The sequence below is a fragment of the Paenibacillus stellifer genome (assembly GCF_000758685.1).
GTDB classification, from domain to species: Bacteria; Bacillota; Bacilli; order Paenibacillales; family Paenibacillaceae; genus Paenibacillus_AQ; species Paenibacillus_AQ stellifer.
Genome location: NZ_CP009286.1, coordinates 2,733,545 through 2,788,251, shown reverse-complemented (window position 1 = coordinate 2,788,251; position 54,707 = coordinate 2,733,545). Strand labels below are relative to the sequence as shown.

Sequence of the window (54,707 nt, the reverse complement as noted above, 5' to 3'; positions counted from 1 at the left end):
GAGTCAATGGATAATCCCGGTCAGGCTGCTCCAGCGGCGCTCTCCATTCGCAAGCGAACAGCCGGCCCTTGCCGTTCGGCGTCGAGAACCGATTGCCCTCATACAAGTAGGGCGTTCCCGGATGATCCTCTGTCAGGCAGGGCCATTGAACGCTTCCCTGCTCCTCCATCTTTTTATAGCTGGCCCCGGCGAATTTCGGACATAGTCCTCTCATCTCATCCCAGATTTCCTCCGTCGACTTGTAGCTCATCGGATAGCCCATCGCGGTAGCAACCTCGCATATAATCTGCCAATCGGGTTTCGTTCCCTTCGGCGGCTCCACAGCTTTTCGGATACGTTGAAACCCGCGGTCTGCAGAGGAGTACACGCCGTCATGTTCGCCCCAGGAGGTGGCCGGCAGAATGACATCCGCATGCAGCGCTGTTTTGTTCATGAAAATATCCTGCACGACGACGAACTCCATTTTATCCAGCGTCTCTCTCACTTCGGCCGCATTGGGATCGCTCTGCACCGGATCCTCGCCAAAAATGTAATAAGCTTTAACCTTATCTTCCTTAAGCACCAGATGCGGGATTTCCGTCAAATGATACCCCGTCTTGTCGGGCAGCTTGACTCCCCAAGCTTTCTCGAACTTGGCGCGGGCTTTGGCATCCGTGACCGGCTGGTAACCCGGATACACATTGGGCAGCGCCCCCATGTCGCAGGAGCCCTGCACGTTGTTCTGACCACGGACCGGCCCGATGCCGACCGAGGGTCTTCCGAAGTTGCCTGTCAGGAGAGCTATCGAGGCCAGGCCCTTCACGACATCAACTGCCTGCGAGAACTGGCATACTCCCATGCCGTACAGAATCATCGCCTTCTTCGATCCGGCGTACTGCCGCATCGCCTTTCGGATATCGGCGGCTTTGACCCCGGTGATGCCCTCCGCATTTTCAGGCGTGTACGATCGCACATTTTCAATATATTCGGACAGACCTTCCACATGCTTGGCAACAAAATCCTTATCGTATAACTGCTCCTCGATCAGCACATGCCCAAAAGCATTGACAAGCGCCATATTCGTTCCGCCTTTAAGAGGAAGCCAGGTATCCGCAAGCCGCGCCGACTCCGTCTTCCGGGGATCGCATACGATAATTGTGGCGCCTTTCTGCTTCGCTTTTACGATTCTTCCGGCCACAATCGGATGGGTCACAGGAGCGTTGTATCCGAAAATAAGGAGCAGATCGGCATCCTCAATCTCCGGAATCGAATTGGACATGGCACCGTCGCCAAGCGAATAGCTTAGCCCCGCCACAGAGGGGCCATGGCAGACTCTGGCACAGTGATCGATGTTGTTGGTGCCGACGGCGGCGCGCATGAACTTCTGCATCACATAGTTGGCCTCATTCCCCGGTCCTCTCGCCGAACCCGTTCCCATGATGGCATCCGGGCCGTATTTCTCCTTGATCGCCAGCAGTCTATCGGCTGTATAGCGAATGGCTTCTTCCCAGGAGGCTTCCCGAAGCTCACCTTCTTTGCGGATCATGGGCTGTCTGAGTCGGGCCGTCAAAATCTTAGGATCATTCAAGAAGTCCCAGCCATAATGGCCTTTCAGGCATAAAGTACCTTCATTCGTCCTGCCGTTCGCCGGCTCAGCGCCTACGACCTTTCCTTCCTCGACGATCAGGTTCAGATTGCAGCCGCTTCCGCAGTATGGACAGACGGTTAAGATTTTGTCTACCATTGATGGAATCATCCTTTCATCCCTTTGATCATTTACCAACACAATAAAAAAAGCCAATACACAGCTGAGCTCAGACCCAGTCCGTGTAATGGCTTATTAAAAAGCGAAGAAGCATATGATCTGCTCTTTCTCTTCAATCAAACCGATGTATTCAGCTGCACCACAATTCGCCTGTCTGCCGGAGATAGATTCAAGATCCTCCATGTGTAGGTAAAAGCGCCGCCGAGCGCTTCCTTCAATTCGCTCATATACTCTTTCTCCAAGTGGGATTTCAGTATTTTCCAGTATTCAGCAACCAGCTTCTCCGCGCCTTCTTCCATTAAAATTTCGGATAAGTTCGAGAGAATCCCCTTAATTTCAACTGTTATAACCGGAGAATTCTCCAACCTCACCTTCACGTTGTCGGGCCCTCTGCCTCTGTAATGCTTCACAATCTTCACAGCTAATCTTCTAATCTTCTCCTGGCATTCGAATTCCGACTCAGTCATTCAAACACCTCTGTTCATCCTATATTTTTTGGTATAAATAAGAATTAATTACATGTTAAACCCTTCCACTTTCCCTTGTCAAACGATAAAAATCCAGATTTCCGCCGAACGAGCGGTCTTGCTTCAAATATGGTAATTCCAAATTCAAGGATATTATTTTGTTTTATTGTATTTTCTATAGAATCAGGATTAGAAGTCTAATTTTTTCTTCGAATTGAACCGATAAAAATAAAGTGGCTCTACAATTGCCACTTTATTTCTCTGTCTTTTTTACAGAAGTTACAAATTGGATTTGGAGAGGAGAAATTAGTTAATGGGTACTTTCAATCTCAGGACAGACAAAGCTGCACAATCCCTGCAAGTCAGTGTCGGAGGAACGTTCTCCAATGACGATGCCGGTCGCTTCATCAACGAATATAACAGTACGGTAGCCACATTCGATCCGAAACAGTATGAGATCGTGCTCGATTGCACGGGGCTGAATGTGTCTTCTCCCGATGTGCTGCCTATGCTAGAGCAATGCTTCATCCTGTACAAAGACTCAGGCTTCAAAAAAGTCATCTTCACGATCAAGTCCAATCCGATTCTCAAGATGCAGCTCGCCCGGGTCGCACGCTCAACGAAACTTGAGAACTACGAAATCCGGGAAGTTTAAGGAGGCGGGTCATGGATACGCCTATTTCCATTCTTCAAGCCGCATATTATCATCCCGATCAGGTTGTCCATAACGATTTCTATTTCGAGCATTTTGATCGCCAGGGTAAGGATATTCGCAACTTTCTGGCTGCAATGGGACGTAAAAATCGCTACGTAGCCGATCGCGCCGAGGAGAATGCTTTGACGATGGGCGTAAAGGCCGCAGAAAAAGCGCTGAAGGATGCCGGTCTATCCGGAGAGGATATCGACATGTTCGTGTTCGCTACCCAGACACCGGAATACACCTACCCCACCAACGCGCTTTTGCTTCATAATCGGCTTAAAGGCAAACATCGGGCCGTTACGATGGACTCGAACGCTAACTGCGCCGGTATGGTCACCGCTGTGGAGCAGAGCAGCCGCTATATGCGCAGCAATCCGCAAGTCCGTTACGCCTTGATCGTTGGCTGCGATTTCAGCACGGTCAATTGCAACCCCGAAGATGAGATAACCTACGCCAACTTCGGTGATGCTGCTGCCGCTGTTATTCTGGAGCGGGGCGGCCAGGGACAAGGCTTGATCGACTCCCTGTACTACACCGATTCGGACATCCACGAGAGCATCACTTTCCCGGCCTGCGGATTGTCGAATGTATACCGAGCAGACGTTCGGCCGGAAGACATTTATATCCGCTGGCTTCCTTTCGACGGAACCGTCTGTGTGGACGCGGCGATAGAGGATATCAAGGAACTTGTAAGCCGGAACGGCCTGGAGCTTGACGACATCTGTGCGTTCTGCCTGTCCCAGTTCTCGCTGAAGAATATCGAACTGATCCGGAATGGACTCGGGCAGCCCGAGGAGAAATTCATCTATGTCGGTGACGAGTTCGGCTATACCGCAACCAGCAGCCCGTTCATCGCCTTCCAGCGCGGTGTAGAGCAGGGAAACATCAAGCGCGGCGACCATCTCATTTTTTGGTCGGTAGGCGCAGGCTGGCAAATTCCGACAATGCTGCTGCGCTATTAGACCTGATCCGTCAAAAACATTTCATTTCTCAGCTATGCCGATCACGGCATAACGTCACAACGGGCTGACTCCCAAGTAGTGGAACATACTACTTGGGAGTCAGCCCGTTTTAAGTTCTCTATTCCCCTGTCCTCACAACCCTTACAGCGTATGAAAAAGAGCGGCAAAGACTGATCTCTCTCCTGAAAGATCAATCCTTGCCGCCCACGATCATGTCAATCACTCTATCTCAGACGCTGTCTTCGTTCAGGCGCTTAAGTGCGGCCGCAGCGGCCTGCTGCTCCGCTTCCTTCTTGGAACGGCCGCTTCCACGGCCGAGAAGGCGGCTGCTCATGCTGACCTCGGATACAAACTCACGCTCATGCGCCGGGCCCCGCTCCTCAACAATCCGGTATTCCAGAACTCCCATCCCGTGATGCTGGATCAGCTCCTGCAGCTCGGTCTTGAAATCACTTACGCCAAGCTGCAGCTTACCGTCGTTCTCCACAAGCGGCAGCACATACTCATCCAGAAACCGCCGGACAGCGTCCAGGCCCTGATCCAAGTAAAGCGCTCCCACGAAGGATTCGAACACATCGGCCAGCAATGCCGGCCGGGTGCGTCCTCCTGTCAATTCCTCTCCTTTACCGAGCAGGACATAACGTCCGAAGTCCAGTTTCTCGGCGAACTTGACCAGCGATGGCTCGCAGACAATCGCCGCGCGCAGCTTGGTCAATTCGCCTTCCGGACGGTCCGGAAGGAGGTGGTACAAATATTCGGACACCGTTAGCTCCAGAACCGCGTCGCCCAGAAATTCAAGGCGCTCGTTGTCCTGGTGCTGATTGAAACGGTGTTCATTGACATAAGAGGCATGGGTAAACGCCTGCTTCAGCAGTTGAGAATCGTGGAATTGAATATGAAGTTGACTTTGTAATTGCTTCAGGTCCCCATTCACCGCACGCTCTCCTTACTGGTTGTATTTTTTCAAGATAACGGTCGCGTTATGGCCTCCAAATCCGAAAGAGTTGGACATGACAATATTCAAATCCGCTTCACGCGGCGTATTCGGCACATAATCCAGATCGCATTCCGGGTCCTGGTTGTCCAGGTTAATGGTAGGCGCAATCTTGCCCTTGTTCAGGGAAAGCCCGCATATGATCGCTTCAACGCCGCCAGCAGCTCCAAGGAGATGCCCCGTCATCGACTTGGTGGAGCTTACCGCCACCTTGTACGCATGATCGCCCAGCGCCATCTTGATCGCGGTCGTCTCCGATTTGTCGCCTACCGGCGTCGATGTACCGTGCGCATTGATATAATCGATATCCTCAGGCGCAATGCCGGCATCGCGGATCGCCATCTTCATGCAGCGTGCCGCACCATCCGGATCAGGCTCGGTCATATGATGCGCGTCGCCGCTCAGGCCGTAGCCGATGACTTCGGCATAGATCTTCGCTCCGCGCGCCTGGGCATGTTCCAGGGATTCCAGCACCAGAATGCCTGCCCCTTCGCCCATGACAAATCCGTCGCGGTCCGTGTCGAACGGCCGGCTCGCCTTCTCAGGCTCGTCGTTTCTTGTCGACATGGCTCTCATCGCACAGAAGCCCGCCATTCCCGTCGGACGGATGGTCGCTTCCGCACCGCCGCAGATCATCGCATCGGCATCGCCGCGCTGGATCATGCGCATCGAATCGCCGATGGCATGGCTGCCTGTAGCGCAGGCCGTAACCTGAGTCGTGTTAGGACCCTTGGCTCCCAAGCTGATCGACAGCTGGCCCGAGCCCATATTGGCGATCATCATCGGGATGAAGAAAGGGCTGACGCGTTTGGGTCCTTTCTCGAGCAGCAGATTATGCTGGTCTTCCCAAGTACCGAGACCGCCGATACCGGAGCCAACGGATACCCCGATCCGTTCCGCCTCGATATTCTCGCCGATCTTCAGGCCGCTGTCATCCAGCGCCTTCTGTCCCGCCGCCAGAGCGAATTGGACGAAACGGTCCATCTTGCGGGATTCCTTGCGCCCGAACAGCTCTTCGGGGTCAAAATCCTTGACCGACGCCGCGATCTGTGTCGGATATTCGCTTACATCGAAAGCTTCGACTTTGGAAACGCCGGATTTACCGCTCATCAGACTGTCCCAGAACGTCTCCAGATCTTTTCCAAGCGCAGTAATCACGCCCATACCGGTAACAACTACTCTATGACTCAAACGCACTCACCTCATCAGTTTGCTGTATAGCTGCAACTAAGTCAGCATTCAGGTTAATCACTCTATAAATCGCAAACGCCGCGAATATCGGCGGCGGTTGGTATATGCTCAGGAAATGCTCCCCGGAAGAGCTGAGGCTCAAGGATGCAATCGCCATAAAAATGAGGAGAAGTCCCGCCTTAAGCAGGTACGGGACTTTCAAGCAATGACTCTAGGTATGAGATTGTATGTAGTTTACAACTTCACCCACGGTCGTAATTTTCTCTGCGTCTTCATCAGAGATTTCCATATCGAATTCATCTTCCAATTCCATAACCAATTCTACAACGTCGAGAGAATCTGCTCCCAAATCGTCTTTGAAAGATGCTTCAAGTGTGACCTCGGCTTCGTCAGCGCCTAAGCGGTCGACGACAATGCGCTTTACACGCTCCAGTACATCGGACATCCGGTTCACCTCCTCTTAGGGTATTATACGAGAAATGACTACAAAATACCATAGAGCGAAAAAAACGCTTTACGGCGCGCTTTTGGCGCTCATTTCACCGTTTTCGGCCCCTATTCGCGGGGCCGGTTAATTGCTTACATGTACATGCCGCCATCCACATGCAGCGTCTGGCCCGTCATGTAAGCAGCTCCTTCGGACGCCAGGAACAGGACCGCGGACGCGATCTCCTCCGGCAGTCCCAGGCGCGCCAGCGGAATGCCCTTCGCCAGGTCGGCGCGGACTTCCTCGGACAGGGCACGGGTCATATCGGTGTCGATGAAGCCCGGGGCGATGCAGTTCACCGTAATGCCGCGCGAAGCAAGCTCACGGGCCGCAGATTTGGTCAGGCCGATAATTCCGGCCTTGGCGGCGGAATAATTAGCCTGACCGGGATTACCGGTCACGCCAACTACGGAAGAAATATTGATGATCCGGCCATAGCGCTGCTTCATCATCGGACGGGTGACCGCCTTCAGGCAGTTGAACACGCCCTTCAGATTCGTCTCGATGACCTGATCGAACTCTTCTTCTTTCATCCGCATAATGAGATTGTCGCGGGTAATGCCTGCATTGTTGACCAGAATATCAACCTTGCCCCAGGCGCCGAGCACTTCCTTGACAAGGCCTTCGGCCTCTTCGGTGCTGCCGACATTGCCGCGCAGCGCGATGCCCTCCGAGCCAAGCTCTGCAATGCGGGCGACGGTGTCCCGCGCCGCTTCCTCACTGCCGGAATAGTTCACGGCGACCTTGACGCCGTGCTCCGCCAGCGCGAGCGCAATGCTGCGTCCAATGCCGCGCGATGCGCCGGTAACAAGGGCTGTCTGGCCACGTAGTGCTGAGAACATGGATGAGTCCCCTTTCCTATTGGATCACATGTTGAACAACGTTACTTCGGGTGCTGAATCCCCGAGTAGTTAACCCAGCGCTTCGATGCTGGCTAGACTATTGATGCTCACTACCTTGACGTTCTTGTCGATCTTACGGATCAGACCGGCCAGCACGCTGCCGGAACCGATCTCCACGAAAGTATCTACGCCTTCGGCGATCAGACGCTCAACGGAGTCCTGCCACAGCACCGGCGAGTATACCTGGCGCACCAGAAGCTGCCGGAGTTCCTCCGGGTCGGTAACCGGAAGCGCTGTGACGTTCACAACGACCGGAACAGCCGGTGCCTTGAATTCGGTCTTCAGCAGTTCGGCCTCCAGCCGCTCCGCCGCTTCCTTCATCATCGATGAATGGAAAGGCCCGCTTACTTCAAGCGGAATCGCCCGTTTCGCGCCGGCTTCTTTCGCGCGCTGGACAACTGCGTTGACGCCTGCCTGCGAACCCGAGACGACAATTTGTCCGGGGCAATTGACATTGGCCAGCTCTACCGGACCGTCCGTCTCGGAGATGCTGGCGCACAGCGCGGCCAGATTGTCTCGCTCCGCACCAAGAACGGCTGCCATAGCACCTTGACCGTTCGGTACGGCCTCTTCCATGAAACGCCCGCGAAGGCGAACCAGCTTGACGGCATCGGTATAGGACAGCACACCGGCAGCAACAAGTGCGCTGTACTCGCCCAGGCTGTGGCCTGCGACATAGTCGGCTTCAAGCCCTTTTCCTTTCAGCGCTTCAAGCAGCGCCGTGCTGGCTGTAAGAAGCGCCGGCTGGGTGTTGACCGTCATCTTGAGCTCGCTGTCCGGACCTTCAAACACAAGGCTGCTCAGCGCAAAGCCCAGCGCCTCGTCGCCTTGTTCAAATATCGCGCGGGAAGCGGGGATAGCGTCATACACATCCTTGGCCATGCCGACCGCCTGCGCTCCCTGACCGGGAAATACAAAAGCTGTTTTGCCCATTACTGAAATTCTCCCTTCAGCCTACCAGATCAATACGGAAGCGCCCCATGTCAGGCCGCCGCCGAAGCCGACCATCAGAACCGCGTCGCCTTGCTTCATCCGGCCTTCCTCAGCGGCTTCGACAAGCGCAAGCGGAATCGACGCTGCGGAGGTATTCGCGTATTTATCTACATTAATAACAACCTTCTCAGGCGGAAGCTCCAGCCGCTGCATGGCGGACTGGATGATGCGGATATTGGCCTGATGCGGTACAAAGAGATCGATACTCTCTTTGGTCAGACCCGCTTTCTCCAGCACCTTCTCGGTCGCCGTACCCATAACCCGGACCGCGAATTTGAATACCTCGCGTCCGTTCATGTAGATATAATGCTTCTTGCCTTCCACCGTCTCGGCCGAGGCCGGAAGACGAGAGCCGCCGCCTTCAAGCTTGAGAAGCGATCCGCCCGCACCCTCCGCTCCGAGGTCAAACGACTTGAAGCCTCTTCCCTCCGGCACTTCGCCGAGGATGACGGCTCCGGCGCCGTCGCCGAAGAGCACGCAGGTGTTGCGATCGGTGTAGTCGGTGATCCGCGACAGCGTATCCGCGCCGATAATCAGGGCGTTGTTATACATGCCGTTCTGGATGAATCCGACCGCAGTCGCCAGGCTGTATACAAAGCCCGAGCAGGCCGCCGACAGATCGAACGCCGCAGCGCCTTTAGCGCCAAGCTTGTCCTGAAGAATGCAGGCGGTTGAAGGAAAGGTCGTATCCGGCGTAATCGTGGCCACGATAATCAGGTCCAAGTCCTCCGCCTTCATGCCCGCCGAGTCGAGGGCCCGGATCGCAGCCTGGTACGCAAGATCGGAGGTCGCTTCCTCCGGTGCAGCAATATGCCGTTCCCGGATGCCTGTGCGGCTTACAATCCACTCATCGTTCGTTTCTACTATTTTCTCAAGATCGCTGTTGGTCAAAATACGCTCCGGAACATATTTACCCGTTCCGATAATGCCGACCGGCCGTAAGCTGTTCATATTGGTCACTCACTTCCCGCTAATTTCCTTGGATATGCCGGGCACTAGACCCGAAGACAATGCAAGCCGCGCCTGACGGACCGCGTTCTTGATCGCATTGCCGTCCGACGAGCCGTGTCCTTTGACGACTAGGCCGCTTAATCCCAGCAGCGGAGCGCCGCCATGCTCCTTGTAATCCAGCTTGCCTTTGAGGCTGCGCAGCTCGGACATCAGCATCGCAGCTGCCAGCTTCGTCTTAAGTGACTTGGAGAACTGCTCTTTCAGCAGCGAGAACATCGCCCCCGCCGTGCCCTCAAGCGTCTTCAGCAGAATATTGCCGGCAAAACCGTCGCACACCAGAACGTCGCAGTTTCCGGTCAGAACATCCCGGGCTTCCACATTCCCGACAAAGTTGATTCCGGGAAGCTGCTCCAGCAGAGGGAAAGCTTCCTTCGTCAGCTTGCTGCCTTTTCCGGCTTCCGTCCCGACGTTCAGCAGACCTACACGGGGGTTCGCCAAACCGTGCACCTTATTGCGGTAAATACTGCCCATCATGGCATACTGTACAAGATGCTGCGGTTCGGCGTCCATATTCGCGCCCAGGTCCAGCGCAAGCACACCGACGTCATCCAGTGTGGGGATCATGGGCGCCAGAGCCGGGCGTTCAATCCCCTGCATTCTACCTACGACCAGCAGACCGGTCGTCATCAGCGCGCCTGTGTTGCCCGCCGAGATCATCGCCTCGGCTTCGCCTTCCTTCACCATGCGGCCGGCGACGACCATTGACGAATCCTTCTTCCTTCTGACGGCCTTGACTGGCTCATCGTCAGGACCGATCACTTCACTGGCATGCCGGACCGTCACATTGGACGGCTTGTCCTTGAGAAGCGGCGCCAGCTTTGCTTCATCGCCTACAAGCACGATCTGCGTATCCTTCCATTCCGCGGCGGCGGATAAAGCGCCCTCTACATTGCTCTCCGGCGCATGATCCCCGCCCATGGCGTCAATGGCGATCTGCATGTCGGCTTCCCCCTTCGCTGTATTCTTCCCCAGCCGACCGATACACGACAAAATGGCCTTGAAAAACCATTTCCTCGCCTACATACGTATACACTTCGACCTCGGCTTTTCCCTTGCGCCCTGCCAATGAGCGGACATAAGCTTTGGAAATGCATTTCTCTCCAAGACGGACCATACGGACGAAGCGTATATCCGCCGACGCTGTAAGTGCAATTTCATCATTGATAACAGCGACCGCCAGGGAATTGGCCTGAGCGAACACGTAGTGGCCGCGGGCGATTCCGTTACGGGAGAAGACATGCTCCTCACGGATCTCGAATATGGAAATCCCGCTCTTGTCCAGCTGAAGATCGACAATATCGCCTACCACCTCGTCGGCCGGCAGGGATCTTACTTGATCGTAGCTGTGCTCCGCCATCTGCTTCATGCGCTCTCTCAGCTCGGGAATGCCCAGCTCCATCCGGTCCAGCCGAATCGTCTGAATACTGACCTTCAGCTGCCGGGTTAATTCCCGGTCGGTCACAAAAGGATTATCGTCTATAATTAGCAGCAGCTGCCGCTGGCGTTCTTTCTTCGATATGCGTTCGATGGCGGCCACCTCCCGTCTTGTCCCGCGTTCGCCACGATCGGCTTAAAATTCGCGCCGGAAAACAGCCCGGCCGTATAATTTAGAACCTGGTACTAATATGTAGTATAAAGCATAGTCCCGTAAAAAGAAAGAGCGACGTTCACAGCGCTCAACATCGCAGTAATGCTGCAGGCTTCCAGCCTAGTCTCCTTTATCCTCACCGCGCCATTCCCTATTCATACTTCCTCTTCTCAAAATGCTCATGACTGCCGGGGCCTCATACCTCTTCTCCCGTCATTACTTCCCGGTTATCGGCACAAAAAAATAGCACCTCACCATTAGATGAAGTACTACTTTGTTTGGCAGATCGATTATTGCTTGATGATCTCTCTTGCCTTGTACGTTCCGCATACTTTGCAAACGTGGTGAGCAAGCTTCAGTTCACCGCATTGTTCACATTTCACCATGCCCGGGACAACCAGCTTAAAGTGCGTACGACGCTTGTCACGGCGTGTCTTGGACGTTCTACGTTGAGGTACTGCCATGTGTTCCACCTCCTTATTCAAGTCAACCCGCTCATCGGGCAGCTTCTTACTCATGCATTTCTCATTTAAAAAAATCCTTCAACCCGGCAAGACGCGGGTCGATCACGGTGTTGTCGCAACTGCAGGGGCCTTCATTCAAATTATGACCGCAAGTGGGACATAGTCCCTTGCAATCATCAGCGCAAAGCACGGACAGCGGAAGATGGAGCAAATAGTTCTCCTCGACATAAGGCTTCAAATCCACTGTCTCATCGGACACATAGATCAAATCCTCATCCTCGTCTTCATCCGGTACTGCCGGTTCCTTGCCCCATTTGAACGCTTCGGCAAAAGGAATATCCATATGGGTCTTGACTAAATTCAAGCAACGCGCACATAGCATGTCTGCATCCCCGCTCAGCTTACCCTCCACGGCCACGATATCCGTGCCCGCGGGCAGCGCATCGAGCTCGGCCGATAACGGCGATACGTTCAAAATATCCTTGCGCCCTTTAACGGCTTCGCTCACGTCCACAGTTTCATGGAAATGAAGCGGCCCGTCGGCATTTGCAATTTTGCGAAAGTGAAATTTCATGCATTATCACTCCAAACAAACAAAATTTATTATACCTACCATGTATGACCTTTGTCAACCATTTTCCCTTTATATTGCTGCTTAAGCAAGACTGAAATATGTTATAACTATAAACATCAGGATTTATAGCTATACCTATGAGAGAACGGAGTGAGCCTGGTTGCCGACAGTAGGAATTATTGCCGAGTACAACCCGTTGCATAACGGACATGTGCATCATTTTTTGGAAGCCAAGCGGCTGTCCGGCGCGGAGCGGGCCGTCGTCGTCATGAGCGGCCCATTCACCCAGCGCGGTGAGCCGGCGCTCATTAGCAAGCGCGCCCGTACAGAAATGGCGCTCATGATGGGCGCCGATCTCGTCCTTGAGCTGCCCGTCGGCTACGCGCTCCAGCCCGCCGAATGGTTCGCTTACGGCGCCGTGGCCCTCCTGGAAGCGTCAGGCGTCGTGGACAGCCTGATCTTCGGCAGCGAGGCAGGCAGCCTAGACGAGCTGCTGCCGCTGTCCAGGCTGCTCGCTGATGAGAGCGGCAGCCTGAAAGCCGAGCTCCGGCGCCGCCTGGCGCTCGGCGAGCCCTTCCCCGCCGCCTACAGCGCGGCGGCGGCCCAGGCCTTCCGGCGCGAAGCCGAAGGCGCGCCGGAGACGGACGCGGCTCTCCCAGTCCTGGCTTGGGAAGCGGCGGAGTCCGCTCTTCGCGGCCCGAACAACAGCCTCGGGCTGCACTATCTCATCGCGCTCCGCCGGCTCGGCAGCGGCATCAAGCCGCTGACCGTTCCGCGCCTTGGAGCGGGATTCCATGATCCAGCGGCGCCTGGAGCGACGATCGCAAGCGCAACCGCCATCCGGGCGCTGCTGCAGGAGGGCGCTTCTCCGGCAGATTATATGCCGGGTTACGCCCTGGACATTTTGAAGCGCGAGCAGGCAGCAGGCAGAGGGCCGCTGAGCTGGGACAGCTTCAAGAGCCCTCTTCTCCATCTGCTGCTGAGCCGCCCTCCGGAAGAGTTGTCCCTGCTGCTGGGAGTGGACGAAGGACTCGAGCACCGGCTCGCAAAAGTTATCGCCGGACTCGACGTCTTTACAGTAAGCGGACTGCTTGCCGGTCTCAAGAGCAAGCGCTATACCTATACCCGGCTGCAGCGCATGCTGGCCCATATATTGCTCGGGCACAGCAAAGATGAAAATACTTCAGGTAAACTCGCACAAGGGCCGGGTTACATCCGGGTGCTGGGCTTCCGCAGCAGCGGACGGGAGCTCCTGAAGGAGATGAAACAGAAAGCCTCACTGCCCGTCGTCCTCTCCCCCTCCAGGCTGCAGCACCCCCAGCTCAGCCGGGACATCCAGGCCGCTTCCGTATACGCGGCTGCCTTCGCTTCGCCTGATCGCGGCGAACTCTACGGTGATTATTTGAAGCCGCCGGTCATGATTTGACCGGCAGCTTGTTCATATAGTCGAGCGCATCCTTCAGGCTTGTTACCTTGACAAGCTTCATTTGGCTGCCGATTTTGTCGGCCTTGGCCTTGGCGGTGTCATAATTGGCAGCCGGTACGAAGAAGATTTCGGCGCCTTTCCGGTCGGCGGCAACGATTTTAAACTGAACGCCTCCGATCGCCCCGACTTTACCGTCAGGATCGATCGTGCCGGTCCCCGCAACCATGTATCCTTTTGTCAGATCGCCAGGAGTAAGCCGATTATAAATCTCCATCGTGAACATCAGCCCGGCAGAAGGACCGCCGACATCCGTATCCGTGAAGCTGACTCCCCTTCCCTTTTCCGATGGTTCCACCTTTTGCATCGCTCCGATTACGACGCCAAGGCCCGGCCGAGGCTCCGTCTTGCCTTTATCCTGGATCGGGACCAATGTAATCTTCTCCGTCATGTCCTTGCCGCTCCGGTTCAAGACAACTTCCACCTGGTCTCCGATTTTGCGGGCGGACAGCAGCTTGCTCAGCGCTTCCGTGTCCGTCACATGCTGTCCAGCGACGCTGATGATTTTGTCGCCCGGCTGCAGCTGCTTCGTGCCAGTCTCGCCCGGTACCGAGAAGACAAAGAGATATTCCGTTTTGTCCTCGTATGGGATTCTCGCCGCGTTGTAGGCCGCTTCCACCGCATTGGACTGTGAGCTGCTCATATAGTACACCTGGGTGGCCGCGTATTCCTCTTCGGTCTGGTTGCCCAGCCGTTTGGACTTTTTATCAATCTCCGCATTCGGATTCAGCGCGGAATAGATCAGAAGGGCCACATTCGCATAGCTGGCCGACACGGTCGTCATCATGAAGGTTCCGGATTCGCTCTTGTCTTCATTCTCCACCTTGATCATGGGAGCCACTTCGTTGGCTCCTCCCGGCTGGTACACGACATAAGGCGTTGCCATGAAGACGATCACATACACCAGAATGATCAGGGTGAACAAATAGGCCGCCGCGCGGACCCCCGTCTTGGTTCTCATCCGGTTCAAGCTTAATCCCCTCTTTCCACGTATGCACCCGGTCTGTTCCCCGGATTGATGACTGCTTCCATTTCTATGCGGCTTCGCCGCTTCGTCATGCCAGGCACGACAGCCGCATACAAGTATTATTAACGGGATTGTCCCAAGCGATTGATAATTGAGGTGATTTGAACCATGAGCCGATATCCGGCCGCCGTATTACGAAGAACGGCCCCTTTCCTGTCCGGTGGCATCGCCCTGCTGCTCGCCGGAGCGATCATCCAATCGCCCGAAAGCTCCTTCGCTGCGTCTCTGCAGGGTCTGAAGCTGTGGTGGACGCTGGTCTTTCCGGCTCTGATGCCCTTTCTGATGCTCTCGGAAATGCTGAACGCCTCCGGCTTCGTTCATGCCGCAGGCGTACTGATGGAGCCTCTGATCCGCCCCCTCTTCCGGCTTCCGGGCAGCGCGGGCTGGGCGCTTGCGCTCGGGATGACCTCCGGCTTCCCCGGAGGTGCCCACAGCGCCGCCCTGCTGCACAAGCAGGAGCGGCTAAGCGGCGAAGAAGCGGGCCGGCTTGCTTCGCTGGCCCACTTCGCCAGCCCGGTCACGATCCTCATCGTGATCGGTTCGGCCATGCTGCACAGCCCCGCCATCGGCTACGGGCTGCTGGCGATCCACTGGCTCGCGGGGCTTGCCGCGGGCATTACGCTGTCCCGGCGGGCACCGCGCCGGGACACTGCACCGGCTGCGGCTCCTACGCCGCCGCAGCCGGTGAGCGCCGCTGCCGGGCAGGGCAGCCCGCAGCGGCGCTCGTCCTTGACGCGGCGGGCGATGGCCGCCGCTGCCGAGGCGCGGGCACGGGACGGCCGCGGCTTCGGCAGGCTGCTCGGCGACTCGGTCGCGTCCGCCGTGCAGAATCTGATGCTGGCCGGAGGCTGCATCATTGCGTTCGCCGTGGCGGCCCATATCGCCGGCCGCCTGCTGCCCCAGCTGCCCGGCTCTCTGCGCGCCGGGCTGCTCGAGGTGCACCTCGGAGCGCAAGCGCTCGTCTCCGCCGGAGGCGCGCTGCCCGGCGGAATTACGGGACCGCTTGGACTGGCGCTCCTCTCGGCGCTTCTCGGCTGGGGCGGACTCTGCTCCCAGCTGCTGGCGCTTGCCGCACTGAAGCCGGCTGGCGTCAAGTTTCTTTCATTTGCAGGAGGCAGGCTGCTGCACGGCCTATACGCCTTCCTGCTTGCGCTCGCGTTTTACCGTCCGCTTATGGCGATGCGTCAGGCTGCGCTGCCCGCATTCGGACCCGCATACCTTCCGGCAGCAGATGGTGGAGAGACTATGGCGGTCTGGAGCTTCACTCCCGAGCTGCTTCTAGCATTTCTTGCACTCCTGTGCGGTCTGATCGCATGCTCGGGTGCTGCTTTAATCATTTCGCGCCGCTATCTGCGCTCCCGCTGAATTTCGCTTTCAGTGCTCGTTCGACTTCTGGCGTTACGAAATCCGAGACATCGCCTCCAAAATGTCCAATCTCCTTCACGACGCTGGAGCTCAAATAGGAGTATTTGGGGTTGGTCATCATGAAGATCGTCTCCGCTTCGGGATTGAGCTTGCTGTTGGTCGTAGCGATCTGCAGCTCGTATTCGAAGTCGGTGACGGTCCGGATGCCCCGCACGATAACACGGGCGTTCTTTTGCCTCGCATAATTGGCGAGCAAATCCCGGAAGCTGTCGACTTCTACATTTGGTAAATGTGATGTGACCTGCCTGAGAAGCTCCGTACGCTCGTCCACCGTGAACAGCGGATTTTTACTATAATTGTTCAGCACGGCCACGATCAGCCGGTCAAACTGCTTGGCGGCGCGTTCAATAATATCGATATGTCCCAGTGTCACCGGATCAAAGCTTCCGGGATAAATAGCGATTCGTTCCTCTCTGATCTGCAAACTCATCGTTCAAATCCCCTCTTCCTGATCGGCGCCCGGCTCATCGCCGCTGCCATAACGATAAATAGACACCGCTGTTTCACCATAAACGGAATGGCGCAGCCGACTGAAACCCTCTATATGCTCGGGATATTCATATCCCGATTCGTGTTCCAACACGATAACGGCTTCGTTCTGTAGAAGCCCTTTGTCCGCCATGGAGACCATCAGCTCATCTCCGAATTTATGACGATATGGCGGGTCCAAAAAAACGAGATCAAAACTGCGGCCTCTCTTCTCCAAGGCGCCCAGCGCTTTTTTGGCATCATTTCTAAAGACCTCTGCCTGTGCGGCCAATCCGGCTGCCTGTAAGTTACTGCGGACCGTATCAATTGCCTTGTTCTCCATATCGATAAAAACGGCGCTCTCCATACCACGGCTAAGCGCCTCAATCCCGAGGCCGCCCGTTCCGGCGAATAAATCAAGGACGCTGCCTCCGTCAAAATAAGGGCCGATCATGCTGAATATCGCTTCCTTGACCTTATCGGTCGTAGGACGCGTCCCGGTTCCGGGGACACTCTTCAGCGGCCTTCCTTTCGCTGTGCCCGACACCACTCTCACTGCCTGCTTCACCTGCTCTGTTTCTCTGTATTTGATTACGTCTATTACGACAGCATTTCACGCCTATAGTACCACATTCGAGCCGTGAATGAAAAAAGGTTTCGAAGCGATGTATAAAACCGGAAACACAGGGCCATCCTTACATTATCGGCATTGAGAAGTGCCGTAGACAACCGCGAAGCAAGCTTACGCTTCCCCATAAGCTCTTCGTCCGGTTTCTCCTCTCCCATGAAAGGGGTCCTCGAAAGAGGGCCCCGATTTTTTGTCTATATCCCCTTTATTATCAAGGATTTTCGGCCTTTTACTTCCGGATTGTTTTCTAAGAAATCATGAGTTGGGTGCGGATTGGGTGCGGATTTCGTAAAGCTCCATCATTTTACTGGTACGTGCTTTATGCCAGTAACAGCTGTTTTTATTAGTGCCAGAAGATTGTTTTGCTGTGTTTGTTTCATCTTAGAAAAGGCCTCTTCCATGCTGTTATAAATCACATTTCCATCTTTATCAACGAATCGGACAGTAACAATAAGTTCTTTTTGTAATTTTTTAATCCTAACTCCTCCTACCATGAGCCATAAATATCTCGGATGATTTCCGCATTATTTAAAAGCTTGCTTCCGCTTTCCACCCATCTCACTTATTACATCATACAAATGCCATTATTCGGTAGTGAATTTTTCATAACGCCATCACAGCCATGTTAGAAACGGAAACGGAAGTGAATTTTGAAAATAAAATCTAGCATGAAATCGGGCTCACGCGCACCCGCATTCATTTTTTTCTCCAGAAGGACCCAAAATGCCGGATTTTCGTCACTAAATTACGCATTTACGACATGAATATCCGATCATCTGCTGCTGTAATCTCCTCACCCGTTCTCCATAAACATCTTCCGTCGAGAGCGGATAAGGTGGCAGGCTCTCTGTCTGCCCTACAGCGCTCGTCTTGATCAAGGTGATAGACTCATTGTCCGTCCAGGTAGGATGATCTCTTATGCTGGACCACGGATATAAACGATCACTGCATTCATGTCGGCTCATATCTCCACCCTCTCTACACCAGCATGTAACCGACGATCTTCACAGCGGCATTCGCCTTCAGCTTGAAGTCATCGTCATATGCTTCACGCAGATACTTGATCTTCTCGTCCAGTCTGAAGCTGTTGGTGATGATCTCGATCGCTCCGGTTGGAAGCATGACAGCTGTGACCAATATGCTCAGGTTATTGGTGCTCTCTGTCTCGCTCATAAACCTCTCTCTTAATTCCCTCATCCTCTTCACCCTTTCTTTGAAATAGGAAAAGCCACCCGGTTATTGGATGGCTTCATGCATTGCATATTCGTTTGTATATATTCAGAGACGGGATGTGTCTCCTATATATCTTTATATATTTCTTTATATTTTTCTTTCTTTCTTTCTTGGGTGGGGAATTGCCCCCCAAGAGAGGTGATGAATTGCCCACCAAGAGAGGTGGGGAAAACACCACCCCTAAACATCAAAACAGGGGGTGAGTAAAACACCACCCCTAGCATTCATGATGTATGTATAATGCGTATAAATATTCAAAGTAGGACAAAAGAAAAAAGCACCGGTTAGGGTGCTTATTTCTGAAGAAGGTTTTTGATGATCTGAATCTGCCGATTCATATTCTCATACGAAGACTTTGTACTCGAAATCGACTTCTCGATGCTATCAATGTAAAATCGATATTCTTCTTCTGTGTACAAATGTTTTCCTGACTGATATTTCTTCAGTTGTACAAGAAAGTCTGAATGTAATTGTCTAAACTCTGTCTCATTGTTTTGGAAAGAGCTAAGCAATTCTGTTAATTCTTCACGGCTTAATTCCAGATAGTCGTTTGTATCATTGGTCATTATATTCACCTCCCAGCACCAATAATTCGGTGTCTGGAAGATAAATCCTGCAATAGCGGAGAAGCGGACTCGAACCGCCACTGCCGGTCGCTTACGGCCGGAGTGCTATCCATTACACTAACCCCGCATGAAATGCCGGCACTTACTGAGGCGGCCGGCGGCCTCCGCGATCCACACCTTCGGCTGCTGCGGTCACAGCTTGATGCCCAATGACTAAGGACAGGTGTGGAGTGTAATCTGCCCGCGTGGCATGTCGTCCGTCGGTTGACAGCTGGACTAGAGTATTTATAGAAACACCTAATAGCAAGAAATAAGACCGCACTATTTACGCGGTCCTTGTAGGTTATAATGGCTTATGCTTGATCCCAGTGGTTGCCCATAAGATTCTGGATAAAAGCTTATTTTGCTCTTTTTGACTTAGCTTAGAAAAGGCCTCTTCCATGCTGTTAAAAACCACGTTTCCTTCCCTGTCCACGAAACTAATCTTCACATTCAGTTCCTTAGGCCTTTCCTTCATAGGCATCGTTCTCCGATATAAAGAATATGCATCTTTCTTTTATCCCTTTCGACAATTAACCAAAAGAAAAAAACGATCCGGGATCTACAGGTTCAATTTTTTCCCGGTAGAATACAAGAGCAGAGAACAGCCCCATTGGATCAGCAGTGCCATGGCGCTCATCGGGTAATGCGACCGCGCTTGTACTGAATTTGATATCAATAACATCACTTACTTCTCCGCCATTAAGGAATTCATTAATATCGTCCTCAAGCCTCTCAGGGCTTTCCGAATAGAAGATCTTTACCTTCGGCATAAAAATCACCTCCCAGCTCCATAGTTCGATGTTTAATAGATAAATCCTGCTATTCAAATTATTGGCTTCAGTTGGAGAATAGCCTTATTCACGAATTTATGACTAAATAAGTCCTTATCATAATCAGTGACTAAAGTTGTGAGTACAGCATGGATGATTGTTTTTGCATATTCCATCTGCTCCCATGGAAGTTGCTGCACGCGAGGTACACCAGTAGCGCATCTTATGAGTGAAGCCACTGCATTAATAATCAACTGTTTCTTCTGATCCTCGATGTGGCTAAGCTGCTCTTGCAGTTGAGCTCTCAACAATCTCCAAGGTCTCCCATCCTCATTGTATACGGGTGGACATTCAGGCCTCTGGATCTCATTCAATCTACGCTCTAACTCATCCATTCTCTTTACCAGTGTGTGATAATTACTTGATGCCATTCTCTTCACAATCCTTTCATATGAAAAAAGTATGTACCAAAAGGCTTCCGCGAACGGACTTTGCCTTAAAGCACATACTTCTAAGTTGAACCATGTCAAGAGCGTATCACAAGTCAATACAAGTTACTACAAACATTCGATACTATCTAATTATGATTGACATATATTATTTCGTGACTATGGAACTATAAAAATACTTACTCCTATTCTCAATTGCACAGCCAAGATCAATAGTTACAAGCAGGTTGCCGGGCAGTCGCTCTTTGAGATCGGCAAACGGCTGAAGCATGTGAAAGAGAATGACCTTGCTGCTGGTGATTTCAAGCAATGGGCTACAGAGTTCTGTGATTTTGATGCGTCAACAGCATCACGGTTCATCCAAGCGTATGAACAATTTGGAGATGCGACGTCGCATCTACCGGCAGGGAAGATTTTCGAAATGCTCTCCCTACCCGAGTCGGTTGACCGCACAGAATTCATTGAGCAGGAGCATGTCGTTCCTTGCTGTTCTTTGCTCATAACATACACTCCTTAATTTGTCATTATCTTATACCCTGCCCGAATAACTTGGACTCCTAATTAACCTCTCATCGAAACTCTTCCTCTTCGTTCCGATAATGCTGCTAGTTGGCGTTCCAAAGTTGGCTGAATGTCCTGGATAGCCTTTTTGACTTGAACCGCTACATCCGTCCCGCCGCCATTAACAGTTATTTTAAAACTAAAGCTGGCGTTAATATCACCAGTGCTGCTATGGCCCATCAAATCATTAGCTGTGTCCAGCAGCGAGTGCGACCGGGATTTATTATTCAACGGGATCGCGATTTCGGGTCCAGCCTCACCGAAGATGGATGCCTCCGTCGCTATACCGCCATCGGCGTAACCCATCATTTTCTGTTGCTGCTTTGGGAATAGAGACGTGGTTATGTCTTGTACTGTTTTCGGAGCTTTAGGCATGTATAGACCCGCTTGTTTATAGATGACGTCAATATTGATCTTCTTATCGGTTGGAAGCAGGTCCATTTCTCGATTAAGGTCAGCGATATCGCGCATCGCCTGATCAAACCTTTTCTTTTCGGCGTCAGACATGTTTTGGTATTTACCTGCCATACTCTCGATCGATCCGCCGAGCTTCTCCTCGATCGCTTTAGACTGCATTTCGTAATACTGTGAAATGCTGTTTTGCGCATCTGCCATTTCATTTTCGGTAGTCTTGATTTTTTCGTGATAGTTATCGAACGACTTTTCAATCTTAGACACATCGTACATCATATTAGCCCAGTTGTTTCTGTAATCCATTCCGGTAGCTGCCTGAATTTTCGAAGCTAGCTCATCACGCTGTTTGCTCTTCTCTTCATCGCTTGAATTGCTGTCGTTTATCTTCAGGTACTGTTTCTTATATTCCATGTAATCTGCATATTGTTTTTTCGCTTTTTCATAAGCAGCATTTTGCTTGTCCAGGTCAGCAACAAGATCTTTATAAGTGCTCTCCAGTTCAGGCATCTTTCCTTCAGCATCCATAAGAGCATGCTCAAAATCGCGCTTACTCATTTCGGATTGTGCAGAGTTAATTTTCTGAACAAGGCCCAATTGATCACGGAATTTTTCATTCTTCGATCCCTCTGCACTGAGAATATCCGGATTCATGTCAATGAGTTCTTGCTCCACTTTTTTTAATTTTCGCCTAGCTTCGGTCAACTCAGCTGCTGGCGTCTTGGCATTATTGATTTTCCCGGTTAGCCGATCGTATTCAGCAATTAAATTCTGGGTATGTTTTGAGGCCTGATCAACTTCCTTATATCCTGAGTATGCCCTTTCAAGAGAACCGCCCATATTAAGAAGCTCTTTCCGTGCTTCTTTTTGATGTTGCTTATAAGCAATGACTCCGGTTGTTAATAAACCAACGCCAGTTATAGCTAACCCTACAGGGTTCGTTAATAACCCAAGAGCAGTGTTAAATCCTCCAGCCGCTCCCGTAGCCCCTTCGGCAGCTCGCCCGATTTTACCAAGTTTGCCGATAATCTTGACCGCATTCTTGCCAATCAGGGCAGCTGGAGCGCCCAAAGCCAGAAATTCGACCATATTTTTATGATCACTCATCCAATTAGCCAGATCGGACAAAACCGGCATCAAATCCTCGCCAATCGGGATAATCAAGTCGGTCATGATTTCTCGGCCGATCGTCTGGAATTGTTGAGTCAGCGTGTCATATTTGACCTTTGCGACCTCTTCCATGGTCTGCTTAGTGGCGTCGAATTGCTGCCGAGCGTTGCCGAGTGCGAGGACGACATTAGATTCCATGTCTTCCCACTGTGTACCAAAAAGAGCTACAGCCAGAGAGCTTTGTTCCACAGGGTCCTTGATTAGCTTAAGCTTTTCGATGACCATTTCCATCGCTTTTTTGCCGGAGATCGACCCTTTAGATATACCGTCCATTACTTGCTGACCGCTACCAAGTACCTGCTTGAGCCGATTGATGGCAGATTGCTCTACTGCGCCGCCTTTTTTAAGTTGATCTTTGATCACATTGGCTGTATCCTTACCGGATAGCTTCACCAATTGGGCGAACTCTTTGGTCTTTTCCCCGCCCTTTTTCAGCGCTTTTGCAAAATCACTGACATCTGCAGCCTGGAAGAGCGTGAATAGTGCGTCGCCAGTTGTGTCCGATCCATCTTTAATTCGGATACCGAATTCCTTGACTGAATCCGCCACCTTATCAAGCGAAAATGCCCCATTCTCCATGCCGGCGCTGAAAATATCGAACATTTCATTGGCGTTGTAACCCATCGTCTTAAAGTAGACAGCATATTCGTTCGTGGTATCCAGCAAATCTCCGGATTTATTTAGGCCCTTTTGAGCACCTTGAGCCATCAGATTATAGGCCTGATCCGAGGTGATACCGAACTTTTTGACCAACGTGTCCGAAGCTTTCAGCGACTCGGGGATATCCTCCTTGAACACGTCTCGGAATGCGATCGCTGTCTTCGTCGTGTTTTCCAGTTCACTACCGGTTTGGTTCGTGACCTGCTTCACGGTAGCCATGGCTTCGCCCAGGTCGTCAAAACCCTCGCCGTAGTTCTGCTTATACAGGTCCTTGGCGATGACGTTCATCTGCTCCATTTGCTCCGCAGTCATGCCCGTGGAGGCTTGCAGCTGCGCCATTGCATCATTCTGGTCGCCGATCGTTCCGACTACATCCTCCAGGGAGCCGGTAGCCATATCAATCAGCTTTTTGGCGCCGGTGAACTCCGCCACCTTAGCCAAAGTGTCCTTGAAGCTCTCGGCCCGCTCTCGCAGGCTGTCAAATGCTCCCTCGGTCTGCCTGGCATCCCGTCTGAGGTCATCAAACCCACCGTTTCGGCTCATTTCCCGTATGGCTCGCTCAAGCTCCTGGATTTGCTGCTCCGCGTTGTCGGTCGTCCGCCGGAAGGAGGGGTCCACAAGTCCGCGTAATTGAAATGCGATATCGTACTCTCTACTTCTACCAGCCATAGTTATTGTTCACCTCGTTCTTCTTCTGTATTGGATGATTCCATCCGAAGTATTTTGTCAATCGTTTCGGTATAAGACTCGACTGTGACCGCTTTATCAGAAGGAAGCAGACCGAAAATGAACAGATCCTTTTGGTTCACGAGTCCTGATATATACGGCTCAAGCAAACTCTTTATTAATTGAACAGGCATTATGTTCATTTCGCACTGGTGACAAAGGAACTCCCAGTTCAACGCTGTAGCGATCCGCAGTTGCAGCATATCCTCGATCCTAGGAAGAATTGATATGAACTCATGCTGCATAGAATCACTAACCTGATCTGATTCGGCGCCCCATTTGAATCTTTTGAGTAGGAGTGATAACTGCCAAATGGTCAGAAAGTTTAACGCGATAACTGTCGGCATTTCATACTCAATCAATATTCGCTTGCCCTGGTCGCATAAAGAGCTGAGTTTTTCATGGACAAACTGACTTTTCGATTCGGCGAAGGCGACCATCTTCATCGTTTTTTCGATACTAATCTCTCTCACCTCCGCATAAGTCGAAAGTCTGGAAGGACCCAAAGCAGCCCGGGAGCTTTCTTTGAGTCCTTTTTGACTTTTTATTTGGATCCAACCAGACGCTAAATTCGAAACCTGATCTTCAACGAGCGCCACGTTTTTTTCCTCTTGTCTTAAGAGATGTACTGCGGTAGGGATATATCTTACATGCTTTAGTTTGATTTTTGGCCTTCCATTGCTGTTGCTGCTCACGTTGCTTGTCCTTCGTCAGTTGGTTCAATGCCATGTCCTACTCCCAATCTCTTAGTAGTCTCTTCACCTACCTAATCATTCAACATATATTGGATTTCAAGCGGTCCTAATCTTGAGTCCAGACTGCCGTGTTCCACAATAGTTACATTAGGATGATTAAACTTCCAAGATTCGAATAAGCTTCGCTTGTCCGAGCCTTGTAAATGAGCAGTATGGATTCTCGTCTTGGGTTCAGATTTCGCTTGTATTACTTCGCTTACGGTGGAAATAGGGCCTCGAAATTCAGGTTCCCCCGTAAGCATATGCTCTGTATCTTCTGAGTGAATCCATAGACGCAGGAAATGATCATGTTGAAAGCTCGGCAGGCTCTTAGTCCGCGGATCGATATAAATCAGAATCTTCGATAGCGAATTCTCCGGACCTGAACGACTAATCGATTCAATTCTTGCGCTAAGTTCTTTCCGTTTGGATTCAATCGCCTTCATTTCTTTATCCAAGTCCTCTTCCTGATCACGAATAGCCTGAATTAGTTCTTGATTTTCCTTTATTTCCCGAATTGCCGAAGCCCGGATAGCCTCGATCTCTTTAGAATGGCCTGTTCCCGATCCTACTTGATTTGCGTACGCATCAATCGAAGCCTCCGCCTCAGCGAGCTCAAGTCGTAACTGACGGCTTGTTTTACGTAATTTCTCAGCCCCAGCTTCATCACCTTGAATTTCTAGCTCAATCATAGCGGACGTTTGTTCAGAGATTTCTTTGTTGAGCGATTCAGTTTTTGACTTAAGCTTGGCAACATTCTCGCTCACTTTACTATTCCGACGTGCTGCTTTCTCTAAGAACTCACTCACCAGCTGACTAACCTTCTTTTTCTCAAACATCTATTCATCTCTCCCTTTTATTTAGATGAGTGCTATTTACGAAACTTGTTCGCAGATTTTGCAATATGATCAACCATTTCATCTACTTCTGCCCGTTGCTTCATAATATGGAGTGCAGTCACTTCAGCAGTTGCACCGCTATTGATTGCCGCATCCACGATATGAGTATTCTCCTTAGTCCGGATCGACTCCAGGTCAGCAATTCGTTTCTGTTCAATAGATTTGTTCATTCAAGATACACTCCTTGTAATATTAATCTCACACTATAGAACACCTTATCGATATGGCGGAATGTTTACCTTCGATTCATAACAGAGCCTGCAATACGCCCTGTAGATCACACGAAAGTCAGCTAAAAATCGTTGTTGGCGGCCTCGCCTTCTCTGCATAGCTCACTTTGGGCAATTCACTATTCCCCTTTGATATATAAGACGTCGAATTAATAGGCACGACCTATAACGTAAATGCGTCATCCCATGTTATTTATTCCAGCCTTTATTTTGTAACCTTGTCACTTCTAAATTTCTCCAACAGGCGTGCAAATCTGGACGGGGCCTTTGGGGCCGGGAGAACAACCGGCTCAGCCCGTAGGGAGAGAATATCTCGGATTATTCCTTTGAACACAAGATCTGTCATCGGCTTCATTGTTTTTTCTTGAACTTTACTTATGGCCGAAAGGCGATCACAAATACTCTCGTATACCTCATTGATCTCACTGCTTATCTCGGCCTCACTGACTCTATTGCAATAACTACATTTAGACTGAATACTAAATCTCTCTGTCTGTCCTTCAAGTTCTTGAACAGCCTGTATACGATATTGAAGTCCATGCCCGCAGACACAGTTCATGCATCACCCCTCCTTCTGTTTTTTATTCAGACGCCGCGTTACCTGACATACTTACCGCATTTAGTAACTGCAGACTTTTGCTCATAAATCCACTTGGAAGCATGAGGCTCATTTCGAATGTTTGAAGAGAAATGCCCCTAATACCCTGTTCTGATGTCATTAATGATTGTTTCAAAGCAATTAGCGCATGAATTCCTTGCTTATGAGCACACGCTATGGTTATTTCAAATATCCAATCGAGTTCCTGTTGAGTTGGGACCATAAAACCATTTTTTTGTGTCATTTCAACATAGCCCCTTCTTTCTGATTTCTTGAAACAGTGTTCATGTCAGCCAACTCTAGCGACTTACGGAAAGCCCCCCATTTGCAATAAATAGACACATTTTAATAGTTGCAGCCTATAAGGTGAGTGCGGTATAATTGCTTCATTGGGAAACAATTACATAGCTGAATTATTGAACGTCTCCGGTGTTGGCGCACTGGAGGCGTTTTTCGTTTCGGCTTCCCAACTCATACTGAGTTCTTCAAGAAACTCCTCAATTGGCGTAGTATCGTAACCCAAGCGCTTCAATGCTGCAACGTTGTCCTCGGCATCAATGGTCATCTTTTTCAACTCGCTCACCTCCCTTCTTGCCGCCAACAGATCCATTTCCTTGCCCGCATATACATGAGACAGTGAAATGCCATAGAATACACAAAGTCGGCCTAATGCAAACAAGTCAGCTTTCCCGCAGTCAATCTCCCACTTCTTCAATGTCCGTTCAGTGATACCCGCAACTTTAGCTGCTTCCTTCGTTGAACACCGTACATTCTCACGCGCTTCCCGAAGTGTAATCATGTGCCGGCCTTTAGATACCGCTGCCTGGGCTAAATACTCGGAGCGTTCCGCCTTACTTGAGTCCTGGTTCAATGAAATAGCATTCTTCATGGCATACTCTCCCAATCCATATTCTTAACGAACATACTTTTCATATATCTGCAACCTTCTACTTAGCCGGTTAAATCTAACAGTTTCTGCCAGCAGCCTAATTCTCGCCAGTACAATGCATCAGCCCAAGTTCAGCAGCCAGCTTTGTTAACGCCTGTATCCGGTGTTTTTTGTAGGTGACGGCATTGATGCTCAACGCTTCATAGACTGCCTGGTGACGGGTATATTCGGCTTCACGGGACAAATACTTACGAGTGATGATGTTTGCCCCGATAGAATCCAGCTTATTCAATGCCTCCTGCAATTCTTTAAGCTCTTCATGCCCTGAACCTATCGTTTTACAAATCTGTGCTCTTTGTAAGTATCTGATCATTAGTTCCTCATCCTGCTTCGAAAGGAAATCCCCTTTCTTCAAATTCTCTTCTCTCTGATCTGATAACCTAGAGTTGAAGAGCGTTGGCTTAACTAAAGAAATGTCCACGAATCCGAGAACCAGAGCAATTTTGTACAGTCCTCTCAATCGGACTTTTGCATAAGTGTGTACCGATATATTCATGTCCGTATAAATTACCTGATGAAAGGTGTATTCAGATTCCTGATGAAGATATTTCCTCCGAATCACCTTTTCCTCAAGGTCTGGCATCTTATCAACTACAGACATTACTTCTTCAGTCTCAGTCTGACTCTTCTCAAGAAACAGTAGAAGCCGGACCTGCTTAAGGTACTGGATAACTTCTTTTTCAATTTCTTTACTGAGCATTTACTCATCCCCCGAGTGACTTATACTAGACTTCAAATCCTGTGTATGGAATCTCAAATCTCCTCATAAACGATGGGATAAAGGCTAGGATACTGCCGTTATTATCCTTAGCTAGGGTTTCAAAGTGATCTCTCACCTGTTCCTCGAAATCTTCAGCAGTTATCTCCCATTCCTGAAGCATCTCAATATTATGAATGATGTGCTGAAGCTGCTGCTCTGTGATCCTAGGATGTTCCTTTTTCCGAGATTTTCTAAAGTGAATCTCATATATTTTCAGGAAGGGATCGTCAGTCGGTAGACTGATGTAATCTTTTAGATCTCTTTCTTTTTCATTCTTCTCATTCTTTATATTCTTGTTTATATCCAGTAGCTGTTCCCTTGCTGTGGTACTCGCTGTTACCACATGCCCTTCATCGAGTTGGTAAAAGTCCCATTTCACAAGGGTTATCAGCGTAAATTGCCTGTTACCCCTTCCGCGTTCAACCGTGATCATACCGTTTTTCTCAAGCCAACCGATGATTTGGGAAATCGTCTTCGGATTGGGCTCCTTCCAAACCAATCCTTCGTGCCATCCGATCGCCCGGGCAATGTTACGTATTGAAGTAAGGTGCTGTCCCTTTTTCACGATGAACTTTGTGCCGTCACTCATCGGTATCTCCGCATCTGCATAATTGACTTGATACTTTAGCCACTGCCACACACGATGATAAAGAGGTGGCATCCGCCAAATATCACTTTCCAGCTCCTTTCGATGATCCTTGATCCATCCTTGCACCTAACACCACCTACTCTTTTTCCGTCAGCGAGCTAAACAACAGATTACTTCCCCGATTGTTCAATTGTTTGGCACCTTACCGGACCCAGCCAGCAGGCTCAGCAGTTCGAAGTCCTTAATACGTCCGGATACGTAATCTTCCAGCATAATCCAGAGCGTGTTTGCTTGAGCGGGATTAATGCCGTTCACCTGGAACAGCGCGTTACCTACCTGTTCATGAAGCTCAGCCATCACCTCAAATCGAATGCCGACGCGCTCAATCTCATGGCGCTTAGCAGTCAGGTTGCAGAGCAGCTCAAGTAACCGAAGGGAAACGAATCTCTGTGCTGTTGTCATACTGCCCCGCCTACCTCTCCATGCCGCATTGGTTGGTATTCTCACTTATCCAACGCTCCAATTCATGTCGGCGGAAAAAGATACGGCTCCGGATGCGGAAGAACGGCAAGCTGTTGGTCCGGCACATGTCGTACACGCTCCAAGCAGAGATCCTCAGATACTCTGCTGCCTCCTTCACATTCAGTGTTTCCGGCCGAGGCTGCTGGACTTGCTGCTGCATGACCATCTGGCCAAGCTGCTGAAGGAATTGCTGCGGGTCAATTTCCGGCTTCCGCTCCACGAACTCCGGCGCTTGGTATGCCGGCACAGCCTGCTGGATGATCACTGTCGGGGTATGGCGTCTTGTTCTTTGATTACGCATATCAATAACTCCCTCCTCTTTTCAATTCTTAACGCTATTTTGTAACTTCTTGATTACGTTTTTGGTGCATACCTTTCATCCGGGAGCTAATAGCTTCCCGTTGTTCTTCCGTGATATTCGATGTTCTACCCATTACAAAACTGACCTGTTTGCCGCTAAGCCGAAACTTCGCCGCAGTTACCTTGCCATCAGTCATTTCCTCCCAATGGGGAGCAACGATCTTGCGAAGCTTAGACATGTGACGCGGAACGCAGCTGTAAACCTCCCAGCTGTTACTCACAAAATCGAAAACACATGTTGTTTCTTTTTCCTCGTTTGAATGCATCTCAGTTCCTCCTTTCATTCCCGTTTTGTATGTTCTTAAATACAAATTACGAGTTGACGAGCATTGAATGAATAATTCCTTGGATCAAGAAGCCAGTAGTGAATCTTTAGTTAAAACGTAACTGCAACGCCTCAATGACGAGCTGCTTATTGGTGCCATCTAGAAAATCCATATCTGATAGGTTCACCTTCGCCAGGTTCTCATTGAATAGATGCAGAGCCAAGTTCAGCATAAACTTCTCTGATTGGCTCCAAGGTCGGGACAGCCGCTTCAGAGCTGCAGAGTCAATTGTCTCCTCCTCGAAATCAAAGTATTTCGGGGTAAAGTACCGGTGCAGTAGACTGTGCTGCATGAACAGGTGAAGCGTTCCGCACCAGTACCGATCCTTGGATAGGTGCGGCGGGATCTGGACGGCTGCGGGCTTGACTTGTGCTTGCATGTTTTTTCATCTCCTTCTTAAAAGCTGCACTGCTGACGATCTAAGCACGTTTTAGCGGCTGGGAGCCTCTGGGGTGTGCTTATGCTCGAGTGATGCGGGGAATGCTGAAATGTGTGATGATACGGGTCACTTGGCTGCTTGATGCGGCGTTTTGACGATCTCAAACAATTCTGACCACTCACATTCCAGCACTTCGCAGATGCGCTTTGCTGTACGTGGTGATGGTGACCTATCACCGTTCGTAATTTGAGTTGTCATTGGGCCAGACATCCCAATCTCCTTGCCAAACTCTGTCTTATAGAACCCTTTTATCATGATGAGTTCGTTTAAGAAAGTTGGGTCTTTTACTCTTATCTTCACATCTACACCTCCTCAAAACGTATATATATTCTCCGCGAAAAGATCATATCACGTATATATATTCGTTTCAAGTGTTAATGCGTATATATTTGCGTATTTTTTTAGGGGAAGTTATACTTTAGCTAACCTATTGCAAATAAGGAGTAATGTATATGTCTTCTCAAGGTGGAGAAAATTTTGGGGATTTTTTTAGACGCTTACGAAGATCAAAGGGTTATAAATCTCAAAAACAGTTAGCTGCAGATTCCGGAGTGTCTCAGGCAACAATCTCGCGGATAGAAGACGGAACTCAAAAGCCACAAAAGGAAACCCTAAATGCTCTAGCTCATGTTCTTGGAGTTACTCCAGGGGCGCTGTTTTACGCAGCAGGGTATATTGGAATGGAAGACCTTGGTCAAAGCGACTATGAAACGGGTTTATTTAACATAGTGGATACGACTGGAGAAGACATTAAGGAATACAAAGGTGTTGATGCTTGGGAATATAGGAAGAAGCGGAAAGAGGAACGCGAGCAGCAAACAATTGAAAAAATACTTAATGAACAATTCTACGAACTTCTGTTTGTGCTAAATAACAACAACGAGATCCCCGTGCATTACAATGGTCAATTGCTGAAGCCAGAAGAAGTAAATCAAATACTCTTAATGTTGAAAGCTCTTTTCCCAGAATACTCAAGATCATTAGAAGATTAATAGGGCACTGATAAACCATGAAGTTGGTTTTATTTAGAAAATTTTGATTAATTCAATATCAATAATTCAACAGAATTCCCTATTCGAAACATAATAGAGAGAACTTACAGCATTCGGGAACCGAACATCTACTAACTTATTCATTCACTAGCCGCCCCTATAAGCCCCACAAAAGAGCCTATCTGCTACTTCAGCAAAAATGCTTAATACTAACTATCCTGCTACATTTCCCTATATAAATTATTGAAAATTCCGAAAGGAGACCATGCTATGAAAAAGAAACAATTCAACCTCCACTTTGTCCAGGTCGGTACGCAGGAGCAATCGAACGCCATTGTTAAACAGCTCGCCCGGGGAGCAATACACAAGGTCCTGGACCAGCACGGGGTAATCAGTCCTAATCTGGATGAGGTTCTGGACAAGTACATTATTGGGGACGTCCGATGAGCAATGAACCTGAAAGTAAGTCACCCGCTGCCGATCTGCTGCTCGCTGCCCTGCAGGAGCTCAAGGAGATGAAGATCGAGGTGACGGTGAATATCCGGACTGCCGGGGACCCTTCCGATCCTATCAGGCCAACACCAAAGGTACCTCCGCAGCTTGACATTACGAGAACCGAGGAACTGCTGCCGCCCGTGCTCTCCCCTGCAGATATTCAAAAGTTTCTGGGGATCGGGCAACGACAGGTGTACGAGTTGCTGAATTCCGAGGATTTCCACGCTGCCCGGGTAGGCCGGCGCCTGTTCGTATCAAGAGCAGTATTCATTGAATGGCTGGAAGGAAGATCAGAAGACAAGGAGGTAAAGCGAAGAAGGTAGGAGGACTTCTCAAAATTGAGCCGCGTGGATCCAAAATAGGAAAGGTTGTTGAACTCACTAGGATTTGATTTCTTGTTTATTCCTAGGCGTAAAAAAAGCACCGGTTAGGGTGCTCAGTAGGAGTCTGTTTCAACTGTACGCATTCCTTTTGGTGTAAGCCTCATTCCTTCAAACCAAATTACTCTTACATTGTTGTCGTAGACAGGATGCTTACTCCCTCCAGTAGCAAAACAACTGCTTGGCACTTTCAAGTATCCTTCTTTTTCAAGCTGATAAATATACGCGGCCAATTCCTGCCACTTTGCTGGAACTGTATCTTCTTCCAGTAAAGAATTGAATTCATTTAATTCTGGTACCTTACCTACGCTTAAACGAGATAACACTAAAATTTGTGCTTCGTTAAATTCCAAGTCTTTCACCTCCCATACGACAATTCGACATATGGAAAATGAATCCTGCTTACTAAAGGAGTTGTAACGCATGAAAAAGGAAAAGAAGCCTCTCGATATTGTCTTCGTAAATGTTGAAGGTGATCCTATTACTGCCATTGCCCAGGCACTGGAACCAGGAATGCAAGAAGTGTTAAAACAGCATGACGCTCATTTGACAACGCCGTTAGTTGATATTTTAAGAAAGCATGCAAAGAAGCAACCGGTGAATATGGGAATAATTTTCAGCGCTTGGCGCTGAAAAGTTGATCAATATTATTGCTGCTGGGCGGCAATAACTTATTTCCAATGTAATTTAAGAGTTTCTACTGCCGGGCTGTGAAAACTCTGCTCCTCTCTAAAAGGAGGATCATTATTAGTTCTGTTCACGCGGTGAACAATACATGAGTTTCGTACGGAGCCCGTACAAAATGGGCAAGACGTCGAGAGAGTTTCCGTCATGCGGTGACGGAAACCCTGGTGCTCGCTTGGATATTGTTTTCACCAACGGTTGGTAAAAAAGTTTTTGTCCGCTCGACGGATGAAACTTCATTTATGGTCGCCGGTCGACTGAAATTACTTATGCATCAAGTTTCTACCGACCTTCGGTGAAAAGTCAATCTGGAGCCTTTCGCCGAAGCCCGGCATTAACTACAACGCTGGAATTACTTTTCATTGCCGGGTAATGAAAATAGGCTCATCCCTGTGAATTTTTTTCCTTCACCGCATGAAGAAAAATAATTCATGCAAATGAGAGGGTGTTTTCTGGAGTCCAGCAATAAAGAGCTCTTTTGTGCGAGGCTCGCACAAAACATATTTTTTTGTCACCTAAGGTCACAAAAATCACCATTAAGTTCTTCGTCAGAAAGTTTCATCTGCTTCACATGATCATTTCGCGTGCCTTGCACGCAAAACTCAAGTAACATCTTTCACCTCAGGTTACCAATAAGTCAGAAATCTAGTCCCATTCACTGGCTTCAATTCTGAGGTCAGCTACAAGGTTCCTGAATCTCAGGAGTAATATTAAAAAGTTTGCCCTAATCATCATCCACTATCCCATCAAGGAGCTGAATTATTATGACGAATAAGCCAACCAACGAACACGAAACCCCGTTTGAAGAAGCACGCCAAGAAGATGAGAATGGCAATGAATACTGGACTGGCCGTATTCTCGCTCGAATTTTAGATTATTCAGATTTCCGTAATTTTGAGAAAGCCGTCAAGAAGGCAATAATTGCCTGTATCAATAGCGGACAAGAAGCGGAGGACCATTTTGTTGAGTCCAACGAAATGGTCGAGATCGGTTCCAACGCCCGTCGTTCCATTCGTGATTATCGCCTTTCACGCTATGCCTGTTACCTCATCATTCAGAACGCTGACCCTTCCAAGGAGATCGTCGCCCTGGGCCAAACATACTTTGCCGTCCAGACACGGAAGCAGGAGGTCTTCGAGCAAGCTACAGAAGAGCAGCGGCGCGTCATGCTGCGGGAAGAACTGCGGAAGCATAACTCCCAGCTGGCAGATGCAGCATATCAGGCTGGCGTGCTCACCACAATTGATTTTGCTGTATTCCAGAATCATGGATACAAAGGGCTGTACGGCGGACTGGACGCAAAGGCTATTCACAGCCACAAGGGTCTGAAGAAGTCACAGAAGATTCTCGATCACATGGGCAGCACTGAACTGGCAGCCAACCTATTCCGGGCAACCCAAGCTGAAGAGAAAATACGCCGAGAAGATATCCAAGGTAAGGATAATGCCAATCGTGCTCATTATGATGTAGGGGCCAAGGTACGGCAAACCATTAAAGAGTTAGGCGGCACAATGCCAGAGAACCTGCCGGTGCATGAAGATGTCAAAAAAGTGGAGAAGAAGCTGCTGAAAGATAACAAGACCCTTCCTAAAGGTGAATGACAACCAGCCGGAAGGCTTTTCCGTTAGCCTTCCCCTTAAGGCCACTTTTAAGCCGCAAATCCTGACGATAAAGTCACGAATTACAACCTCATCACAACGGGAGGCATATATACTCCAATACTAAGTAATCCCTTAATCAAGTCAATAAGACTAACTACGAAAGTTGGTGAATTAATGGTAAATCACAAATTACCAGATACAGTCCCAAAGGTAATATATAACGAGCAAGGTCATAAGATTGTGAAATATCAAAGTCATGGTCTCAATATTACAGGTACTGTTTTGAATGAGCCTTCAGAAGAGGCAATCAAGGTGGCTAATCGAGTTTATAATCAGTACTTTTATAAGTTTAATCCTCAATCATGACCCGGAAGTCGGGAATACATTTAAGCAAAGGAGGACAATAACCATGGCAAAAGGCAGCATAGAAAAGCGCGGCAAAAGCTCATGGCGGCTGACTGTGGAACTCGGTACCGATGCGAGCGGTGAGCGCGATGTTGAGCGGAAAACGATCCGAGTTGAAGATCCTGAACTGCTTCGCGCTCCCCGCCGTTTACAAAACTATCTCGACGAAGAACTCGTAAAATTCAAGATGGAGGTAGAAGCGGGACACTACATCCGTCCCGAAAAGCTCACCTTCCAAGCGTTCACAGAGAAATGGGTTCAGAAGTTCGTGGAACCGGAGCTCGAGGAAAAGACGCAGGGCAATTATAAATTTCATGTCGATCGTCGCATCCTCCCTTACTTCGGCAGCATGCATATGGACAAGATCAAGACGATGCACATTACTGATTACCTGGACTATCTCCGGACGCCAGAGGCATGCCTGAAGAAAGACGGTAAGGCGCTAGGCTCAGCCACAATTGTTTATAATTACCGGGTTCTTAGCAGTATCTTCAGCAAAGCCGTCGAATGGAAAGTGCTGAAAGAGAATCCGATGACGGGAGTAAAAAAGCCTCGGGAAAATGATGTTCGTGAAATGGAATATTATGACGAACAAGAGATTCAGCTGCTATTTGCTGCTTTAGAGGACGAAGCAATTGATGTACGTGTTCTAATCACTTTGGCCATAACAACAGGTATGCGCCGTGGTGAGCTGGCCGGTTTGGAATGGAAAAACATTGATCTCCAGAATGGTGTTATCGATATCAAACAGACGGTGCCTATGCTTAAGGATGGCAAGCCTGTTATTAAAGGCCCAAAAAATAAAGCTTCTAAACGCAGCATATCCCTTTCGCCTTCGGTCATTAATGAGCTAAAGCTATACCGAACCGAATGGCGCAAGATGAAGCTCAAATTGGGTGATAAATGGACAGCCCCCACTGATCAGGAATTCCTCTTCTGTCGTACAAACGGCGAACCATCAGATCCTCAGCGCCTAACTAAGCGATGGATCGCTTTCCATCGGAAGCATGTGCTTAAACCTATCCGACTTCACGACCTCCGTCACACCTCAGTATCATGGATGATATTTAAGAAGATCCATTCTGAGGCCATTGCAAGGCGCGTAGGCCACACGAACACCAAAATGCTGGAGATATACGGACATATATTCAAATCGGTCGACAAGGCTGCTGCAGAGGCCTTTGACGATATGTTCAAGCCAACAGTCCGAAAGAAGGGCTAAGTCACTCTGTTTCCAAATAAATAATGGGTGCTGTTTTGGGTGCAAATTGGGTGCCAAATTCTCAAAAAGGACCCAAATCCGGCTATCATGATCTTTTAGGAAAATCATCTATTTCCCAATGTACCAATAATTCCACGAGTGCGACCTCTCTGTCAAACTCTATTTTTCTCCTCTCCCATGAAAGGGGTCCTCGAAAGAGGGCCCCGATTTTTTTATTCAAAAACCCTTGAACCAGTCCTTCGCTAAACCCAACTGTATAAAACAATAAAACTCTCTTGCACTATCCTTGACAGAGACAATAAAAAATCCAGCCCATCAACGGACCGGATTTCATTTGATTCTTTTTGGTTGCGCTTCCTGTTCAATTGATCGAGCTGACAGCAATTCGATAATGCGATGCTGGTTCTCGTTCCAGCCGCTCATTGACCGGCGTCAATTCTTCTCGAATTACGGATCTCAGCAGCTCAGACAGATCATTGGTCATAGTCCCCGCCCCTTGAATCTTAGATGTATTGTAACAGATTCACCATTTCAACTCCAACAATTTTGTGAACTCCAATCTATTCCGAACACTTCATGAATACCCCTACTAAAGTCCCGGAAACAGGATGAAAACATGATTGCAAAAGGGGCGATCTCATCGCATATTTTTCATGTCATTTCATGATTTTTCATATTTTCCATTGACAAGCTCCTATTAAGGAATATATTGTAAAGGTAAATATTCTCTTATCTTTTTAAAAATTGAATATGGGCAAAATTCTCCGAAAGGGAATGACGCAAAGCCATGGGTCTACAGTCTCGAACGTCATAGGGACCATGACTGCCAGGTTGCTGATTTAAGCGAGGGTATTTAATCCTGTCGCGTCTTTAGATCGTCAATCAACCTGTGCCCCAAGCGGAGCGCGGGTTTTTTGTTATTTATCACAACTACAATAAGCGGTGGGGTGGAAGGTTTTGAAGACAGTTGCAGACTTTATGGCGAAAGCCCTGAGAGAGCTTGGGGTAACGCACGCTTTCGGCATTATTGGCAAATCCATTTGTCCCGCTGCACTCAAAATGGTTGACTACGGTATCGAGTTTATACCGGGAAGACATGAATCAAGCTCTGGCTTCGCAGCAGCCGGGTATGCGCTCAAGACAGGTAACCTGGGGGTGGCCTTCGGCACATCCGGCCCGGGAGGAACAAATCTCCTGACCGCCGCTGCGCATGCCAAAGCCAACAACCTGCCTGTTCTGTTCATCACAGGACATCAATCCATCAAAGAACTGGGACTTCCGCAATGCCAGGACTCCTCTTCCTATCTCGCGGACTTGGCCGACATGTTCCGTCCCGCCACTCTGTTCAGCAAGCTCGTCGAACGGGCCGACCATTTCGCAACGATTTTCAACCACGCCATCTCAGCTGCGCTCAGCGGTAAGCGTGGGCCGGTGCACCTCTGCATCCCTTTTGACGTTCAAGCCGAGCTGATCGAGGAATGCCGCATTGTACTGCCCGAACGGGAATCGCTCGTCAGTCTGGCCAATACAAACCGTGTAATCGAAGCGATCAACAGCTCAGCCAAGCCTCTGATTATTGCAGGCAAGGGTGTTAACCGGTCAGGCGCTCATGAAGAGCTGGTCAAGCTGGCCGAGACGTTTAACATTCCGGTTGTCACGACACCGGGCGGAAAAGGCGCTATTGCCTGGGATCATCCTCTCTATCACGGACCGGTCGGCGTCGGAGGCTGCAAGTACGGCGACGATCTGATGAATCAAAGTGATCTGTTCATCGTGCTGGGATCGCGGCTCAGCGACATGACCATCTGCAACCTGAAGCCGGAGAACCATCCCAAGACGCTGATTCAATTCGATATTGATAATACTTTCGTCGGTAAAATCCTGAATTCCTATACGATCTCCGTCGGCGGAGACCTTCGAGACAATCTCAGACTGTATCTGCAGCATGTTGACCCGGCCAAGCTTCCGGTCCGGCATACAGAGACGAATGTTGAGTATGGTGAAGAATTGCCTGTTCTCGATGGGCTGTCGCTTGCTTCGGTTATGAAGGAGATGAGCAATCTCGTCCCTTATGAACATACTTTGTTCGTTGATGACGGCAGCCATGGATTCAATGCAGTGAAATGGTACAACGTCAAGAAACCCGGCAGCTTTGTCTTCGACGCTTACTTTGCCTGCATGGGCAATTCGATCGGCATGGCGATCGGGGCGCAGTGCGCCGTCCCGGGCGAGACGGTCTTCTGTATTACGGGAGATGGATGCTTCATGATGCTTGGCGCTGAAATCAATACAGCCGTGTGCAAGGATCTCCCCGTTATTTTCATCGTTGTGAATAATAAGCAGTTGGACATGGCCCTTAAAGGTATGGAGAAGACAACAGGCCGCATTGACGGGACCATATTTGAAGTGCCCATGGATGCCGTGAAATTCGCCGAATCGCTCGGAGCGACAGGCTTCCGGTGCGAGACGATGGATGAATTCGCAAGTGCTGTTAAGCAAGCCATGTCCTTGAAGCGTACAGTAGTAATCGAACTTCTTACGGACAGATCCGAGGTGCCTCCTACCGCCCATCGCACATTGGTAATGGACTGATCGGGTCATTTTTGTTCCAATACCTGAACCTAAGTCCAGCGGTATGATGTCAAGTCCCTGAGTTGTGCGAATTGGAAATTTCCCAGGCTCATCAAGGAAGAAGTCACGAAAAAAGGCGCATCGAAACAAACCCAGCCGAAAATTCAATCATATACCAGAATTTTACTGGGAATTTGGTGAAGGACTTGGCAAAGAAGGCGTTAATTCTTCGCGCTATTCACCTTCCTTCGAGGCGTATAGAGTTGGCCGTTGCGTAGCAGCACATCGACCAGACGCACGAGTTTTCTTGCCGTTAAGACGAGGGCGCGTTTGTGTTGATTTCTGGGCACTTCGTTATATTTCTTCCGGTAGTACTCACCGAATTCCTCATCGCGCAATCGAACGGAGTTGGCAGCTTCAACCAGGTAGTAGCGCAGGAATCGATTGCCGGATTTGATGCGCGCGGTGTGTTCGGCTTCGAAGGCGCCGGACTGATGCTTTCGCCATGTAAGGCCGGCATACTTGGCCACGGCGGCCTGATCCTTGAACCGTTCGATGTCGCCGAGTTCACCGAGCAGGCCGGCGGCGTAGACCTTGCCGATGCCGGGCACCGACAGGAGGCACTGCGCGCCCGGGATGCCGTCCAGAATGCGTTCAATGGCCTTGTCCAGATCCTTGAGTTGCTTCTGGATGCTGCGGATGGACTCGATGGACGTGCCGAGCACAAGGTCAATGGAATCTTCCACGACCTTCGACAACCGGTAGGAGGCGCGGGCGGCTTGCTGGATGCAGCGAGCCACACGTTCAGGGTCGGGGAAGCGATTCCGCCCCTTGTCCCGCAGATAGTCAGCCAGGTCGGTAACATTCATCTCGGCAATGTCATCGAGGCTGAACTTCTCCGAGAGCATTTCCATGAGGGCGTGGCCGAATACTGAACTGTCCACTTCGGTGGTGAAGGCATTGCACTTGTAGAACAGGTTCTGCAAGAAGTATTGCTTCTCCCGGGCGAGGTTGTGCACCAAGTGGAAACGCATGCGCGTAAGGCGCTGGAGCGCGATATACTGCTCCTGCATGACGAGGGTGGTCGTCAGGCGGCCGAAGCGAAGGCGATCCGCAATGACCCAGGCATCCAGACGGTCGGTCTTGTCCATGTCGGCGTAAGCTTCGCGGAACTTGCAGATGAGCTTGGGGTTCAGCGTAAACACCTTGGTCTTGCGCTCACGAAGTGCCGGGTCCTGGTGGAAATACATGGCCGGGTGCCAGCTGTAGACGGAAGTGGCCTCAAGGCCGATGTGAATCTCAGATACGGCAAGCTTGTCCGCTGCGACCACGATACGATCGCGAAGGTGAGAAGCGCCGTGAAGGTTATTCGGGACGGTGAACGATTCGAAGTTGTCGCCGTCCGCGTTCATGAAACACGCTTCGAGCTCTTGGGAGCTCACGTCAATTCCGACAAAAAGCTTCAAGGGGAATTCCTCCTTTCATTTAGGGATTCAGGGAATGGACGCTCCGGGATGCCTCCGGCGCACGCGCCCAACCTCACCCTCGCGTATGAGAACACGCTTCGGTCCATGAGCTGCCCTGGGTCTGCTAAAGCCAGGCATGGGCTGCCGAAGGGAACAGCCAGCGGGTAAGAAGTTCGGACGCGTACCGGAGAAACAGACTTAGGGAGTAGATGAGACTACGGGAGGCGTAAGAATATCCCCGAATGAACCCTAAGATTCATTGTCCAGAAGCACGCCGGAAAGTCCAGTCCCTGTTCGATGTTCAAGGAGCAAGTGACTGGTAAATCTTCGAGTGGCCGCTAGTCCCCTCTGGGACTGGAAACTAGCTTATATAAGGCTTTTGAAAATACTATACGAGGAGGAGTACAAATGAAAGAGAACATGGACAGCGGACTGAAGCACTTCTCCAATCTCTCGGGAGAGTACGGAGCAAGGGCTCTCTCCCCGATTCAAGAGCATTTTCCGGAGCTGGCCGAGTTCATTCTGGGAAGCGCCTATGGAGATATTTTTCAACGCAAGTCGATTAGCGCAGACTGGAAGGAGATCGCGGTGATCTCCTCCCTCATTACGATGGGACAATTCGAACAATTGGGAGTTCACTATGTAATGGCACTGAAAGTAGGCATGACTGTCGACGAGATCAAAGGCGTTCTGCTTCACCTCCTTCCTTGCGTCGGCGCTCCGCGCATCATATCAGCTTTTACCATTCTTCAGGAAACTCTGGAAGAACTTCAGAATATGGAATGAAATACATATAGTTCTTCTGAAACCTTTTTATTGAAGAGTTGCGAAATCTATGATATTAATTAAGTAATTATCCCGACAATCTGAGTCATTATCCCTAATAATTCGACAAAGGTCTTGTGAATCCGGGATGTTTTGATGCCAAATGTTTAAAAGCTAAGTTCAATCAAAATGAAGCGAGGAGAGATGAAAGATGGGAAAATTCATTCTGAAGACTGACACAGCAAGCAAGGTGCTCAACATCGAGCTGGAGGGCACTTTTTCTGAGCAAGACGGACTCACCTCCATCCAGGCGTATCAGGAAACGATCAAACCGATTAACCCTGCCGACTACAAACTGGACATTGACTGCCGCAAGTTGAATGTAACCGCTCCTGATGTCGTGCCGCTTCTGGAAGGCTGCTTCGTAATGTTCAAGAGCGACGGATTCACCACAGTCAAACTTACACTTGAAAACAATCCGATTCTCAAAATGCAACTGTCCCGTCTCGGACGTAAAGCCGGCATCGAGAACCTCGACATCATCTCCACTGTTCAGGCTTAAGGAAGTAGTAACTGTAGGAAGTATTGCTTACAAAACTTAGCGGATGCTTTCGAAGCAAGTTTTGCCGTAGTAACTCTAGGAAGTATTGCTTACAAAACTTTTAGGAGGACTCATATGTCGGGGATTTGCATACGGGACATTGATATCTATCATCCCAGTAACAAAGTCGGCAACGATTTTTTTATCCGGCACTTTGATGAAAAAGGCGTTGATATTCGCGGACTCCTGAATGCACTGGGCCGCGAGAACCGTTACAGCATTGACAGTCCGGAAGAGAATTCGCTGACCATGGCTTTTGAGGCAGCCAGCAATGTATTGGAGAAGACCGGACTTGCCGGTGAAGATATCGACCTCATCGCATATGCGAGCCAGACACCTGAGTATATCTTCCCAACGAATTCCTTGATGATCCATCGGCTGATCAATGCAGCTTCTCATACGATCTGCATCGACAGCAATGCGAACTGTGCCGGCATGACCGCCGCTGTAGAGCAAGTCAGCCGGCAGATGATGGCCAATCCAAAAATTCGCCGGGCCCTCGTAATCGGCTCGGACCATGTCAAGCCGCATGCCGACCAGAATGATCCGGTATACTACGCCAATTTCGGAGATGCCGCAGCTGCGATTATTCTGGAGCGCACCGAAGATTCCGTTGGCTTTATCGATTCGATCTATCAGACGGACACATGCGTATACGGCAATTCCAAATTCCCGGCGGAAGGATTATCCAGCCTGGGACGTACCGGAGTCGCTCCGGGACAGTTTACCGTCAAATTCATTCCGTTCGATGATTCCATCTGTGTTGATGCCGCATCGGAGTCGATTAACACACTGCTCAAGGATAACGGAATTGATCCGGATTCCATCAAGGCAGCCTGCTTCTCCCAGCTCTCTCTTCCGAATATTCGCGCGGTAGCTGAGAAGACCGGCATCCCTGCCGACGCCCCCGTGTATATCGGAGACGAGTTCGGCTATACGTCAACGAGCAGCCCTTTTATCGCTCTGCACCGGGCAGTCGATAGCGGCAAGCTTGAACGCGGCGATAAGGTCCTGTTCTGGACGGTCGGCGCCGGCTGGCAGAACGTAGCATTTGTCATGGAATATTAATAGTCATTCAGCAATTCAAAGAGGGGTTGTCCCACAAGGACAACCCCTCTTCCATTCTATCCAATCCTGTAACAACGAGAAATTACGGGCTAGAGGCAGCAGTTCCAGTCGGCTTGTCCTGTGGAGAGCTACCTCACTCTATGCTAACCTAGCTGCTTGCCGATTGAAGAACTCTTCTTCAGCAGCTCTTCGGGGGCTTCCGGTTGATGCACATAGAGTATGCTTGGAGCACTTACAAAATAAGCAGCCGTTAGAGCAAGAAAAGACGCCAGGCTAAACACAAGCTTTTCCTTAAATAAACGCGTTATTGTCATAAGCTCTCACCTCCTCTCCTGTTAAGTGAGAAAGGCCGTCGAATGAGGGTTAACGATTGAACGAAAAATGCGGCGGTTATCATGGAAGAATGTATCCAAAAATTGGCCAGCACCAGAACCGCGCCCATCACTTTCAATAGAGGATACCAGGACTTGGGAAATCGGCTCTGCCGCTCAATACGGGAAGGTGCGAAGAGAAGAATGAGTATCAGACTGGCAGTCTGACCGAAGAAGAATAGCGGTGTCGACAGAGAGACGAAGGATAGCAGGGTGACGTTTGCAGTCGAGACAAGAACACAGAGCGTTCCGGATTTCAAATGAATCCCGCCTGTTATTTGCCGGAGGCCCGCAAAGGCTGCGAGCAAAGTCGCTGCCTCCCCCACCCTGCCTGTAATAGCTGAAATGATAAGCGATAGTGTGATAATGAACAATGCATTGAAGATGCCTTCCAGCGCATATTTCAGTACAGCTTCGCTGGCGGGATGATCAGGTACAGCTCTCTTGATCGCCGCTGCGGTATAAGCCGACAATTGCTCAATCACTCTCATTATCCTTTCTAACCGAGTAATACAGCAGATAAGCTGATGTGGCAACAAAGAATATCGTATTCATATACAGCTGTTGAAAGTACAGGAATGAGGTAACGCTAAGCAGGAAGAATATGATCAAGATGACGGTTATGATGTCTTCAAACTTAAAGCGAAGCTTGTTCAGGTCAAAAGTGAACCCGTATCCCATCCGGTATACGAACCAGGATATGGGCATAATTACGGCGCCAGTGGCGAATTGAAGCAGGTAACCATTGCCGATCGAGTGCTCCACCGCACCAATTGATCCGAACATCATTATGGCCAGAACGCTCTGGATCACTCCAAATATGACATACCCCGAAATGGTCGCAATCGTTGCAAAAATAAACGGCATTTTGACAACCACCTTGAAGAACGCGATAAAAAAGAAGATCGTGACCAGAGGCATCAGGCTGCCGAAAGAGAAATCATTTCGCAATATATAGCTTTGAAAATTGATGAGCAGAGTCAAGCCGATCGCATGCCATGCATAATCCTTAAACTTATAGCGAAAAAGACACATAACGAGAAAATACAGCGCAAACGTTTCTAACATAGAAAAGAACATAAATCCGACCGGTTCCCAAGACACCGAATAAACACCGCCTGAAATGAAATAAAGTCTTTGTTGTGATAGTTCGATTATATAACTATTTACATATTCACGTACACTGCTTTTTTACCAGCCAGCTAAAGGGTTCTCATGTTCGGTGCAAATGACTGCCGCACATATTACAATTTTGTAAATAAGATATGAAGCTGTTCATATTCGCCGAAAATAGGTTTAATAAAGGACATAGCTATTTCTGTTTCAGTAAAGGGAGATCATGGATATGGTGGAAAAACAACTGCGAGAGGCGGTCGAGACTCAGAAGGTCATACGGGTCCATTTAATTAGCGGAGAGACTTATGAAGGCCTTTGCGAGCTTAGCGAGAAACCGAATTACATTATTATGAAGACGGATAAAGGAGACATTACCTTCCCTCTTTGGGCTGTTAAACGCGCACTGCAGCCTTGCGACCTCCCTTAAGCTCTTCTAGGCTCCTCAGCACAAAACTGCCCGCAACCCTCAGGCCACGGACAGCTGAATGATCATATTCGGATTGTAAATGCTGGATACTTCGCTCCTTATCTCAGGTTTGATTGTGATGGAGCGCTGTTTTGGTTATAGTGTTGGGGATAGCTTATGTTTGGAGGTTGCTGACCCATGTGCGGCAGATATACGATTACCGTTTCGATCGAAGAGCTGATGCTCCGTTATTACACCCAGGATGTAACCATCATCCATTACGCGCCTAAATACAATGCAGCCCCGGGTCAAATGATTCCTGCTGTCATCGGGAGCGGGCATGGCAATCGGATCGGCTCGCTGCGGTGGGGGCTTATCCCCTCCTGGAGCGACCGCTTTCACACCGGCAAGCCTCTGATCAACGTTCGAGCGGATACGCTTGGTGCAAAACCGGATTATAGACGCCTCCTATCCTCACGGCGCTGCCTCATTCCGGCGGATGGCTTCTACGAATGGCGGACCACGCCTTCAGGCAAGCAGCCTATGCGCATCTTGATGAATGACGGAGGTGTTTTCTCGCTGGCCGGAATTTATGATCTATGGCTGGATGATAATGGGGAGAAGCAAGCCGCCTGCGCGGTCATTACAACCGAACCCAACCGGCTCATGCAGGAGATTCATCACCGGATGCCGGTAATACTGCGGCCGGAGGATGAAGCCGCCTGGCTTGACCGTGACAACCGCAGTGCAGACAATCTGGTGCAAATGCTTCGGCCCTATGATGCCGGACGAATGAGAGCATATGCCGTGTCCCCCAAGGTCGGCAATGTCCGGAATGACACGAAGGATTTACTGGAGGAGGCTTAGCATTTACCCCCACAAGCCATTAATCGACCCGGCGAATCATCAGAGCATCATGACAATAACAAATCCGGCAATGTTTGATGCTTATCCCATCCCTATTATCCATCCCTCTTCCGGCCTCTTCATCCAGAATGACAGTCAACCTCGGATGAAGCTGCGAAGCCAGTCAGTCGCAAAAGTCTCTTCATATGGGTAATCTATAGTATCGGCCCATTTGAACAAAGGAAGGTGATCTCTATGAAACGTTCCAGATTCAGCGGTTGGATAATTGGCATAGCGGCTGTTATTCTCATCGGCGCAGTAGTGGTTTCGGTGTGGCGCTCAAGCGCTCCAGATGCATCGGCTCCACAGCCGTCCGCTTCTCCAACACCCATCTCTAGCTTCGTCCCGTCATCCTCTCCGGTTTCAAGTCCTGTCCCATCCGGGCCGGCCGTCACACCTTCACTTGCCCCACCAAGCGAAGATTCTGTCTCCGCCGATGACATCCCGCTTCCCAAGGATCGGATTAATGACTATATACAGAAGCTGAACGGCTCATCTTATATCAAGGCAATTGAGGTGGGTACGGACAATTTGGAAATCTACTATTATAAAGATTACGCCGAATACAAGCAGGCCCGTCCTGATACGGAATCAACCGAGGCGGATTATCAATCGGTATTCAACTCGGCGGATGCCGTGCATCAGATTATAATGGAACAATCTTCTCTTCTATTCTACGAATTTCCCGGGATCGCATCGCTCGATATTTCACTGCCCTTCAATGGGACGACTTACTCAGCATCTTTGACAAAAGGCTCGATTGAAAAGTTCTACAGCACCGACTTTGAGCAAATTCAAAGCGATGAGCAGTGGAGGACGCAGATCAGCGACCGCTATTTCACGAAACCGTCGCGCGACGCTTTTGCCAAGCGTTATATCAAAACCAGTTAACCTACCGAAAAAAGCGGTGTCTAGCATCTTCAATGACACGGCGTGCGGGGATATGCAAAAAAACCGCCCGACGGCGGCGGAAGTAACCTCAATTTAAGATGACTCTGGAAACAGAGCTGCGGATGAGGGTAACGATCTTCTCATAGCCCTTAACCGATAAATAGCATTTCTCTGCATTCTTCAAATCGCGTTCTTCGAAATATGCGGTTTTGAAGGCGGAGTCGATATATTTGATCTTGGAGATGTTGATGACGGTGTTTCTGTCCGCGAGAACGAAGTCATACCCGGTGCTGGCAATCGTACAGGCCCAGTACTTCAATGTACCGACCGTATAATAGATGCCATCCAGCGTATGGATAATAATCCGGTTAATCGACTTTTGATATTCCATGTAAGTGATGTCCTGCAACGGCAACGGAAGCAAGCCTGTGCTGCCTTCCTCATCACGGGTTACAGTTATTACGTCCATTGGTCTCCACTCCATTTTTAGCTAAACATTTCAATATGCTTCCATACAAGGCCTATTGCTGTCATTTCAACGAATATAGTCTAATTATATACCGTTTTTTGCGCAAAAGCATAGAGTGAATTCCGAATTATATGCTAATAGTATGAGAAAAGTTTGCTGAAATGCGAATATTCTGCATTCCCGTAATCATGATCTCTCATTTTTTCGAGCTGTCGCGGTTATTAAAAGCCAGTTCGAACAAGCCGGTCGCGGACAGCCCGGCAAGTGCTCCCGACCACAGACGCATGGCTATATCCAGCGTAGAGAACGGATATGCGGCAGCGCCGATTAGAAGACCAATCCCGACTCCGATCAGAGGAATCCACCTCTTGGGAGGTCTGAATGTGATCTTGACCAGCTGGACGACTGACATGACGAATACGGCCAGCAGCGAGGCGAACGCGAGCACATGATCGAGCGCGTCATGGTTAATCATGTAGACCCCCTCTTATTTCTTGGGCGCAATCAGGCCGAGCCGATAAATCACGGTTAGAATCCGGTAGAAGTCATAGCTGCCGCCCGAAGGCGTATCGATTGCGCCGGCGGCAAGAGCCGCCTGTACCGCAGGCTGGGCCCAATCGGGCACATTGACGGAATCCTTCGCTTCTACTGCCGACAGACGAGTCAATAAACTCTTCAAGGCATTTCCCTGCTCCGTCAGCCCGTTCTTCAGTATATCCCTGCTATCCGTCAGCCCGGCAATCAGTTGGTTCAATTGCTTCACGGTATTCTCCAATTCGGCAAGCCGTTTCTTGTCTTCTGCGGACATCTCCTCTTCCTCCTTATCGTAAGAATACAGATTATGGCGATCCATGAGCTGTATAAGCAGCTCCTCGTATTTGGGGTCGGTCGCATAACCGGCGGCTGCTATGGCTTTGGCTGCCGTCCGGCCGTCCGCTCCAAGTACACCGCTGTATAATCCCCTGTTCCAGGATACGCCGTTCACGAGCAGACTCGAATGGTCGGCGATTGATTCGCCGAAGTCGTGGTAAGCGCGGAATGCCGCGTTCACGGTAATCGCCCGTCCGTTGACATATTCGGTCGTTGGCAGGGTTACGCTCCCAGCAGGACCGGTCCCTTTAATGCCAAACAAGTTATTGGCTTTGACAGCCAGTCCGCTGCTTCCCCATGACGATTCGAGTGCGGCTTGCGCGATCGTCAGGGAAGCAGGCACACGGGTTCTCTGCATATCGCTGACAGCAAGCGGCGCAATAGTTGCAATGAATGTAGCTGGATCCATTTCATCAACTCCTTTTTCTATCATTAAATGCAGTTCTTGCAGCACTGCCTGTGCACTCACCTGTCTTCGGGAAGTAACGCAAAAAGCGCCTCCCCCACGATTTGGGAGAAACGCTGAATAGGCTGAAAGTCTTATACGGCCTTTTCGAAGGTTATTCTGTTCTTGCCGCTGCGCTTGGAGATGTACAAAGCCTCGTCGGCCAGTCTCAGAATTTCGCTCGTATCCTGCGATTCGGGACTCCATACGGCGGCGCCGACACTGCACCCGACATGGACAATTTGGCCGTCGATCAGATACGGCTGGTTGATCTTGTCGATAATGCGTTTGGCAACAGCCTCCGCCTCCTGCATCGGTCTCAGCGCGGAGGTGTGAAGAATAATCACGAACTCGTCCCCGCCGAGCCGGGTCACCATCTCATGGTCCCGTGTTGAGTCCAGCAGCCGGAATGCAACCTCCTGCAGCAGCTTGTCGCCCGCACCGTGTCCCATCGTATCATTCACTTTCTTGAAGCCGTCCAGATCCATATACAAGAAGCTGAGCGTCGATCGGTTCTGCTTCGCCTTGGTGACCGCATGAGCCAGATAATCGTCGAGCGCCAGACGGTTCGGCAGCCCGGTCAGCACATCATGCCGCGCCATATCGGACATATGACCGAGCTCCGTCTCGGCCTGAGTCAGATTATCGATCAGATTGCGCAGCGAATGCGACAGATTGGACAAATCGCGGATATGGGTAATTGACGGAATTTCGGCTTGTCCTCCGGAGCTCAGTACATCTGCACTCTCTGCAATCCGCTTCAGCGGACGGACGATCCATCCGGCGAGGAACCATCCGGCGATGCCAAACAGCAAGGCTGTCGCCAAGCCGCACAAGGCGATGTACTGCTGCAGCCTGTGAACGGATGCGAAGGCGATCTCCGTAGGCTGCCTTACGATAACAGACCAGCCAAGCCCGGAGTAATTCTGATAGCCATTGCCGTAAGCATAGCCGGTCAAATAGGATTTGCCGTTGTCACTCTGTTCAATAATCCAGGAGTTCCCGCCTTCCTGTGCCTGATGAACGGCAGGATCATTCATTACCTTTCCGACATCCCCGCCGGGACCGAGGAGAACTTTGTCCTGGTTCTTGCCGACGACCATAACCTGGACGCCCTCCATGCTCTCTTTGAACGGACCGAGCGTCGATGCTTCCACCTACTTGGACCATTCCCAGCTCAGATGTGCTCCAAGCATCCCAAGCGTCCTGCCGCTTTTATCCTTAACCGGGATTCCGATATCGACGAACTGCAGCGGGCCTCCCCCCGGATTCGGAAGCAGACTCGCAAGCAGAACCGCATCATGTACATCTCCGAAATAAGGACCGTTCAGCCCCTTCTTGAAGATCGGGCGTTCCTTGATATTCTGACCGAGCAGAAGGTTATCCGTTGAGGCAAGGACATTTCCCTGCAAATCCGTGTATCCGACCCAGGTGAAGACCGGCAGACTCGCCTTCAGATGGTTCAGCGTCTCCGCAGCCTCAGTCTTGTCAATAGGCTTCTGAAAAACCTCCATGTTGCTCAGCGCTTCTATCTCTCCAGCCCGGGCCCACATGAAGTTATCCAGGTTCGCCGACAGCTGATGGGCAACTCCGGCAAGCGATCGGCCGATGCTGACCTCCGCTGTCTTGGATGACTCATGCCCAATCAAATAACTGAGAAGAACCGTCAGCAGAATGATCACCACCGCGAATGCACCGGCAAACAAGGTTCTCAGATTAATAAACATATTGATTTCCTCCAAATTGGGCTGTAATCGATGGTTTATGTATTTCTCTGTGATGTGTGATCAGCCGAAAGTACCGATTAGTTTCCCTAAACGTAAAATTTTGTGTCTTGTGTGATTGATTTAATAGATATATCGACAAAATTCTGCATTTTATTTAGGATTAAAGACGTATAGGTAACTTGAAATTCTTGGGGAAGATTTTCACGAAATTATTTACTCCCCGCCTACTTCATAACATTGCTTTGCCAAATTGTTAGCCACCTAGTTTTTGGGGTTTTGTAAATTATTTGCCGGGCTGATTGTCCAAATCGCCTTGTTCCGATATAATAACTAATAAACGAGCGGAGGTAAAAAATGGACGCTGCCAGCAGAAAAGAACCATTTCGTTATGTTATGAATCGGCCGATCGATTGCTGGCTGGAGCTGCCTGCGGGCAGCACAGGCCCCGGGGCCGGAAAGCGTACGGAAGGCGTGCTTCTCGACCTGAGCCGTTCTGGCTGCAAAATCCGCACCCCGCTGAATTTGCGGTTTACTTCCGGTGACACCAGAATCATCATTTATTTTCAGTTAAATGAAGAGCTGCTGCAATTTAACGGAAGCGTACGCTGGGGTTGGATGTACGGCCTGGGACAGTTTCAGTACGGTGTTCGACTTGTCCTCAGCGAAGAGGAAGAAGAGCGCTTGAATTCCGAGCTGGAGACATGGACTATGTCTTCTGAACAGGGGCATTAGAAAAGGGGCATCAGAAATGGACGGGGTTAACCCGTCTTTTTCTGGTGCCATTTTAAATTGGATCAAGAAGAGAGGAAGAGTGAAATGTTGGAAGATATCGTATCGACTCGCTGGCTGCTAGCCCGCATGTATGAACCAGAGCTGGTAATCGCGGATTGCCGTTTCCTTCTGGCCGATCCCGAAGCAGGACGTTCCGCCTATCAGGCTGACCACATTCCGGGAGCGGTCTATCTGCATCTGGAGGAGCAACTGTCCGCCCCTCTCGACCGGCATGGCGGCCGCCATCCTCTTCCCGATCCCGAAGCGCTGGCTGAAGTGCTGGGCAGAGCCGGGATCAGCAGGGACAATATTGTCGTCGCATACGACGACCAGGGCGGTTCCTTTGCCGCCAGACTGTGGTGGCTGCTGCGCTATTTGGGGCATGACCGCGTATACGTCATGGATCAGGGATATTCCGCCTGGAAAGACGCGAATTTCCCGGTAACGGACGACCAGCCGGTCCGGATCCCTACCGCGTTCGTGCCGTCCCCCCGTCCGGAGATGCTGGCCTCCGTGGATGAAGTACGGCTGGTATCGGCGCATACCGGAGCCGCCTCCTCTCCCCTGCTGATCGACTCGCGCGAACCTCGCCGCTACGCGGGCCTGGAGGAACCGATCGACGCCAAAGCCGGGCATATCCCCGGCGCGGTCAACCGGTTCTGGAAGGACGTACTGGACGATCAGGGACAGTGGAAGTCGGCCGAAGAGCTGAAGACCCAATTTGCCGGAATTGAGCAGGATCAAGAGGTCATCGTCTACTGCGGCTCCGGCGTAACCGCCTGCCCGAACGTGCTGGCACTGAAGCGCGCCGGATACAACAATGTGAAGCTGTACGCGGGGAGCTGGAGCGACTGGATTACGTATGAGGAGAATCCGGTGGCGACGGGAGAAGAATAAACAACATAGCGACATAAAGAAGCCCGCGTCGGACGCGGGCTCTTTGGCGTAGAGCTACATTGGGCGGTGCGTTGTTGACTCGGTCCCCGGAGCTTCTACACTGGTGCCTGATGAACTCGAAGTTAACAGAAATTCAACACTCGCTTCCCGAAAGCGGTTACGATAGTATTCCGGGCGGTGTAGAAGCCGTATCATGATGCGCCTGAACGGATGATCTTCGAGGTAGTATTCGCTGGTAGGCGCTATCCCAGGTCAATTGAGTGTCACGTTCAGTTTTTTTGCCCAGCGATCATTATCTATCTCATACGACTGGGTCAAACCTTGATATGTCACTTCCACACGCAAGTTTTCCTTCTTCAACAAGGTCACTTTCCCTGATGGCTCCACCTGTCCAGCCTCGGGATTCAGCACCTTATATGAGGCTTCGGAGGATACAGAATATTCCATTCCATTATCCATTGTGACTACAGGATTGAGGCGGGGATACGCTTCTCCCGTCCATGAATAGGCCAAATAGTCGCTAACCTCCAGCTTGACCGCTTGACCGGGTGCCTTCCCGGCGAACATGATAAGGGGACTATGTACTCGTCTGGACCAGGAATTCTCGTCATGCACACCAATAGGGTCCATCTGAAAAAATAAATCCTGTCCATATGTAAATCCCTTCGACAAAAGTAAATCTACCAGTGGATCAATTGCCGTTTCTTCATTAGCGCCCATGTCCAGCCAAATCTTCAAATCCGGCTTCCCGGTTTCCTGCGCCCACTCTTCATACGCTTGTCCGTTAGCTACCCATGTGGAGGCGGACATCGCACCGATCATCGAAAAAGTCTCGGGATGGTGATAGCCCATCCAGAACGCCTGCACTCCGCCAAATGACGATCCCATAATCATACGATGGTCTCTGTCCGGGATCGTTCGGTATGTTGAATCCGCAAAGGGAATAACGGTTTCAAGAAAAAAGCGGGTAAATTTCTCCGCTCCGGTTCCATCCGTAGGAATAGAATCATTAGGGAAAGGGATATACTCATTCCCCCGGTCTGGGCCTTCGCTTGCATCGACTGCAATTACAATAACCTTCTCCATCTTGCCGTCGTTAACAAGCTGGTCAATCTTCTTGTCAACCAGCCACTCTTTATTGAAAGAACTGGTGCCGGTATTGAACACATTCCGCCCGTCATTCATATACACTACCGGATATCGGTCATCGCTGGTTTCATAACCAGGCGGCAGGTAAACAAAGATTCTCCTTTCCCCAAGCTTCTCTATGCTCACTGTACCTTTGGTCTCAACAGGAGCAGCACTTTCCTTCAGGGTTGGCGAAGGCTGAACAGCGGTTGGCTCCTGTTGTTCAAAACAACCTGTAAGCGCTAACAATAATAATGTGGCAAGTCCCAAGCAACTAAACCTATAAATCCAGTTTTTGACCATCTGATTCCCTCCACTTAATAGTTCAAACGTTTGCAATTGTTCAAACGTTTGCATCAAATCACAGGGTCTTCTAATTCATAGCCTCCGCATCTATGATCCTGCTTCTCGTCCCGTAACTGATAACACTATTATAGCGGGAGTATTACCTGAGGAAAACTATTCCAGAAATTTTTTTTCGTTTTGGTTTTTGCTTCCCAGGCTTCTTCTACCAATGCGATAATCTTGGCATGCGAAGTATTGTCACCTTCTACTGTCGCTCTTCTTGGAATGACCAGGACAGCTTCCAGCATGCGATCTATTATTTACATTAATCAATACATAAGTTACAATCATTCCCATCTACCGAAGGGAGAATAATTTCTATGAATATAGCCGTCAAGCTGATGCGCAAATTCAAAGACCGAGATAACCAGAATATGCTGAAAATCTATCAGGATAAAACGAAGCTTATCACGAAGCGGAATTTGAAAGCCTGGGACGATGAGCAGCTTCAAGCGGAATCCCTTCGGCTGCGACAGGAAGCACAATCGGGTACACCTTTGGATGAGCTGCTTGTCGATGCTTATGCGTTAGTCTGCGAGGCTGCGAAGAGAAAGCTTGGATTACAGCCTTACGATGTCCAGATCATGGCTGCCATTGCTCTGCACGAGAGATATTTGATCGAGCAGCATACCGGTGAAGGAAAAACACTCTCTGCAGTTATGCCTGCTTATCTGAACGCGCTGACCGGCGAAGGCGTTCATGTGCTCACTTTTAACGATTATTTGGCCAAGCGGGATGCGGAGTGGATGGGCCCGGTTTACCGATATCTCGGGTTAACGGTGAGCCCGGTCCAAGCGGGCATGAGCCTATCCGAGAAGCGGGAAGCATACGCCAAGGATATCACCTATGTCACGGCTAAAGAATCGGGATTCGATTATTTGCGCGACACGATTGCACTGAGCGAAGCCGATACTGTGCATCGCCCTTTCCACTACGTCATCGTCGACGAAGCGGATTCACTGCTACTCGACGAAGCGCGGGTGCCGCTGGTCATCAGCGGTGAGTCAGGCTCTTCCAGGAGCGACGGTTTTCTTTTCGCAGACGTGGCTAGGCAGCTACAACAAGACGAGCATTACGACTTCGACGAGTTCCAACGGAACGTGTACTTAAATGAAGCAGGCGCAACAAAAGCGGAATCGCTGCTGGGATGCGGCAATTTGTACGATAGCCATAACAGTCACTTGCTGACGTCATTAAATTGCGCGCTGCATGCGGAATCGTTATTAAAGAAAGACATCGATTACATCGTCCGTGACGGCAAAATCGAGCTGATCGAAGAATATACCGGCCGCGTGGCGGAGAACCGGTATTTGCCGGACGGGCTGCAAGCCGCACTTGTAGCAAAAGAAGGGCTGCAGTCCTCGGGCGGCGGAAAAATTCTCGGAACAATTACCCTTCAACATTTCATCAGCCTGTATCCGGGGATTTGCGGGATGACAGCTACCGCGCACGCTTCGGCAATGGAATTCGAGAGTATTTATTCTCTGCAGGTCGTGCGAATCCCGCCGAACCGGCTTAACATCCGGATCGACCATCCGCACCGGATTTATACCCATCAAGCGGCCAAGCTTAAGGCGCTTGTACAAGAAATCTCGTCCGTTCATAGAACGGGACGCCCCATTCTTATTGGTACGTCAAGCGTTGAGGAGTCCGACATGCTGGCAGAGGCGCTGGCAGTTGCTGGCGTACCCTGCCATGTTCTGAATGCGAAAAACGACGCAGAAGAAGCACAGATTATCGCCAAAGCTGGAGAAATCGGCGCTGTGACAGTGTCTACGAATATGGCGGGACGCGGCGTCGATATTCGGCTCGGCGGCGGCGACCCCGCGCAAGCGGAAGTTGTCGCCAAGCTGGGCGGGTTGTATGTGATTGGTACGCATGTGAACGAAAGTGTGCGGATCGACGACCAGCTGCGCGGGCGTTCCGGCCGCCAAGGCGACCCGGGAGCTTCCGTATTTTACGTAAGCCTGGAGGACGATCTGCTGCTTCGCTTCGGCATCCATAAAGCGGTTC

The 54,707-nt window shown here is 50.1% G+C and carries 66 protein-coding genes, 1 tRNA gene and 1 riboswitch (2 of these 68 running past the window's edge); of the genes, 21 read left to right on the top strand and 46 right to left on the bottom strand.

Translation table 11 applies throughout. The features are described 5' to 3' along the window. Both fdhF and PSTEL_RS12760 read right to left on the bottom strand, forming a co-directional pair. Window positions 1-1,723, bottom strand: the 5' portion of a protein-coding gene (fdhF, locus tag PSTEL_RS12765; protein ID WP_038695818.1) for a formate dehydrogenase subunit alpha. Its footprint begins 425 nt before the window's first position; only the first 1,723 of its 2,148 coding nucleotides appear in the window; the start codon lies at window positions 1,721-1,723; its stop codon lies beyond the left edge, outside the window. Window positions 1,724-1,860: 137 nt separating this feature from the next. Further along, window positions 1,861-2,211, bottom strand: coding sequence for a Na-translocating system protein MpsC family protein (locus tag PSTEL_RS12760; protein WP_038695816.1), 351 nt, complete (start codon window positions 2,209-2,211; stop codon window positions 1,861-1,863). A 313-nt stretch (window positions 2,212-2,524) separates the two neighbouring features. On the opposite strand from PSTEL_RS12760, the gene PSTEL_RS12755 reads away from it, so the two are divergent. Beyond that, window positions 2,525-2,866 (top strand): hypothetical protein, encoded by a 342-nt coding sequence (locus PSTEL_RS12755; RefSeq protein ID WP_038695814.1) that lies wholly within the window; start codon window positions 2,525-2,527, stop codon window positions 2,864-2,866. Window positions 2,867-2,877: 11 nt separating this feature from the next. Beyond that, entirely contained in the window at window positions 2,878-3,873 is a 996-nt protein-coding gene (locus tag PSTEL_RS12750; RefSeq protein WP_052098416.1) for a ketoacyl-ACP synthase III, read from the top strand. 229 nt (window positions 3,874-4,102) lie between these two features. On the opposite strand, the gene rnc is transcribed toward PSTEL_RS12750, so the two are convergent. The 10 genes from rnc to PSTEL_RS12695 form a co-directional block, all read right to left on the bottom strand. After that, the gene (gene rnc / locus PSTEL_RS12745) at window positions 4,103-4,807 is read right to left on the bottom strand and encodes a ribonuclease III (RefSeq protein ID WP_038695812.1); all 705 of its coding nucleotides are present in this window, start codon (window positions 4,805-4,807) and stop codon (window positions 4,103-4,105) included. Window positions 4,808-4,819: 12 nt separating this feature from the next. After that, window positions 4,820-6,058 carry a beta-ketoacyl-ACP synthase II gene (gene fabF / locus PSTEL_RS12740; RefSeq protein ID WP_084065035.1) on the bottom strand — a complete coding sequence of 413 codons (1,239 nt, stop codon included), beginning with the start codon at window positions 6,056-6,058 and terminating at the stop codon, window positions 4,820-4,822. 211 nt (window positions 6,059-6,269) lie between these two features. After that, window positions 6,270-6,503: an acyl carrier protein gene (acpP, locus tag PSTEL_RS12730; protein ID WP_025334828.1), complete on the bottom strand. Its 234-nt coding sequence runs from the start codon at window positions 6,501-6,503 to the stop codon at window positions 6,270-6,272. Window positions 6,504-6,637: 134 nt separating this feature from the next. Beyond that, complete coding sequence (gene fabG, locus PSTEL_RS12725; protein ID WP_038695804.1) at window positions 6,638-7,387, bottom strand: 3-oxoacyl-[acyl-carrier-protein] reductase; 750 nt, start codon at window positions 7,385-7,387, stop codon at window positions 6,638-6,640. 69 nt (window positions 7,388-7,456) lie between these two features. Continuing rightward, complete coding sequence (fabD, locus tag PSTEL_RS12720) at window positions 7,457-8,380, bottom strand: ACP S-malonyltransferase (RefSeq protein WP_038695802.1); 924 nt, start codon at window positions 8,378-8,380, stop codon at window positions 7,457-7,459. A gap of 21 nt (window positions 8,381-8,401) precedes the next feature. After that, window positions 8,402-9,391 carry a beta-ketoacyl-ACP synthase III gene (locus PSTEL_RS12715; protein ID WP_038700805.1) on the bottom strand — a complete coding sequence of 330 codons (990 nt, stop codon included), beginning with the start codon at window positions 9,389-9,391 and terminating at the stop codon, window positions 8,402-8,404. A 9-nt stretch (window positions 9,392-9,400) separates the two neighbouring features. Beyond that, a complete protein-coding gene (plsX, locus tag PSTEL_RS12710; RefSeq protein ID WP_038695800.1) occupies window positions 9,401-10,390 on the bottom strand; it encodes a phosphate acyltransferase PlsX in 990 nt (329 codons plus the stop codon). Beyond that, window positions 10,374-10,970 (bottom strand): transcription factor FapR, encoded by a 597-nt coding sequence (fapR, locus tag PSTEL_RS12705; RefSeq protein WP_038700803.1) that lies wholly within the window; start codon window positions 10,968-10,970, stop codon window positions 10,374-10,376. The genes plsX and fapR overlap by 17 nt, the downstream gene beginning before the upstream one ends. 359 nt (window positions 10,971-11,329) lie before the next feature. Further along, complete coding sequence (rpmF, locus tag PSTEL_RS12700; protein ID WP_019911234.1) at window positions 11,330-11,503, bottom strand: 50S ribosomal protein L32; 174 nt, start codon at window positions 11,501-11,503, stop codon at window positions 11,330-11,332. Window positions 11,504-11,564: 61 nt separating this feature from the next. Continuing rightward, window positions 11,565-12,077: a YceD family protein gene (locus tag PSTEL_RS12695; RefSeq protein ID WP_038695798.1), complete on the bottom strand. Its 513-nt coding sequence runs from the start codon at window positions 12,075-12,077 to the stop codon at window positions 11,565-11,567. 160 nt (window positions 12,078-12,237) lie between these two features. On the opposite strand from PSTEL_RS12695, the gene PSTEL_RS12690 reads away from it, so the two are divergent. Further along, complete coding sequence (locus tag PSTEL_RS12690) at window positions 12,238-13,503, top strand: tRNA(Met) cytidine acetate ligase (RefSeq protein WP_038695796.1); 1,266 nt, start codon at window positions 12,238-12,240, stop codon at window positions 13,501-13,503. Here PSTEL_RS12690 and PSTEL_RS12685 read toward each other — a convergent pair. Beyond that, complete coding sequence (locus tag PSTEL_RS12685; RefSeq protein ID WP_156995867.1) at window positions 13,493-14,530, bottom strand: SepM family pheromone-processing serine protease; 1,038 nt, start codon at window positions 14,528-14,530, stop codon at window positions 13,493-13,495. The two genes, PSTEL_RS12690 and PSTEL_RS12685, sit on opposite strands and share 11 nt — an antisense overlap. A gap of 165 nt (window positions 14,531-14,695) precedes the next feature. Between PSTEL_RS12685 and PSTEL_RS12680 the strand changes: the two genes are divergently transcribed. Continuing rightward, a complete protein-coding gene (locus PSTEL_RS12680) occupies window positions 14,696-15,952 on the top strand; it encodes a nucleoside recognition domain-containing protein (RefSeq protein WP_052098415.1) in 1,257 nt (418 codons plus the stop codon). On the opposite strand, the gene coaD is transcribed toward PSTEL_RS12680, so the two are convergent. The 8 genes from coaD to PSTEL_RS12635 form a co-directional block, all read right to left on the bottom strand. Then, window positions 15,921-16,442, bottom strand: coding sequence for a pantetheine-phosphate adenylyltransferase (gene coaD / locus PSTEL_RS12675; RefSeq protein ID WP_038695794.1), 522 nt, complete (start codon window positions 16,440-16,442; stop codon window positions 15,921-15,923). The two genes, PSTEL_RS12680 and coaD, sit on opposite strands and share 32 nt — an antisense overlap. Before the next feature lie 3 nt (window positions 16,443-16,445). Beyond that, window positions 16,446-17,036, bottom strand: a complete 591-nt coding sequence (gene rsmD, locus PSTEL_RS12670) for a 16S rRNA (guanine(966)-N(2))-methyltransferase RsmD (RefSeq protein ID WP_038695792.1) — start codon at window positions 17,034-17,036, stop codon at window positions 16,446-16,448. A 371-nt stretch (window positions 17,037-17,407) separates the two neighbouring features. Continuing rightward, on the bottom strand, window positions 17,408-17,602 hold the full coding sequence (locus tag PSTEL_RS12660) for a KH domain-containing protein (RefSeq protein ID WP_038695788.1): 195 nt from the start codon (window positions 17,600-17,602) through the stop codon (window positions 17,408-17,410). 484 nt (window positions 17,603-18,086) lie between these two features. Further along, window positions 18,087-18,281: a hypothetical protein gene (locus PSTEL_RS12655; RefSeq protein WP_052098414.1), complete on the bottom strand. Its 195-nt coding sequence runs from the start codon at window positions 18,279-18,281 to the stop codon at window positions 18,087-18,089. A gap of 353 nt (window positions 18,282-18,634) precedes the next feature. Beyond that, window positions 18,635-18,907, bottom strand: a complete 273-nt coding sequence (locus PSTEL_RS12650) for a hypothetical protein (RefSeq protein ID WP_038695784.1) — start codon at window positions 18,905-18,907, stop codon at window positions 18,635-18,637. 54 nt (window positions 18,908-18,961) lie between these two features. Beyond that, window positions 18,962-19,034 (bottom strand) — tRNA-Leu (locus tag PSTEL_RS12645). Window positions 19,035-19,479: 445 nt separating this feature from the next. Then, the gene (locus PSTEL_RS12640) at window positions 19,480-19,719 is read right to left on the bottom strand and encodes a sporulation protein Cse60 (protein WP_038695782.1); all 240 of its coding nucleotides are present in this window, start codon (window positions 19,717-19,719) and stop codon (window positions 19,480-19,482) included. 53 nt (window positions 19,720-19,772) lie between these two features. Then, window positions 19,773-20,027 carry a hypothetical protein gene (locus PSTEL_RS12635; protein ID WP_156995866.1) on the bottom strand — a complete coding sequence of 85 codons (255 nt, stop codon included), beginning with the start codon at window positions 20,025-20,027 and terminating at the stop codon, window positions 19,773-19,775. A 286-nt stretch (window positions 20,028-20,313) separates the two neighbouring features. Between PSTEL_RS12635 and PSTEL_RS26965 the strand changes: the two genes are divergently transcribed. Then, complete coding sequence (locus PSTEL_RS26965; RefSeq protein WP_342666580.1) at window positions 20,314-20,685, top strand: DUF3102 domain-containing protein; 372 nt, start codon at window positions 20,314-20,316, stop codon at window positions 20,683-20,685. A gap of 44 nt (window positions 20,686-20,729) precedes the next feature. Here PSTEL_RS26965 and PSTEL_RS12630 read toward each other — a convergent pair whose 3' ends face one another. The 13 genes from PSTEL_RS12630 to PSTEL_RS12565 all read right to left on the bottom strand — a co-directional run bounded on the left by PSTEL_RS12630 (window position 20,730) and on the right by PSTEL_RS12565 (window position 30,402). Then, window positions 20,730-23,639, bottom strand: coding sequence for a phage tail tape measure protein (locus PSTEL_RS12630; protein ID WP_038695778.1), 2,910 nt, complete (start codon window positions 23,637-23,639; stop codon window positions 20,730-20,732). Between the two features lie 2 nt (window positions 23,640-23,641). Beyond that, window positions 23,642-24,391: a hypothetical protein gene (locus PSTEL_RS12625; protein WP_156995864.1), complete on the bottom strand. Its 750-nt coding sequence runs from the start codon at window positions 24,389-24,391 to the stop codon at window positions 23,642-23,644. Between the two features lie 71 nt (window positions 24,392-24,462). Next, a complete protein-coding gene (locus tag PSTEL_RS12620; protein ID WP_038695774.1) occupies window positions 24,463-25,269 on the bottom strand; it encodes a hypothetical protein in 807 nt (268 codons plus the stop codon). Between the two features lie 32 nt (window positions 25,270-25,301). Next, window positions 25,302-25,499 carry a hypothetical protein gene (locus PSTEL_RS12615; RefSeq protein WP_038695772.1) on the bottom strand — a complete coding sequence of 66 codons (198 nt, stop codon included), beginning with the start codon at window positions 25,497-25,499 and terminating at the stop codon, window positions 25,302-25,304. A 641-nt stretch (window positions 25,500-26,140) separates the two neighbouring features. Further along, window positions 26,141-26,401 carry a hypothetical protein gene (locus tag PSTEL_RS12605; RefSeq protein ID WP_038695769.1) on the bottom strand — a complete coding sequence of 87 codons (261 nt, stop codon included), beginning with the start codon at window positions 26,399-26,401 and terminating at the stop codon, window positions 26,141-26,143. A gap of 156 nt (window positions 26,402-26,557) precedes the next feature. Then, entirely contained in the window at window positions 26,558-27,046 is a 489-nt protein-coding gene (locus PSTEL_RS12600) for a transcriptional regulator (protein ID WP_038695767.1), read from the bottom strand. Between the two features lie 97 nt (window positions 27,047-27,143). After that, window positions 27,144-27,806, bottom strand: a complete 663-nt coding sequence (locus tag PSTEL_RS12595; RefSeq protein ID WP_038695765.1) for a hypothetical protein — start codon at window positions 27,804-27,806, stop codon at window positions 27,144-27,146. Between the two features lie 25 nt (window positions 27,807-27,831). Next, window positions 27,832-28,581 (bottom strand): hypothetical protein, encoded by a 750-nt coding sequence (locus PSTEL_RS26280; RefSeq protein WP_052098413.1) that lies wholly within the window; start codon window positions 28,579-28,581, stop codon window positions 27,832-27,834. Window positions 28,582-28,641: 60 nt separating this feature from the next. Then, a complete protein-coding gene (locus PSTEL_RS12585) occupies window positions 28,642-28,917 on the bottom strand; it encodes a hypothetical protein (RefSeq protein ID WP_038695763.1) in 276 nt (91 codons plus the stop codon). A gap of 10 nt (window positions 28,918-28,927) precedes the next feature. After that, the gene (locus PSTEL_RS28465) at window positions 28,928-29,278 is read right to left on the bottom strand and encodes a helix-turn-helix domain-containing protein (protein ID WP_052098412.1); all 351 of its coding nucleotides are present in this window, start codon (window positions 29,276-29,278) and stop codon (window positions 28,928-28,930) included. A 34-nt stretch (window positions 29,279-29,312) separates the two neighbouring features. Further along, window positions 29,313-29,603, bottom strand: coding sequence for a hypothetical protein (locus PSTEL_RS12575; protein WP_052098411.1), 291 nt, complete (start codon window positions 29,601-29,603; stop codon window positions 29,313-29,315). 106 nt (window positions 29,604-29,709) lie between these two features. Next, window positions 29,710-30,042 (bottom strand): hypothetical protein, encoded by a 333-nt coding sequence (locus PSTEL_RS12570; RefSeq protein ID WP_038695759.1) that lies wholly within the window; start codon window positions 30,040-30,042, stop codon window positions 29,710-29,712. Window positions 30,043-30,168: 126 nt separating this feature from the next. Then, window positions 30,169-30,402, bottom strand: a complete 234-nt coding sequence (locus PSTEL_RS12565; RefSeq protein WP_038695757.1) for a helix-turn-helix domain-containing protein — start codon at window positions 30,400-30,402, stop codon at window positions 30,169-30,171. A 152-nt stretch (window positions 30,403-30,554) separates the two neighbouring features. Here PSTEL_RS12565 and PSTEL_RS26270 point away from each other — a divergent pair, with 152 nt between their 5' ends. The 3 genes from PSTEL_RS26270 to PSTEL_RS28840 all read left to right on the top strand — a co-directional run bounded on the left by PSTEL_RS26270 (window position 30,555) and on the right by PSTEL_RS28840 (window position 31,912). Beyond that, window positions 30,555-31,094: a helix-turn-helix domain-containing protein gene (locus PSTEL_RS26270; RefSeq protein ID WP_052098410.1), complete on the top strand. Its 540-nt coding sequence runs from the start codon at window positions 30,555-30,557 to the stop codon at window positions 31,092-31,094. A 270-nt stretch (window positions 31,095-31,364) separates the two neighbouring features. Next, on the top strand, window positions 31,365-31,541 hold the full coding sequence (locus PSTEL_RS27645; RefSeq protein ID WP_156995863.1) for a hypothetical protein: 177 nt from the start codon (window positions 31,365-31,367) through the stop codon (window positions 31,539-31,541). Continuing rightward, window positions 31,538-31,912 (top strand): helix-turn-helix domain-containing protein, encoded by a 375-nt coding sequence (locus tag PSTEL_RS28840; RefSeq protein WP_342666573.1) that lies wholly within the window; start codon window positions 31,538-31,540, stop codon window positions 31,910-31,912. Before PSTEL_RS27645 ends, PSTEL_RS28840 begins: the two co-directional genes overlap by 4 nt. Before the next feature lie 113 nt (window positions 31,913-32,025). On the opposite strand, the gene PSTEL_RS12550 is transcribed toward PSTEL_RS28840, so the two are convergent. Continuing rightward, complete coding sequence (locus PSTEL_RS12550) at window positions 32,026-32,322, bottom strand: hypothetical protein (RefSeq protein WP_038695755.1); 297 nt, start codon at window positions 32,320-32,322, stop codon at window positions 32,026-32,028. 70 nt (window positions 32,323-32,392) lie between these two features. Between PSTEL_RS12550 and PSTEL_RS12545 the strand changes: the two genes are divergently transcribed. From PSTEL_RS12545 to PSTEL_RS12530, 4 genes are all read left to right on the top strand, one after another. Next, complete coding sequence (locus PSTEL_RS12545; protein ID WP_038695748.1) at window positions 32,393-32,602, top strand: hypothetical protein; 210 nt, start codon at window positions 32,393-32,395, stop codon at window positions 32,600-32,602. Between the two features lie 815 nt (window positions 32,603-33,417). Next, window positions 33,418-34,254 (top strand): DNA damage-inducible protein D, encoded by an 837-nt coding sequence (gene dinD, locus PSTEL_RS12540; protein ID WP_038695746.1) that lies wholly within the window; start codon window positions 33,418-33,420, stop codon window positions 34,252-34,254. A 409-nt stretch (window positions 34,255-34,663) separates the two neighbouring features. Continuing rightward, on the top strand, window positions 34,664-35,881 hold the full coding sequence (locus tag PSTEL_RS12535; protein ID WP_038695744.1) for a tyrosine-type recombinase/integrase: 1,218 nt from the start codon (window positions 34,664-34,666) through the stop codon (window positions 35,879-35,881). Window positions 35,882-36,624: 743 nt separating this feature from the next. Further along, a riboswitch (cyclic di-GMP riboswitch) is annotated at window positions 36,625-36,720 on the top strand. A gap of 118 nt (window positions 36,721-36,838) precedes the next feature. Further along, window positions 36,839-38,473: a thiamine pyrophosphate-binding protein gene (locus tag PSTEL_RS12530; RefSeq protein ID WP_038695742.1), complete on the top strand. Its 1,635-nt coding sequence runs from the start codon at window positions 36,839-36,841 to the stop codon at window positions 38,471-38,473. A gap of 200 nt (window positions 38,474-38,673) precedes the next feature. On the opposite strand, the gene PSTEL_RS12525 is transcribed toward PSTEL_RS12530, so the two are convergent. Then, the gene (locus PSTEL_RS12525; protein ID WP_038693440.1) at window positions 38,674-39,918 is read right to left on the bottom strand and encodes an IS110 family RNA-guided transposase; all 1,245 of its coding nucleotides are present in this window, start codon (window positions 39,916-39,918) and stop codon (window positions 38,674-38,676) included. Window positions 39,919-40,326: 408 nt separating this feature from the next. On the opposite strand from PSTEL_RS12525, the gene PSTEL_RS12520 reads away from it, so the two are divergent. The 3 genes from PSTEL_RS12520 (at window position 40,327) to PSTEL_RS12510 (ending at window position 42,352) form a co-directional block, all read left to right on the top strand. Then, the gene (locus tag PSTEL_RS12520) at window positions 40,327-40,704 is read left to right on the top strand and encodes a carboxymuconolactone decarboxylase family protein (RefSeq protein ID WP_038695740.1); all 378 of its coding nucleotides are present in this window, start codon (window positions 40,327-40,329) and stop codon (window positions 40,702-40,704) included. Window positions 40,705-40,894: 190 nt separating this feature from the next. Beyond that, the gene (locus PSTEL_RS12515) at window positions 40,895-41,245 is read left to right on the top strand and encodes a hypothetical protein (RefSeq protein WP_038695738.1); all 351 of its coding nucleotides are present in this window, start codon (window positions 40,895-40,897) and stop codon (window positions 41,243-41,245) included. Between the two features lie 114 nt (window positions 41,246-41,359). Next, the gene (locus tag PSTEL_RS12510; RefSeq protein ID WP_038695736.1) at window positions 41,360-42,352 is read left to right on the top strand and encodes a 3-oxoacyl-[acyl-carrier-protein] synthase III C-terminal domain-containing protein; all 993 of its coding nucleotides are present in this window, start codon (window positions 41,360-41,362) and stop codon (window positions 42,350-42,352) included. Between the two features lie 143 nt (window positions 42,353-42,495). Here PSTEL_RS12510 and PSTEL_RS26960 read toward each other — a convergent pair whose 3' ends face one another. The 3 genes from PSTEL_RS26960 to PSTEL_RS12500 are packed head-to-tail and all read right to left on the bottom strand — an operon-like array spanning window position 42,496 to window position 43,791. Next, window positions 42,496-42,666 carry a cyclic lactone autoinducer peptide gene (locus tag PSTEL_RS26960; protein WP_084065022.1) on the bottom strand — a complete coding sequence of 57 codons (171 nt, stop codon included), beginning with the start codon at window positions 42,664-42,666 and terminating at the stop codon, window positions 42,496-42,498. Next, window positions 42,663-43,208, bottom strand: coding sequence for an accessory gene regulator ArgB-like protein (locus PSTEL_RS12505; RefSeq protein WP_052098409.1), 546 nt, complete (start codon window positions 43,206-43,208; stop codon window positions 42,663-42,665). The genes PSTEL_RS26960 and PSTEL_RS12505 overlap by 4 nt, the downstream gene beginning before the upstream one ends. Further along, on the bottom strand, window positions 43,201-43,791 hold the full coding sequence (locus tag PSTEL_RS12500) for a hypothetical protein (protein ID WP_156995862.1): 591 nt from the start codon (window positions 43,789-43,791) through the stop codon (window positions 43,201-43,203). Before PSTEL_RS12500 ends, PSTEL_RS12505 begins: the two co-directional genes overlap by 8 nt. A gap of 277 nt (window positions 43,792-44,068) precedes the next feature. Between PSTEL_RS12500 and PSTEL_RS12495 the strand changes: the two genes are divergently transcribed. The 3 genes from PSTEL_RS12495 to PSTEL_RS27640 all read left to right on the top strand — a co-directional run bounded on the left by PSTEL_RS12495 (window position 44,069) and on the right by PSTEL_RS27640 (window position 46,042). Then, window positions 44,069-44,266: a hypothetical protein gene (locus PSTEL_RS12495; RefSeq protein ID WP_038695733.1), complete on the top strand. Its 198-nt coding sequence runs from the start codon at window positions 44,069-44,071 to the stop codon at window positions 44,264-44,266. A gap of 177 nt (window positions 44,267-44,443) precedes the next feature. Next, a complete protein-coding gene (locus tag PSTEL_RS12490) occupies window positions 44,444-45,112 on the top strand; it encodes an SOS response-associated peptidase (protein WP_038695731.1) in 669 nt (222 codons plus the stop codon). Between the two features lie 234 nt (window positions 45,113-45,346). Continuing rightward, complete coding sequence (locus PSTEL_RS27640; protein ID WP_156995861.1) at window positions 45,347-46,042, top strand: hypothetical protein; 696 nt, start codon at window positions 45,347-45,349, stop codon at window positions 46,040-46,042. A gap of 88 nt (window positions 46,043-46,130) precedes the next feature. Here PSTEL_RS27640 and PSTEL_RS12475 read toward each other — a convergent pair whose 3' ends face one another. The 5 genes from PSTEL_RS12475 to PSTEL_RS28460 all read right to left on the bottom strand — a co-directional run bounded on the left by PSTEL_RS12475 (window position 46,131) and on the right by PSTEL_RS28460 (window position 49,553). Beyond that, window positions 46,131-46,511 (bottom strand): LytTR family DNA-binding domain-containing protein, encoded by a 381-nt coding sequence (locus tag PSTEL_RS12475; RefSeq protein ID WP_038695725.1) that lies wholly within the window; start codon window positions 46,509-46,511, stop codon window positions 46,131-46,133. Window positions 46,512-46,707: 196 nt separating this feature from the next. Then, window positions 46,708-46,986, bottom strand: coding sequence for a holin (locus PSTEL_RS12470; protein WP_038695724.1), 279 nt, complete (start codon window positions 46,984-46,986; stop codon window positions 46,708-46,710). Window positions 46,987-46,998: 12 nt separating this feature from the next. Further along, on the bottom strand, window positions 46,999-47,790 hold the full coding sequence (locus PSTEL_RS12465; protein ID WP_038695722.1) for a glycoside hydrolase family 73 protein: 792 nt from the start codon (window positions 47,788-47,790) through the stop codon (window positions 46,999-47,001). A gap of 131 nt (window positions 47,791-47,921) precedes the next feature. Further along, window positions 47,922-48,983 (bottom strand): sensor domain-containing diguanylate cyclase, encoded by a 1,062-nt coding sequence (locus PSTEL_RS12460; RefSeq protein WP_245625154.1) that lies wholly within the window; start codon window positions 48,981-48,983, stop codon window positions 47,922-47,924. Beyond that, on the bottom strand, window positions 48,984-49,553 hold the full coding sequence (locus PSTEL_RS28460; protein ID WP_245625153.1) for a cache domain-containing protein: 570 nt from the start codon (window positions 49,551-49,553) through the stop codon (window positions 48,984-48,986). Window positions 49,554-49,946: 393 nt separating this feature from the next. Between PSTEL_RS28460 and PSTEL_RS12455 the strand changes: the two genes are divergently transcribed. Together PSTEL_RS12455 and PSTEL_RS12450 are read left to right on the top strand one after the other, a co-directional pair. Further along, window positions 49,947-50,285, top strand: coding sequence for a PilZ domain-containing protein (locus tag PSTEL_RS12455; RefSeq protein ID WP_245625152.1), 339 nt, complete (start codon window positions 49,947-49,949; stop codon window positions 50,283-50,285). Between the two features lie 87 nt (window positions 50,286-50,372). Further along, complete coding sequence (locus PSTEL_RS12450; protein WP_038700786.1) at window positions 50,373-51,221, top strand: sulfurtransferase; 849 nt, start codon at window positions 50,373-50,375, stop codon at window positions 51,219-51,221. 252 nt (window positions 51,222-51,473) lie between these two features. Here PSTEL_RS12450 and PSTEL_RS12445 read toward each other — a convergent pair whose 3' ends face one another. Continuing rightward, window positions 51,474-52,652 carry an alpha/beta hydrolase gene (locus PSTEL_RS12445; RefSeq protein WP_038695718.1) on the bottom strand — a complete coding sequence of 393 codons (1,179 nt, stop codon included), beginning with the start codon at window positions 52,650-52,652 and terminating at the stop codon, window positions 51,474-51,476. A gap of 128 nt (window positions 52,653-52,780) precedes the next feature. Continuing rightward, window positions 52,781-52,942: a hypothetical protein gene (locus PSTEL_RS27945; protein ID WP_169744573.1), complete on the bottom strand. Its 162-nt coding sequence runs from the start codon at window positions 52,940-52,942 to the stop codon at window positions 52,781-52,783. A gap of 72 nt (window positions 52,943-53,014) precedes the next feature. Here PSTEL_RS27945 and secA2 point away from each other — a divergent pair, with 72 nt between their 5' ends. Then, on the top strand, window positions 53,015-54,707 hold the 5' portion of the coding sequence (gene secA2 / locus PSTEL_RS12440; RefSeq protein ID WP_038695716.1) for an accessory Sec system translocase SecA2. The gene runs 584 nt beyond the window's last position; only the first 1,693 of its 2,277 coding nucleotides appear in the window; its start codon is at window positions 53,015-53,017; its stop codon lies off the right edge, out of view.

What these genes read in the sequence shown, in the direction of transcription:
- PSTEL_RS12760 (WP_038695816.1), bottom strand. Translation starts at nt 2,211, where the DNA reads ATGACTGAGTCGGAATTCGAATGCCAGGAGAAGATTAGAAGATTAGCT.
- PSTEL_RS12755 (WP_038695814.1), top strand. Translation starts at nt 2,525, where the DNA reads ATGGGTACTTTCAATCTCAGGACAGACAAAGCTGCACAATCCCTGCAA.
- PSTEL_RS12750 (WP_052098416.1), top strand. Translation starts at nt 2,878, where the DNA reads ATGGATACGCCTATTTCCATTCTTCAAGCCGCATATTATCATCCCGAT.
- acpP (WP_025334828.1), bottom strand. Translation starts at nt 6,503, where the DNA reads ATGTCCGATGTACTGGAGCGTGTAAAGCGCATTGTCGTCGACCGCTTA.
- fabG (WP_038695804.1), bottom strand. Translation starts at nt 7,387, where the DNA reads ATGTTCTCAGCACTACGTGGCCAGACAGCCCTTGTTACCGGCGCATCG.
- fabD (WP_038695802.1), bottom strand. Translation starts at nt 8,380, where the DNA reads ATGGGCAAAACAGCTTTTGTATTTCCCGGTCAGGGAGCGCAGGCGGTC.
- PSTEL_RS12715 (WP_038700805.1), bottom strand. Translation starts at nt 9,391, where the DNA reads ATGAACAGCTTACGGCCGGTCGGCATTATCGGAACGGGTAAATATGTT.
- plsX (WP_038695800.1), bottom strand. Translation starts at nt 10,390, where the DNA reads ATGCAGATCGCCATTGACGCCATGGGCGGGGATCATGCGCCGGAGAGC.
- rpmF (WP_019911234.1), bottom strand. Translation starts at nt 11,503, where the DNA reads ATGGCAGTACCTCAACGTAGAACGTCCAAGACACGCCGTGACAAGCGT.
- PSTEL_RS12695 (WP_038695798.1), bottom strand. Translation starts at nt 12,077, where the DNA reads ATGAAATTTCACTTTCGCAAAATTGCAAATGCCGACGGGCCGCTTCAT.
- PSTEL_RS12680 (WP_052098415.1), top strand. Translation starts at nt 14,696, where the DNA reads ATGAGCCGATATCCGGCCGCCGTATTACGAAGAACGGCCCCTTTCCTG.
- coaD (WP_038695794.1), bottom strand. Translation starts at nt 16,442, where the DNA reads ATGAGTTTGCAGATCAGAGAGGAACGAATCGCTATTTATCCCGGAAGC.
- PSTEL_RS12660 (WP_038695788.1), bottom strand. Translation starts at nt 17,602, where the DNA reads ATGGTAGGAGGAGTTAGGATTAAAAAATTACAAAAAGAACTTATTGTT.
- PSTEL_RS12655 (WP_052098414.1), bottom strand. Translation starts at nt 18,281, where the DNA reads ATGAGCGAGACAGAGAGCACCAATAACCTGAGCATATTGGTCACAGCT.
- PSTEL_RS12650 (WP_038695784.1), bottom strand. Translation starts at nt 18,907, where the DNA reads ATGACCAATGATACAAACGACTATCTGGAATTAAGCCGTGAAGAATTA.
- PSTEL_RS12640 (WP_038695782.1), bottom strand. Translation starts at nt 19,719, where the DNA reads ATGCCGAAGGTAAAGATCTTCTATTCGGAAAGCCCTGAGAGGCTTGAG.
- PSTEL_RS12630 (WP_038695778.1), bottom strand. Translation starts at nt 23,639, where the DNA reads ATGGCTGGTAGAAGTAGAGAGTACGATATCGCATTTCAATTACGCGGA.
- PSTEL_RS12620 (WP_038695774.1), bottom strand. Translation starts at nt 25,269, where the DNA reads ATGTTTGAGAAAAAGAAGGTTAGTCAGCTGGTGAGTGAGTTCTTAGAG.
- PSTEL_RS12615 (WP_038695772.1), bottom strand. Translation starts at nt 25,499, where the DNA reads ATGAACAAATCTATTGAACAGAAACGAATTGCTGACCTGGAGTCGATC.
- PSTEL_RS12605 (WP_038695769.1), bottom strand. Translation starts at nt 26,401, where the DNA reads ATGACACAAAAAAATGGTTTTATGGTCCCAACTCAACAGGAACTCGAT.
- PSTEL_RS12600 (WP_038695767.1), bottom strand. Translation starts at nt 27,046, where the DNA reads ATGAAGAATGCTATTTCATTGAACCAGGACTCAAGTAAGGCGGAACGC.
- PSTEL_RS12595 (WP_038695765.1), bottom strand. Translation starts at nt 27,806, where the DNA reads ATGCTCAGTAAAGAAATTGAAAAAGAAGTTATCCAGTACCTTAAGCAG.
- PSTEL_RS12585 (WP_038695763.1), bottom strand. Translation starts at nt 28,917, where the DNA reads ATGACAACAGCACAGAGATTCGTTTCCCTTCGGTTACTTGAGCTGCTC.
- PSTEL_RS28465 (WP_052098412.1), bottom strand. Translation starts at nt 29,278, where the DNA reads ATGCGTAATCAAAGAACAAGACGCCATACCCCGACAGTGATCATCCAG.
- PSTEL_RS12575 (WP_052098411.1), bottom strand. Translation starts at nt 29,603, where the DNA reads ATGCATTCAAACGAGGAAAAAGAAACAACATGTGTTTTCGATTTTGTG.
- PSTEL_RS12570 (WP_038695759.1), bottom strand. Translation starts at nt 30,042, where the DNA reads ATGCAAGCACAAGTCAAGCCCGCAGCCGTCCAGATCCCGCCGCACCTA.
- PSTEL_RS26270 (WP_052098410.1), top strand. Translation starts at nt 30,555, where the DNA reads ATGTCTTCTCAAGGTGGAGAAAATTTTGGGGATTTTTTTAGACGCTTA.
- PSTEL_RS27645 (WP_156995863.1), top strand. Translation starts at nt 31,365, where the DNA reads ATGAAAAAGAAACAATTCAACCTCCACTTTGTCCAGGTCGGTACGCAG.
- PSTEL_RS28840 (WP_342666573.1), top strand. Translation starts at nt 31,538, where the DNA reads ATGAGCAATGAACCTGAAAGTAAGTCACCCGCTGCCGATCTGCTGCTC.
- PSTEL_RS12545 (WP_038695748.1), top strand. Translation starts at nt 32,393, where the DNA reads ATGAAAAAGGAAAAGAAGCCTCTCGATATTGTCTTCGTAAATGTTGAA.
- dinD (WP_038695746.1), top strand. Translation starts at nt 33,418, where the DNA reads ATGACGAATAAGCCAACCAACGAACACGAAACCCCGTTTGAAGAAGCA.
- PSTEL_RS12535 (WP_038695744.1), top strand. Translation starts at nt 34,664, where the DNA reads ATGGCAAAAGGCAGCATAGAAAAGCGCGGCAAAAGCTCATGGCGGCTG.
- PSTEL_RS12520 (WP_038695740.1), top strand. Translation starts at nt 40,327, where the DNA reads ATGAAAGAGAACATGGACAGCGGACTGAAGCACTTCTCCAATCTCTCG.
- PSTEL_RS12515 (WP_038695738.1), top strand. Translation starts at nt 40,895, where the DNA reads ATGGGAAAATTCATTCTGAAGACTGACACAGCAAGCAAGGTGCTCAAC.
- PSTEL_RS12510 (WP_038695736.1), top strand. Translation starts at nt 41,360, where the DNA reads ATGTCGGGGATTTGCATACGGGACATTGATATCTATCATCCCAGTAAC.
- PSTEL_RS26960 (WP_084065022.1), bottom strand. Translation starts at nt 42,666, where the DNA reads ATGACAATAACGCGTTTATTTAAGGAAAAGCTTGTGTTTAGCCTGGCG.
- PSTEL_RS12500 (WP_156995862.1), bottom strand. Translation starts at nt 43,791, where the DNA reads ATGTTAGAAACGTTTGCGCTGTATTTTCTCGTTATGTGTCTTTTTCGC.
- PSTEL_RS12495 (WP_038695733.1), top strand. Translation starts at nt 44,069, where the DNA reads ATGGTGGAAAAACAACTGCGAGAGGCGGTCGAGACTCAGAAGGTCATA.
- PSTEL_RS12490 (WP_038695731.1), top strand. Translation starts at nt 44,444, where the DNA reads ATGTGCGGCAGATATACGATTACCGTTTCGATCGAAGAGCTGATGCTC.
- PSTEL_RS27640 (WP_156995861.1), top strand. Translation starts at nt 45,347, where the DNA reads ATGAAACGTTCCAGATTCAGCGGTTGGATAATTGGCATAGCGGCTGTT.
- PSTEL_RS12475 (WP_038695725.1), bottom strand. Translation starts at nt 46,511, where the DNA reads ATGGACGTAATAACTGTAACCCGTGATGAGGAAGGCAGCACAGGCTTG.
- PSTEL_RS12470 (WP_038695724.1), bottom strand. Translation starts at nt 46,986, where the DNA reads ATGATTAACCATGACGCGCTCGATCATGTGCTCGCGTTCGCCTCGCTG.
- PSTEL_RS12465 (WP_038695722.1), bottom strand. Translation starts at nt 47,790, where the DNA reads ATGGATCCAGCTACATTCATTGCAACTATTGCGCCGCTTGCTGTCAGC.
- PSTEL_RS28460 (WP_245625153.1), bottom strand. Translation starts at nt 49,553, where the DNA reads ATGTTTATTAATCTGAGAACCTTGTTTGCCGGTGCATTCGCGGTGGTG.
- PSTEL_RS12455 (WP_245625152.1), top strand. Translation starts at nt 49,947, where the DNA reads ATGAATCGGCCGATCGATTGCTGGCTGGAGCTGCCTGCGGGCAGCACA.
- PSTEL_RS12445 (WP_038695718.1), bottom strand. Translation starts at nt 52,652, where the DNA reads ATGGTCAAAAACTGGATTTATAGGTTTAGTTGCTTGGGACTTGCCACA.
- PSTEL_RS27945 (WP_169744573.1), bottom strand. Translation starts at nt 52,942, where the DNA reads ATGCTGGAAGCTGTCCTGGTCATTCCAAGAAGAGCGACAGTAGAAGGT.